Annotated in this window: 57 protein-coding genes, 4 tRNA genes, 1 pseudogene and 1 riboswitch (2 of these 63 running past the window's edge); of the genes and pseudogenes, 22 read left to right on the top strand and 40 right to left on the bottom strand. The window is 69.5% G+C overall.

Annotation, left to right across the window (positions count from 1 at the left end; all coding sequences use genetic code 11):
• Window positions 1-535, bottom strand: the 5' portion of a protein-coding gene (gene pdxH / locus BST10_RS07410; RefSeq protein ID WP_264079637.1) for a pyridoxamine 5'-phosphate oxidase. It extends 125 nt beyond the left edge of the window; 535 of the gene's 660 nt are visible here — the first part of the coding sequence; the start codon lies at window positions 533-535; the stop codon falls past the left edge of the window.
• Window positions 536-620: 85 nt separating this feature from the next.
• Here pdxH and BST10_RS07405 point away from each other — a divergent pair, with 85 nt between their 5' ends.
• The gene (locus tag BST10_RS07405) at window positions 621-1,736 is read left to right on the top strand and encodes a citrate synthase 2 (protein ID WP_083037265.1); all 1,116 of its coding nucleotides are present in this window, start codon (window positions 621-623) and stop codon (window positions 1,734-1,736) included.
• A 110-nt stretch (window positions 1,737-1,846) separates the two neighbouring features.
• Here BST10_RS07405 and BST10_RS07400 read toward each other — a convergent pair whose 3' ends face one another.
• Entirely contained in the window at window positions 1,847-3,547 is a 1,701-nt protein-coding gene (locus tag BST10_RS07400; RefSeq protein ID WP_041317175.1) for an FAD-dependent oxidoreductase, read from the bottom strand.
• A 20-nt stretch (window positions 3,548-3,567) separates the two neighbouring features.
• Entirely contained in the window at window positions 3,568-4,608 is a 1,041-nt protein-coding gene (locus tag BST10_RS07395) for an AurF N-oxygenase family protein (protein ID WP_205277362.1), read from the bottom strand.
• Window positions 4,609-4,792: 184 nt separating this feature from the next.
• Here BST10_RS07395 and serC point away from each other — a divergent pair, with 184 nt between their 5' ends.
• A complete protein-coding gene (serC, locus tag BST10_RS07390) occupies window positions 4,793-5,911 on the top strand; it encodes a phosphoserine transaminase (protein WP_083037263.1) in 1,119 nt (372 codons plus the stop codon).
• A 113-nt stretch (window positions 5,912-6,024) separates the two neighbouring features.
• Window positions 6,025-6,801 (top strand): septation protein SepH, encoded by a 777-nt coding sequence (gene sepH / locus BST10_RS07385; protein ID WP_013827751.1) that lies wholly within the window; start codon window positions 6,025-6,027, stop codon window positions 6,799-6,801.
• On the opposite strand, the gene BST10_RS07380 is transcribed toward sepH, so the two are convergent.
• Together BST10_RS07380 and BST10_RS07375 are read right to left on the bottom strand one after the other, a co-directional pair.
• Entirely contained in the window at window positions 6,792-7,067 is a 276-nt protein-coding gene (locus tag BST10_RS07380) for a DUF2537 domain-containing protein (protein WP_083037262.1), read from the bottom strand. The genes sepH and BST10_RS07380 overlap by 10 nt on opposite strands.
• On the bottom strand, window positions 7,064-7,891 hold the full coding sequence (locus BST10_RS07375; protein ID WP_083037261.1) for a TrmH family RNA methyltransferase: 828 nt from the start codon (window positions 7,889-7,891) through the stop codon (window positions 7,064-7,066). The genes BST10_RS07380 and BST10_RS07375 overlap by 4 nt, the downstream gene beginning before the upstream one ends.
• A gap of 39 nt (window positions 7,892-7,930) precedes the next feature.
• Here BST10_RS07375 and BST10_RS07370 point away from each other — a divergent pair, with 39 nt between their 5' ends.
• From BST10_RS07370 to BST10_RS07360, 3 genes are read left to right on the top strand one after another with little or no spacing between them, the layout of a single operon-like run.
• Window positions 7,931-8,212, top strand: a complete 282-nt coding sequence (locus BST10_RS07370; RefSeq protein WP_049792843.1) for a DUF2530 domain-containing protein — start codon at window positions 7,931-7,933, stop codon at window positions 8,210-8,212.
• Between the two features lie 29 nt (window positions 8,213-8,241).
• Window positions 8,242-8,700, top strand: coding sequence for an SRPBCC family protein (locus BST10_RS07365; protein WP_013827747.1), 459 nt, complete (start codon window positions 8,242-8,244; stop codon window positions 8,698-8,700).
• Between the two features lie 60 nt (window positions 8,701-8,760).
• Entirely contained in the window at window positions 8,761-9,279 is a 519-nt protein-coding gene (locus tag BST10_RS07360) for a hypothetical protein (RefSeq protein ID WP_083037260.1), read from the top strand.
• On the opposite strand, the gene BST10_RS07355 is transcribed toward BST10_RS07360, so the two are convergent.
• The gene (locus BST10_RS07355) at window positions 9,276-10,226 is read right to left on the bottom strand and encodes a DUF3027 domain-containing protein (protein WP_235673535.1); all 951 of its coding nucleotides are present in this window, start codon (window positions 10,224-10,226) and stop codon (window positions 9,276-9,278) included. The two genes, BST10_RS07360 and BST10_RS07355, sit on opposite strands and share 4 nt — an antisense overlap.
• Window positions 10,227-10,448: 222 nt before the next feature.
• Between BST10_RS07355 and BST10_RS07350 the strand changes: the two genes are divergently transcribed.
• Window positions 10,449-12,035, top strand: a complete 1,587-nt coding sequence (locus tag BST10_RS07350; protein WP_109559435.1) for an MFS transporter — start codon at window positions 10,449-10,451, stop codon at window positions 12,033-12,035.
• A 7-nt stretch (window positions 12,036-12,042) separates the two neighbouring features.
• The gene (locus tag BST10_RS07345) at window positions 12,043-12,552 is read left to right on the top strand and encodes a DUF2771 domain-containing protein (RefSeq protein ID WP_041317164.1); all 510 of its coding nucleotides are present in this window, start codon (window positions 12,043-12,045) and stop codon (window positions 12,550-12,552) included.
• Between the two features lie 23 nt (window positions 12,553-12,575).
• Here the strand turns inward: BST10_RS07345 and BST10_RS07340 are convergent, their stop codons facing one another.
• From BST10_RS07340 to BST10_RS07330, 3 genes are all read right to left on the bottom strand, one after another.
• On the bottom strand, window positions 12,576-13,577 hold the full coding sequence (locus tag BST10_RS07340; RefSeq protein ID WP_083037340.1) for a glutathione S-transferase family protein: 1,002 nt from the start codon (window positions 13,575-13,577) through the stop codon (window positions 12,576-12,578).
• Window positions 13,578-13,619: 42 nt separating this feature from the next.
• Complete coding sequence (locus tag BST10_RS07335; protein ID WP_083037339.1) at window positions 13,620-15,560, bottom strand: acyl-CoA dehydrogenase family protein; 1,941 nt, start codon at window positions 15,558-15,560, stop codon at window positions 13,620-13,622.
• A 96-nt stretch (window positions 15,561-15,656) separates the two neighbouring features.
• Window positions 15,657-16,067, bottom strand: a complete 411-nt coding sequence (locus tag BST10_RS07330; RefSeq protein WP_013827740.1) for a cold-shock protein — start codon at window positions 16,065-16,067, stop codon at window positions 15,657-15,659.
• A 217-nt stretch (window positions 16,068-16,284) separates the two neighbouring features.
• On the opposite strand from BST10_RS07330, the gene moaA reads away from it, so the two are divergent.
• The 3 genes from moaA to BST10_RS07315 all read left to right on the top strand — a co-directional run bounded on the left by moaA (window position 16,285) and on the right by BST10_RS07315 (window position 19,122).
• Window positions 16,285-17,421 (top strand): GTP 3',8-cyclase MoaA, encoded by a 1,137-nt coding sequence (gene moaA, locus BST10_RS07325; RefSeq protein ID WP_109559434.1) that lies wholly within the window; start codon window positions 16,285-16,287, stop codon window positions 17,419-17,421.
• A 4-nt stretch (window positions 17,422-17,425) separates the two neighbouring features.
• Window positions 17,426-17,704 (top strand): MoaD/ThiS family protein, encoded by a 279-nt coding sequence (locus BST10_RS07320; RefSeq protein WP_083037257.1) that lies wholly within the window; start codon window positions 17,426-17,428, stop codon window positions 17,702-17,704.
• Window positions 17,705-17,976: 272 nt separating this feature from the next.
• Window positions 17,977-18,153: riboswitch (cyclic di-AMP (ydaO/yuaA leader) on the top strand.
• A 9-nt stretch (window positions 18,154-18,162) separates the two neighbouring features.
• Window positions 18,163-19,122: a transglycosylase family protein gene (locus tag BST10_RS07315; RefSeq protein WP_083037256.1), complete on the top strand. Its 960-nt coding sequence runs from the start codon at window positions 18,163-18,165 to the stop codon at window positions 19,120-19,122.
• Between the two features lie 60 nt (window positions 19,123-19,182).
• On the opposite strand, the gene BST10_RS07310 is transcribed toward BST10_RS07315, so the two are convergent.
• From BST10_RS07310 to BST10_RS07295, 4 genes are read right to left on the bottom strand one after another with little or no spacing between them, the layout of a single operon-like run.
• Window positions 19,183-19,620 carry a molybdenum cofactor biosynthesis protein MoaE gene (locus tag BST10_RS07310; RefSeq protein ID WP_083037255.1) on the bottom strand — a complete coding sequence of 146 codons (438 nt, stop codon included), beginning with the start codon at window positions 19,618-19,620 and terminating at the stop codon, window positions 19,183-19,185.
• The gene (locus BST10_RS07305) at window positions 19,617-20,099 is read right to left on the bottom strand and encodes a MogA/MoaB family molybdenum cofactor biosynthesis protein (protein WP_013827735.1); all 483 of its coding nucleotides are present in this window, start codon (window positions 20,097-20,099) and stop codon (window positions 19,617-19,619) included. Before BST10_RS07305 ends, BST10_RS07310 begins: the two co-directional genes overlap by 4 nt.
• Complete coding sequence (gene moaC / locus BST10_RS07300) at window positions 20,096-20,569, bottom strand: cyclic pyranopterin monophosphate synthase MoaC (RefSeq protein ID WP_083037254.1); 474 nt, start codon at window positions 20,567-20,569, stop codon at window positions 20,096-20,098. Before moaC ends, BST10_RS07305 begins: the two co-directional genes overlap by 4 nt.
• A gap of 11 nt (window positions 20,570-20,580) precedes the next feature.
• Window positions 20,581-20,778, bottom strand: a complete 198-nt coding sequence (locus BST10_RS07295; RefSeq protein ID WP_041317158.1) for a hypothetical protein — start codon at window positions 20,776-20,778, stop codon at window positions 20,581-20,583.
• Window positions 20,779-20,832: 54 nt separating this feature from the next.
• Here BST10_RS07295 and BST10_RS07290 point away from each other — a divergent pair, with 54 nt between their 5' ends.
• The 4 genes from BST10_RS07290 (at window position 20,833) to BST10_RS07275 (ending at window position 25,947) form a co-directional block, all read left to right on the top strand.
• Window positions 20,833-23,118 (top strand): helicase-associated domain-containing protein, encoded by a 2,286-nt coding sequence (locus BST10_RS07290; RefSeq protein ID WP_083037253.1) that lies wholly within the window; start codon window positions 20,833-20,835, stop codon window positions 23,116-23,118.
• 80 nt (window positions 23,119-23,198) lie between these two features.
• A complete protein-coding gene (locus BST10_RS07285) occupies window positions 23,199-24,854 on the top strand; it encodes a DNA repair helicase XPB (RefSeq protein WP_083037252.1) in 1,656 nt (551 codons plus the stop codon).
• A gap of 56 nt (window positions 24,855-24,910) precedes the next feature.
• Window positions 24,911-25,336, top strand: a complete 426-nt coding sequence (locus BST10_RS07280) for a pyridoxamine 5'-phosphate oxidase family protein (protein ID WP_083037251.1) — start codon at window positions 24,911-24,913, stop codon at window positions 25,334-25,336.
• Window positions 25,337-25,341: 5 nt separating this feature from the next.
• Window positions 25,342-25,947 carry a class I SAM-dependent methyltransferase gene (locus tag BST10_RS07275; protein ID WP_083037250.1) on the top strand — a complete coding sequence of 202 codons (606 nt, stop codon included), beginning with the start codon at window positions 25,342-25,344 and terminating at the stop codon, window positions 25,945-25,947.
• A gap of 3 nt (window positions 25,948-25,950) precedes the next feature.
• Here the strand turns inward: BST10_RS07275 and BST10_RS07270 are convergent, their stop codons facing one another.
• From BST10_RS07270 to BST10_RS07260, 3 genes are all read right to left on the bottom strand, one after another.
• On the bottom strand, window positions 25,951-26,241 hold the full coding sequence (locus tag BST10_RS07270) for a hypothetical protein (protein ID WP_083037249.1): 291 nt from the start codon (window positions 26,239-26,241) through the stop codon (window positions 25,951-25,953).
• A 127-nt stretch (window positions 26,242-26,368) separates the two neighbouring features.
• Window positions 26,369-28,501: a 3-hydroxyacyl-CoA dehydrogenase NAD-binding domain-containing protein gene (locus tag BST10_RS07265; RefSeq protein WP_083037248.1), complete on the bottom strand. Its 2,133-nt coding sequence runs from the start codon at window positions 28,499-28,501 to the stop codon at window positions 26,369-26,371.
• Between the two features lie 14 nt (window positions 28,502-28,515).
• A complete protein-coding gene (locus tag BST10_RS07260; protein WP_013827726.1) occupies window positions 28,516-29,727 on the bottom strand; it encodes an acetyl-CoA C-acetyltransferase in 1,212 nt (403 codons plus the stop codon).
• 193 nt (window positions 29,728-29,920) lie between these two features.
• Here BST10_RS07260 and BST10_RS07255 point away from each other — a divergent pair, with 193 nt between their 5' ends.
• The gene (locus tag BST10_RS07255) at window positions 29,921-31,114 is read left to right on the top strand and encodes a pyridoxal phosphate-dependent aminotransferase (protein WP_083037247.1); all 1,194 of its coding nucleotides are present in this window, start codon (window positions 29,921-29,923) and stop codon (window positions 31,112-31,114) included.
• Here BST10_RS07255 and BST10_RS07250 read toward each other — a convergent pair.
• Both BST10_RS07250 and BST10_RS07245 read right to left on the bottom strand, forming a co-directional pair.
• Window positions 31,101-31,553, bottom strand: coding sequence for an SRPBCC family protein (locus BST10_RS07250; protein WP_041317152.1), 453 nt, complete (start codon window positions 31,551-31,553; stop codon window positions 31,101-31,103). The two genes, BST10_RS07255 and BST10_RS07250, sit on opposite strands and share 14 nt — an antisense overlap.
• A 56-nt stretch (window positions 31,554-31,609) precedes the next feature.
• The gene (locus BST10_RS07245; RefSeq protein ID WP_083037246.1) at window positions 31,610-32,053 is read right to left on the bottom strand and encodes an SRPBCC family protein; all 444 of its coding nucleotides are present in this window, start codon (window positions 32,051-32,053) and stop codon (window positions 31,610-31,612) included.
• A 96-nt stretch (window positions 32,054-32,149) separates the two neighbouring features.
• On the opposite strand from BST10_RS07245, the gene BST10_RS07240 reads away from it, so the two are divergent.
• Window positions 32,150-32,485, top strand: a complete 336-nt coding sequence (locus BST10_RS07240; protein WP_242665663.1) for a DUF732 domain-containing protein — start codon at window positions 32,150-32,152, stop codon at window positions 32,483-32,485.
• Between the two features lie 11 nt (window positions 32,486-32,496).
• On the opposite strand, the gene BST10_RS07235 is transcribed toward BST10_RS07240, so the two are convergent.
• Together BST10_RS07235 and BST10_RS07230 are read right to left on the bottom strand one after the other, a co-directional pair.
• Entirely contained in the window at window positions 32,497-33,294 is a 798-nt protein-coding gene (locus BST10_RS07235) for a chymotrypsin family serine protease (protein WP_133054410.1), read from the bottom strand.
• 142 nt (window positions 33,295-33,436) lie between these two features.
• Window positions 33,437-33,685, bottom strand: a complete 249-nt coding sequence (locus BST10_RS07230) for a hypothetical protein (protein WP_041317142.1) — start codon at window positions 33,683-33,685, stop codon at window positions 33,437-33,439.
• A 269-nt stretch (window positions 33,686-33,954) separates the two neighbouring features.
• Here BST10_RS07230 and BST10_RS07225 point away from each other — a divergent pair, with 269 nt between their 5' ends.
• Entirely contained in the window at window positions 33,955-34,287 is a 333-nt protein-coding gene (locus tag BST10_RS07225; protein ID WP_083037243.1) for a heme-binding protein, read from the top strand.
• A gap of 448 nt (window positions 34,288-34,735) precedes the next feature.
• Window positions 34,736-34,954 (top strand): annotated as a pseudogene (locus tag BST10_RS07220) (helix-turn-helix domain-containing protein); the annotation flags it as partial.
• Window positions 34,955-34,980: 26 nt separating this feature from the next.
• Here the strand turns inward: BST10_RS07220 and BST10_RS07215 are convergent.
• The 3 genes from BST10_RS07215 to BST10_RS07205 form a co-directional block, all read right to left on the bottom strand.
• A tRNA-Phe gene (locus tag BST10_RS07215) sits at window positions 34,981-35,054 on the bottom strand.
• A 29-nt stretch (window positions 35,055-35,083) separates the two neighbouring features.
• Window positions 35,084-35,157, bottom strand: a tRNA-Asp gene (locus tag BST10_RS07210).
• A 32-nt stretch (window positions 35,158-35,189) separates the two neighbouring features.
• Window positions 35,190-35,262 (bottom strand) — tRNA-Glu (locus BST10_RS07205).
• Between the two features lie 134 nt (window positions 35,263-35,396).
• On the opposite strand from BST10_RS07205, the gene BST10_RS07200 reads away from it, so the two are divergent.
• Window positions 35,397-35,469, top strand: a tRNA-Lys gene (locus BST10_RS07200).
• 63 nt (window positions 35,470-35,532) lie between these two features.
• Here BST10_RS07200 and BST10_RS07195 read toward each other — a convergent pair.
• The 4 genes from BST10_RS07195 to BST10_RS07180 are packed head-to-tail and all read right to left on the bottom strand — an operon-like array spanning window position 35,533 to window position 39,990.
• A complete protein-coding gene (locus BST10_RS07195) occupies window positions 35,533-36,447 on the bottom strand; it encodes a class I SAM-dependent methyltransferase (protein WP_013827691.1) in 915 nt (304 codons plus the stop codon).
• 44 nt (window positions 36,448-36,491) lie between these two features.
• The gene (locus tag BST10_RS07190; RefSeq protein WP_083037242.1) at window positions 36,492-37,832 is read right to left on the bottom strand and encodes an amidohydrolase family protein; all 1,341 of its coding nucleotides are present in this window, start codon (window positions 37,830-37,832) and stop codon (window positions 36,492-36,494) included.
• A complete protein-coding gene (locus BST10_RS07185) occupies window positions 37,826-39,046 on the bottom strand; it encodes a CoA transferase (RefSeq protein WP_083037241.1) in 1,221 nt (406 codons plus the stop codon). The genes BST10_RS07190 and BST10_RS07185 overlap by 7 nt, the downstream gene beginning before the upstream one ends.
• Window positions 39,046-39,990, bottom strand: coding sequence for an enoyl-CoA hydratase/isomerase family protein (locus tag BST10_RS07180; protein ID WP_083037240.1), 945 nt, complete (start codon window positions 39,988-39,990; stop codon window positions 39,046-39,048). Before BST10_RS07180 ends, BST10_RS07185 begins: the two co-directional genes overlap by 1 nt.
• Before the next feature lie 111 nt (window positions 39,991-40,101).
• Here BST10_RS07180 and BST10_RS07175 point away from each other — a divergent pair, with 111 nt between their 5' ends.
• Both BST10_RS07175 and BST10_RS07170 read left to right on the top strand, forming a co-directional pair.
• A complete protein-coding gene (locus tag BST10_RS07175; RefSeq protein WP_083037239.1) occupies window positions 40,102-41,646 on the top strand; it encodes a class I adenylate-forming enzyme family protein in 1,545 nt (514 codons plus the stop codon).
• A gap of 43 nt (window positions 41,647-41,689) precedes the next feature.
• Window positions 41,690-41,992 carry a hypothetical protein gene (locus BST10_RS07170; RefSeq protein WP_083037238.1) on the top strand — a complete coding sequence of 101 codons (303 nt, stop codon included), beginning with the start codon at window positions 41,690-41,692 and terminating at the stop codon, window positions 41,990-41,992.
• Between the two features lie 10 nt (window positions 41,993-42,002).
• Here BST10_RS07170 and BST10_RS07165 read toward each other — a convergent pair whose 3' ends face one another.
• The 13 genes from BST10_RS07165 to BST10_RS07105 all read right to left on the bottom strand — a co-directional run.
• A complete protein-coding gene (locus BST10_RS07165; protein ID WP_013827685.1) occupies window positions 42,003-42,509 on the bottom strand; it encodes a DoxX family protein in 507 nt (168 codons plus the stop codon).
• Complete coding sequence (locus BST10_RS07160; RefSeq protein WP_083037237.1) at window positions 42,506-43,204, bottom strand: fatty-acid--CoA ligase; 699 nt, start codon at window positions 43,202-43,204, stop codon at window positions 42,506-42,508. The genes BST10_RS07165 and BST10_RS07160 overlap by 4 nt, the downstream gene beginning before the upstream one ends.
• Before the next feature lie 16 nt (window positions 43,205-43,220).
• A complete protein-coding gene (locus BST10_RS07155) occupies window positions 43,221-43,757 on the bottom strand; it encodes a hypothetical protein (RefSeq protein WP_013827683.1) in 537 nt (178 codons plus the stop codon).
• Entirely contained in the window at window positions 43,754-44,368 is a 615-nt protein-coding gene (locus BST10_RS07150) for a TetR/AcrR family transcriptional regulator (RefSeq protein ID WP_083037236.1), read from the bottom strand. Before BST10_RS07150 ends, BST10_RS07155 begins: the two co-directional genes overlap by 4 nt.
• A gap of 117 nt (window positions 44,369-44,485) precedes the next feature.
• Window positions 44,486-45,634, bottom strand: coding sequence for an acyl-CoA dehydrogenase family protein (locus BST10_RS07145; RefSeq protein ID WP_083037235.1), 1,149 nt, complete (start codon window positions 45,632-45,634; stop codon window positions 44,486-44,488).
• Window positions 45,635-45,664: 30 nt separating this feature from the next.
• Window positions 45,665-46,810, bottom strand: a complete 1,146-nt coding sequence (locus BST10_RS07140; RefSeq protein WP_083037234.1) for a thiolase family protein — start codon at window positions 46,808-46,810, stop codon at window positions 45,665-45,667.
• 13 nt (window positions 46,811-46,823) lie between these two features.
• On the bottom strand, window positions 46,824-47,612 hold the full coding sequence (locus BST10_RS07135; protein ID WP_109559433.1) for an enoyl-CoA hydratase/isomerase family protein: 789 nt from the start codon (window positions 47,610-47,612) through the stop codon (window positions 46,824-46,826).
• On the bottom strand, window positions 47,612-48,826 hold the full coding sequence (locus BST10_RS07130) for a CaiB/BaiF CoA transferase family protein (protein WP_083037233.1): 1,215 nt from the start codon (window positions 48,824-48,826) through the stop codon (window positions 47,612-47,614). Before BST10_RS07130 ends, BST10_RS07135 begins: the two co-directional genes overlap by 1 nt.
• Window positions 48,826-50,004 (bottom strand): acyl-CoA dehydrogenase family protein, encoded by a 1,179-nt coding sequence (locus tag BST10_RS07125; RefSeq protein WP_205277455.1) that lies wholly within the window; start codon window positions 50,002-50,004, stop codon window positions 48,826-48,828. Before BST10_RS07125 ends, BST10_RS07130 begins: the two co-directional genes overlap by 1 nt.
• A gap of 79 nt (window positions 50,005-50,083) precedes the next feature.
• Complete coding sequence (locus tag BST10_RS07120; RefSeq protein ID WP_083037231.1) at window positions 50,084-51,790, bottom strand: thiamine pyrophosphate-binding protein; 1,707 nt, start codon at window positions 51,788-51,790, stop codon at window positions 50,084-50,086.
• A gap of 24 nt (window positions 51,791-51,814) precedes the next feature.
• Window positions 51,815-52,825, bottom strand: a complete 1,011-nt coding sequence (locus BST10_RS07115) for an acyl-CoA dehydrogenase family protein (protein WP_083037230.1) — start codon at window positions 52,823-52,825, stop codon at window positions 51,815-51,817.
• A complete protein-coding gene (locus BST10_RS07110) occupies window positions 52,822-54,045 on the bottom strand; it encodes an acyl-CoA dehydrogenase family protein (protein WP_232062529.1) in 1,224 nt (407 codons plus the stop codon). Before BST10_RS07110 ends, BST10_RS07115 begins: the two co-directional genes overlap by 4 nt.
• Window positions 54,042-54,893, bottom strand: the 3' portion of a protein-coding gene (locus BST10_RS07105) for an acyl-CoA dehydrogenase family protein (protein ID WP_083037229.1). The gene runs 75 nt beyond the window's last position; the window shows 852 of its 927 coding nt (coding positions 76-927); its start codon lies off the right edge, out of view; its stop codon occupies window positions 54,042-54,044. The genes BST10_RS07110 and BST10_RS07105 overlap by 4 nt, the downstream gene beginning before the upstream one ends.

The following is a 54,893-nucleotide window of genomic DNA, read 5'->3' as shown; positions in this document are numbered from 1 at the left end:
CCGGAACGTCGTCGCTGTCGGCGAACCGGGCGGTCACCTCGACGAGCTGATCGAGCAGGGCCGCGCGCGAGGTGATCGGCTGCGACTGGTGCGACGCCCAGAAACCCAGCTGCGAAGCCCGCGGTCGGTTCACCCAGTATTCGGCCGGGATCGCGGCGTCGGTCTTGGTGACCCGGCCGCGGATATGGACCTGGCGGCCCAGTTGATACCAGGGGAACGTCGCCGACGCGTACGGTGTCGCCGCCAGCTGGACCGCCTTGTCCGAGCCGTCGTCGGTGAAGAAGGTGACGCCGTGCTCGTCGAGGTTCTTACACAGCACCGAGCGGCTGACCGGCCGGCCGTCTTCGACCGTGGCCAGCACCATGGCGTTGGGTTCGGCGATCCCGGCGCGTTCGGCGTCGCCGATCCAGTTGCGCAGCAAAACCTGCCAGCCGTCCTCGAGCCAGTCCACGTCGAGGTCGCCGCAGTTGTCCTTCTCCCGGTATTCCACTCGCATCGCCGCCAGGTGCTCGTTGTCGGGGCCTGTCCTGTGCACCGCCCAACGCTACGCCGCGGTCCGGTCCAGCCGGCGTTACCAGCCGGTAGGAACTGCCGGGTGCCGGGGTGGGACAATCCAACACATGATTGCTGCAGTCCCGGAGAATTTCGTTGCCGGCCTGGAGGGCACGGTGGCGTTCACCACCGAGATCGCCGAACCCGACAAGGATGGTGGCGCGCTGCGCTACCGCGGTGTCGACATCGAGGACCTGGCCGGAAAAGTCAGCTTCGGCGACGTGTGGGCCCTGCTGGTCGACGGCGACTTCACTCGCCCCCTGGCACCCGCCGAGCCGCTGGAACTGTCGGTGCGCACCGGCGACGTCCGCGTCGACGCCCAGGCCGGGGTGGCCATGCTGGCCCCGCAATGGGGATTCCAGCCGCTGCTGGACACCGATGACGCCACCGCACGCGATCAGTTGGCGCGCGCGGCGGTGATGGTGCTTTCCTATGTCGCTCAATCGGCGCGTGGCTCACAGCCACCGGTCTCCCAGCAGACCATCGACGGCTGCGCCACCATCACCGAGCGGTTCATGACCCGCTGGCGCGGCGAGCCCGACCCGGCCCACATCGAGGCGATCGACGCCTACTGGGTCTCGGCGGCCGAGCACGGCATGAACGCCTCGACGTTCACGGCCCGGGTGATCGCCTCCACCGGCGCCGACGTCGGCGCGGCGCTGTCCGGCGCGATCGGTGCGATGAGCGGCCCGCTGCACGGGGGCGCTCCGGCCCGGGTGATCCCGATGATCGAAGAGGTGGAGCGCTCCGGGGACGCCCGCGCGGTGGTCAAGGGCATCCTGGACCGCAAAGAGAAGCTGATGGGCTTCGGCCACCGGGTGTACCGCGCCGAGGACCCGCGCGCCCGGGTGCTGCGCGCCACCGCCAAACGGCTGGCCGCGCCCCGCTACGAGGTGGCCGCAGCCCTGGAGCAGGCGGCACTGGACGAGCTGCGGGAGCGCCGGCCGGACCGGGCCATCGAGACCAACGTGGAGTTCTGGGCGGCAGTGATCCTGGACTTCGCCGAAGTGCCCCCGGCGATGATGCCGGCGATGTTCACCTGTGGGCGTACCGCGGGCTGGTGCGCCCACATCATGGAGCAGAAGCGCCTGGGCAAGCTGGTGCGCCCGTCGGCCATCTACGTCGGCCCGGGGCCGCGCGGCGCGGAGTCGGTGGCCGGCTGGGATCGGCCCCCTAAGGGCTGACCCGAACGGGATGTCAGCGCCGAACGTGTAACCACTGCGAACTGCTGCGCGATTTTTCGCAGTGACTACACGTTCGGCGGGCCCAGGCGCGCGCCCCAAGCACGCGGGGTTCAGCGGCGCCGCAAGGCGCTGAGCAGGTTCTGCAGCAATGGCACGTCGGAGTGGTCCGCCACCTCGTCGAGCATGTCGGGCACCCGGGTGAACTTGACCCGCGGCCGGTTCTGCGCCTGACCGCGCGCGATCTCCGCCCTGTCGATGGCCTTCCAGCCGGCGGCGTCGATCACCTCGGGCCGGCGGGCGTGCACCATCCGGGCGACCGCGCGCGGCCCGCCGATCGGCTCGCTGAGCTGACCGGCGTTGTAATCGGCGACCAGGCTCTGGATCGTCTTGAGCGAATCGGACTTGTTGGTGCCGATGAAACCATTGGTGCCACGCTTGATCCACCCGGATACATACGCCCCCGGAACCGGCTGTCCGGTGACCGGGTCGACCACCCGGCCGCCCTCGTTGGGAACCACCCCGGCGGCGTCGTCAAACGGCAGGTCGGCGATCGGGGTGCCGTGGTAGCCGATCGAGGTCAGCACCAGGCCGGCCTCGAGCCTACGCAGCTCGTCAGTGCCGGTCACGGTGAATTCGACTGCGGTGGCCCGTTCTTCGCCGAGCACCCGGGCCGGGGTCAGCTCGTAAGCGAACCGGATGCGCGGCTTGGTAGATCGCGCGGAGGCGCTGTCAACACTGCCGAGTTTGGCCAGGATCTCCAGCTTCTGCCGGGTGAAGGTGTCGCGCACGGTCGCCAGGTCGTTACGTACCCGGGCGTGGTCTTCGGCGTCGAGCACCACCTCGGCGGCCTGGGTCAGCCCGACCAGTTCGGGCAGGGTGAACGCAGAGGCGATCGGGCCGCGGCGGGCGACGATCACCACTTCCTGCACCCGGGAGTCGCGCAGCACCGCCAGCGCGTTGTCGGCGATGTCGGTGCCGGCCAGCTTGTCGGGGTCGGCGGTGAGGATTCGGGCCACGTCGAGGGCCACGTTGCCGTTGCCGACGATCACCACCCGCTCGTGGCCGAGGTCGACCGGCAGGTCGGTGAACTCCGGATGCCCGTTGTACCAGCCGACGACCTCGGTGGCGGTGCCGGTGCCGGGCAGTCCCATGCCGTCGATCTCCAACCGTCGGTCGTGCAGCGCACCGGAGGCATAGAGCACGGCGTGGTGATACTCCAGCAGGTCGGCGTGGCGCAGGTGGTTGCCCACCTCGACGTTGAGGAAGAAGTTGAAGCCGCGCCGCCAGGAGATCTCGTCGAACAGCTTGGTGGCCAGCTTGGTGTGCTGGTGATCGGGGGCGACCCCGGCGCGCACCAAGCCGTAGGGGGTGGGCAGCTTCTCGAACACGTTGACCAGCACACCGGGCTGGGTCAGCAGTTCATCGGCGGCGTACATCGCGGCCGGCCCGGAGCCGACGATGGCCACCGTCAGCGGATACTTGCCGCGCCGGTGCACCTCGGCGGCCGGCAGGATCGGCGCCAGCTTGGACGTCGGCGGCAGCTTCACGCCCTCGGGGCGCTTGGGGTAGTACGACTTGTTGATCTCGATGAACGGCAGCTGCTGCGCCGGTAGCTGCGTATCGGGGTAGATCGCGTCGACCGGGCAGGCCCGGACGCAGGCGCCGCAGTCCACGCAGGCGTCCGGGTCGATGTAGAGCATCTCGGTGGTGGCGAAGTCCGGCTCGTCCGGGCTGGGGTGAATGCAGTAGACCGGACAGGCGAACACGCAGGACGCGTCGTTACAGCATGCCTGGCTGATGACGTGCGGCATGAGGCGGCGGGTTCGCTGACTTATGCGACGCGCGACAGGTGCGCGCGCTGCGGCTGGGCCCGGAAGCGCGACGGCGCCCCGTTGATCCGGCACATCCGCCAGATCAGCTTGGCGACCGGGTTCATCAGCCCGGTGTCGTGGCAGAGCATCCGCACGTCGGCGAACATGTCCGACAGCATCCGCCGGGCGTCGGCCGACCCGAAGAATACGTCCTTGCGCACCGAACGCGGAATGTCGAACTCCTGCCAGAACGCCTTCGGCGGAACGACGATCGCCGAACACAGGATCCGCATGGTGACCGGCACGAACAGCGACAGCCAGAACCGCTTGCGGCGCGGCAGGTTCGGAACACGCTTGTTGAGGTATTCGTGCGCGAACGAGATGTGCCGCGCCTCTTCGGCGACGTGGATCGCCATCACCTTCTCCATGATCGGGTGCAGCGTCTTGCCCTCGCGCAAGATGTCCTTCTGAATGTGGTCGATGGGCTCCTCGCCGGCGAGGATGCCGAACCAGAACGGGATCGGCAGCGGGCCGGCGACCAGCGGAATGAACGCCGCCAGCCACTTGAGGAACCGTGGCATGCCGGGCACGTCGGCGCCGATGTGGTTCACCATCTCCTGGAACATCAGGGTGTGGTTGCACTCCTCGACCGACTCGTGCAGGCAGTACCGGTACTCCGGTGAGCCGTTGGGCACCCAGAACGCGTAGTTGAGCAGGCCGCGGATCAGGATGGACTCGAAGTGCAGGCCGACCTTGGCCACGTTGGCCTGACGCCACATTCCGATCTTGATCTGGCGTTCCTCGGGCTGCGCCTGATACCAGGCGTGCTTGCCCAGCGGGTCGGTGGCCGGCAGAATCCACCGCGGGTCATTCTCGAACACCTTGAATTCCGGGCTGTCCCAATCGATGTCGAGGTACGGGTTGAAGTGGCGCCGTACCGAGCCCTCCGACAGGGTGTTGAGCATGTCGACGTATGCGGTGTCGTCGGACACGTCCATGTTGGCCCGCCACCGCCGCACGATGCGGGTTCGGGCGGGTTTCTGAGCCGTTTTCTGAGCCATCGGAGACACCCCCACTGACGTTTACATTTGGCCTTGTTATGTATAACGGTACCGCAGGTATCGGCTACCCGTCCAGAGCCTCCGACGGCTTGTGGGCCTGACACGTGTCGAGTGTTCCATGTGATCCGCATCACGTTAAACCTGCCGTGCGAGGCGTAGCGGTCCGCTGTCTACGCTAGGGGCCATGGCTGAGCAGCTCACGATCCCGGACAACATCAAGCCCGCCGACGGACGGTTCGGCTGCGGGCCGTCCAAGGTCCGGCCGGAGCAGCTGAACGCGCTGGTCACCACCGCGGCGCCGCTGTTCGGGACCTCGCACCGGCAGGCGCCGGTCAAGAACCTGGTCGGCCGGGTCCGCAGCGGTCTGCGCGAGCTGTTCTCGGTGCCCGACGGCTACGAGGTGGTACTGGGCAACGGCGGCTCCACCGCGTTCTGGGACGCGGCCGCATTCGGGCTGATCGACCAGCGCTCCTTGCACCTGACCTACGGCGAGTTCAGCGCGAAGTTCGCCTCGGCGGTGGCCAAGAACCCGTTCGTGGGCGATCCGATCATCATCAAGGCCGAGCCCGGCAGCGCCCCGGAGCCGACATCCGACCCGTCTGTCGATGTGATCGCCTGGGCGCACAACGAGACGTCGACCGGCGTGGCGGTACCGGTGCGCCGGCCCGAGGACGCCGGCGAGGCACTGATCGTGATCGACGCGACCTCCGGCGCCGGCGGTCTGCCCGTCGACATCACCGAGACCGACGCCTACTACTTCGCGCCGCAGAAGAATTTCGCCTCCGACGGCGGGCTGTGGCTGGCGATCATGAGCCCGGCCGCACTGGCGCGCATCGAGGCGATCGCCGCCTCGGGCCGCTGGGTGCCCGAATTCCTGTCCTTGCCGATCGCGGTGGACAACAGCTCGAAGAACCAGACCTACAACACCCCTGCGATCGCCACGCTGGCGCTGCTGGCCGAGCAGCTGGACTGGCTGCTGGGCAACGGCGGGTTGGACTGGGCGGTCAAGCGCACCGCGGATTCGTCGCAGCGGCTGTACTCCTGGGCCGAGTCCCGGCCGTTCACCACCCCGTTCGTCGCCGACCCGGCGTTGCGCTCGCAGGTGGTGGGCACCATCGACTTCACCGACTCCGTGGATGCAGGTGCCGTGGCCGCGATTTTGCGGGCCAACGGCATCGTCGACACCGAGCCCTACCGCAAACTGGGCCGCAACCAGTTGCGGGTGGCGATGTTCCCGGCGGTGGAGCCCGACGACGTCAGTGCGCTGACCCAGTGCGTGGACTTCGTGGTGGAGAGGCTCTGAGCGCGGCTCCGGCCTCTCGTGACCAAGTCGTTATAACCCCAGCGTGTCACCGCCGTCCGGGCCGCTCACTGCACTAAAGTCCGCAGCTAACCGGGCCTGCGCAAGGAGAAGTCATGCGGGAACTAAGGGCGATCGGCCTCGACGCCGACGGCAAGCACATCATCTGCGAGAGCGTCGGCGACGACGATGACAGCACCGAGATGTTCCGGGTGCGGATCGACGACCGGCTGCGCGGCGCGGTGCGCGGCGAGGCCAGCCGCGTCGGGCAGACCCAGATCGACCTGGGCATCAGCATGCTGCGCCCGAAGGACATTCAGGCCCGCATCCGCGCCGGTGCGTCGGTCGAGCAGGTGGCCGCAGCGGCCGGTGTCGACGTCTCCCGGGTGGAGCGGTTCGCCCACCCGGTGTTGCTGGAGCGCTCCCGAGCCGCGGAACTGGCCGCCGCCGCTCACCCGGTACTGGCCGACGGGCCGGCCGTGCCCACCCTGCTCGAGGTCGTCACCAGCGCGCTGATGAGCCGCGGCCTCAACCCCGATCAGAGCAGCTGGGACGCCTGGCGCAACGACGACGGACGCTGGACGGTTCAGCTGGCCTGGAAGGCCGGCCGTTCCGACAACGTCGCCCACTTCTGGTTCGCCCCCGGCGCGCACGGGGGAACGGTGACCGCCCTCGATGATCCGGCGATGGAGCTCATCGACCCCGACTTCGACCGGCAGCTGCGACCGGTCGCCGCGGTCGCCCAGCTGGACTTCGAGGAGCCGGCCGCCGCACCCGCGACCGAAGAAGCGCCTGCCCCGCCGCGCCCGACGGCCCGCGCCCGCCGCAGCAAGCCCGCGGTGCCGGGATGGGAGGATGTGCTGCTCGGGGTGCGCTCCAGCGGTCAGCGCTGAGCAACCAGCGCCAGCGTCACCAGCCACGCCCCCGCCACCCCGAGTCCGGCGCCCAGCGCGAACCAGCGCAGCACCGGGGTGCGTCGCCAGCCCCACACCGTGGGCGCCAGTCCGCCCACCGCGATCAGGTTGAGGACGACGGCCACCGCCAGGTGCACCCGGATCAGCCCCAGGCTCAGCACCGCGATCGCGGTCCCCGACACCGCCGCGACGAACGCCGCCACGGTCAACCCGGTCGCCCAGGGCGTGGTCTGGCTGGGCGTCATGCCGGCAGCCTAGTGCGCTCGTAGAAGGCCAGCGCCGCGGCGGTCGCCACGTTGAGGGAGTCGGTGCCCCGCGACATCGGGATGCGCACTCGCAGGTCACTGGCCCGCATGGCCTGCTCCGACAGTCCCGGCCCCTCCGCGCCGACCAGCACCGCCACCGGGTCGTCGTGCACCTTCGCCATGGCCGTCGACAGCGCGTCGGCGCGCGGGTCCGGTGTCATGGCCAGCAGCCGGAACCCGCGGTCGCGCAGCATGGCCAGATCGGCCGGCCAGTCCGCCGAACGGGCGAACGGGACCAGCAGGGCATGCCCCATCGACACCCGCACCGCGCGCCGGTACAGCGGATCGGCGCAGCCGCTGCCGAAGACCACCGCATCCACTCCGAGGCCGGCGCCGTTGCGGAATATCGAGCCCAGGTTCTCGTGGTCGTTGACACCTTCGAGCACCGCGATGGTGCGGGCATCGGCAACCACATCGGTCACCGTCGGCTCGGGCACCCGCGACGCAGCGGCCAGCACACCACGGTTGAGGTGAAATCCGACGACCTCGGCCATCACCTCCGCGCTCACCCGGTAGTAGGGCACGTCGGGCACAACGGCCAGATCGTCCGCCAACTCCACCAGCCGGCGGTCGGTGCCCAGCAGCGCCCGCGGCGAGTACCGCGAGACGAGCATCCGCTGCACCACCAGCACGCCTTCGGCGATCACCAGCCCTTTACCGGTGGGCAGGTCCGGGCGGCGGTCGACACTGTTCAGGTCGCGGAAATCGTCCAACCGGGAATCGCGCGGATCGTCGATATCGACGACGTCGAGGACCCTGGCCACTGGCCGAACATTACCGGCGAGGCGCTAACGTCAACGGCGATGACCCCCCAACCGATCCCTGAGCCTCCGACTGAGCCCTCCCCCGAGCCGCCGCCGTTGCCGACCGCCCTGCTGCGGGCCTGGCCGGTGATCGGCGCCGGGGCGGCCGGCTTCGGTTGCGCGACCATCGCGGCGTTCGCGATTCCGGCACTGGAGTCGTGGCGGCCGGTGAGTGTGGCCGGGCTGGGGGTCGGTGCACTGGGCACCACGATCTTTCTGTTGCAGCGCACCGCGGCGCGGCGCGGCGCGCGCGGCGCCCAGACCGGACTGGAACACGAATAGAAGTTGCGGCCGATTCAAGGAGGAACGAGATGGCAGCTCCGCTGCTGAAGGCAGAGATCGACATCAAGGCGCCGGTCACCGAGGTCTGGAACTTGATCTCCGACTTCCGGCGAATGCCGGAGTGGAGCCCGCAGTGCCGGTGGATGAAACCGCTGGGCGCGGTACGGCCGGGCACCCGCACCATCAACGTCAATCGGCGGGGCCGAATGTTCTGGCCCACCACCTCCGTCATCACCGAGTACGTCCCGGACCGCAAACTGGCCTTCCGGGTCAGCGAGAACCACAGTGTGTGGAGCTACGAACTCGAGCCAACCGCCGAGGGCACCCGGGTCACCGAGAGCCGGCACGTCGAAAACGGCAACACCACCGCGGTCTCGGCGTTCTTGGTGGACAAGTTCATGGGTGGGACGCCCACCTTCGAACGCGAGCTGATCGAGGGCATGAACGCCTCCTTGCAGCGGATCAAGGCGGCCGCCGAAAACCGCTGAAGCGCCCCGCAAGTGGGGTAACGTCCATCGTCACCGGCGAAACTGGAGGGAGCCCCGGACATGGTGGAGACCGCGACATCCAGCCTTGGGATGCTGAGCGGCGTCGCAGCCACCGCGGTGCTGCTGGCCGCCGGCCTCGCCCCGGTGGCGGCGACACCGGAGATCAGCGCTCACGCGCTCGCCCGGGTCTCCACCGAGGTGGCCCTGACGGCCGACACGATCTTCGACGCCCTGGCCGACACGGCGGCCTTCGCTGCTCCAGCGGCGGCCAAGGCCGTGGCCTTCGACACCCCCGGGGTGGCCGAGGCATTCGACATCAGCGGGCTGATCAACGCTGAATTCGCTGCGGCCCAAGGGTTTTTCAACAGCCTGTTCAGCCTGCCGGTCACGCTGTTCAATGACGTCGAAGGTTTGATCACCAGTCTGGTCAACCTCGACTTCGGGATGGCCTTCAGCGAGTTGTTCTCCATCCCGCAGGACATCGTCAACTACGTCCTCGGTCTGCCGGGTTTGGTGGTCAACACCGTTTACGAGATGGCCGTGGTGATCCCGGGCGAGTACCTGTTCAACTTCGGCTAGCCGGTGCCCGGCTCCCCCGGTTCGGCGGCGGTCTCGGTGGCGGGGGCTTCGGCCTCAACCGGTGCTTCGTCAGCCGGATCGACCGGTTCGGCCGGTGCCTCGGCCGCTTCGGCCGGTGCCTCGGCCGCTTCGGCCGGTGCCTCGGCGGGCGGAGCCGCGGTGGCCTCAGCATCGCCAGCACCCTCAGCGTCGTCGACGATCTCGAGCACCCCGTCGTCGTAGGGGTCGTGGACCGGGGAGCCGGTGCCCGCCGGTACCGGGGTGTCACTGTGGGCGCCGCAGCCGTACCCGCTGTCGACGACCCGGCCGTCCGCGGACATCTCATTGCCGCAGACCCCGAACCCGGTGCCGAGAACACCGGCCAGCGGCAGATAGAAGCCGCAGTCTCGGCAGACCCGCTTGGTGGACCGCGCCATCGCCGAATCCGGCCCGTAGTCGCCGTCGTGCCAGCGTTGCGCCGCCTCGGCGCGACCCAGCGGGCTCAACAGCCAACGCCGGCCCAGGCCGAGCTCGCCGGCCACCTCGTCGAGGTCCGGATCGCCACTGGAGGTGTAGCCCGGCACCAGTCGCGGATCGTCGGCCGGCGGCGCCAACAGATCTCCCGGACCCAGGTCGCCGGGCCGCACCCGCTGATCCCACGGCACCCATTCCGGCGACAACAGCGCGCCGGGACCCGGAACCAGCACCACCTCGCTGACCGTGGAGTGCGCTGCCCCAGGGAAGGCGGCCACCACGACGGCCCACTGCCAGCCCTGATAACCGGGCAGCACGGCGCCGAACCGGTGGGTGGCGGCGGTCGCGTCCTCGTAGTCGACGCCCAAGTGCTCACCGACGGTGTCCGCGCCGCTGAACTCGACGACGGCCGCGCGGGCCTCGTCGACGGCCGCGGCCAGCACCGCGGGCACCGCGATGGCCGCGCTGGCTGATTCTGTGCCGGGAGACGTCACAAGGGTCCTTCCGTTCAATTACGCCCCTCATACTGCCGCAGCGCGGCCTGCTCAGCCACATGCAGGCACGATCGCGGCCTGCGCGGCCGGGCGCCGATGATAGGGAAGAATCGACGTGTGTCTGCACGGCGGCGTGATCTCCCCGACCCGGGCCGGCGTCGCCGTCCGATTTCGGCCGCCGGCCGGGGGCACCGCGGCGGCTCGGCCGGCGAGCACCCCGGCATGGCCAATTACCCCAGCGACAGCGCCGGTGGCCAGCGGCAGCGCAACCCGATGCCCAGCGCCAACCGCTACCTGCCGCCGCTGCATGACACCACCGAGGCCCCGCGCCGGCAGCGCCCATCCGACGATCCCGGTACCGCCGGCCGCGTCACGGTGACCCGGGCCGCCGCGGCCCGTAGCCGCGAAATGGGATCTCGGATGTACGGGCTGGTGCAGCGCGCCGCCACCGCCGACGGCGCCGACAAATCCGGGCTGACCGCGCTGACGTGGCCGGTGGTGGCCAACTTCGCGGTGGACGCGGCGATGGCGGTCGCGCTGGCCAACACCTTGTTCTTCGCCGCGGCCGCCGGGGAGAGCAAGGGCAGGGTGGCGCTCTACCTCCTGGTGACGATCGCGCCGTTCGCGGTGGTCGCGCCGCTGATCGGTCCCGCGCTGGACCGCCTGCAGCACGGCAGGCGCGCGGCGCTCGCGATGTCCTTCGCGCTGCGCACCGCGCTGGCCCTGGTGCTGATCGGTAACTACGACGGCGTCGCGGGCACCTTCGGATCCTGGGTGCTCTACCCGTGTGCGCTGGCCATGATGGTGCTGTCGAAATCGTTCACGGTGCTGCGCAGTGCGGTGACACCCCGAGTGATGCCGCCATCGATCGATCTGGTGCGAGTCAATTCCCGGCTGACGATGTTCGGGCTGCTCGGTGGAACGATCGTCGGCGGCGGCGTCGCCGCGGGTGCCGAATACGTCTTCACCCGGCTACTGCAGCTACCGGGGGCACTGTTGGTGCTCGTCGCGGTGTCGGTGGCCGGGGCGGCGCTGTCCATGCGGATCCCGCGGTGGGTCGAGGTGACCACCGGCGAGATTCCGACCACCTTGAGCTACCGCCTCGACGAACGGCCCCGCAGCTGGCCCGAGCAGGTGCGGCGGGCCGGTGGGGCGCTGAGCCAGCCGCTGCGCCAACCGCTGGGGCGCAACATCATCGCCGCCCTGTGGGGCAACTGCACCATCAAGGCCATGGTCGGTTTCCTGTTCCTGTACCCGGCGTTCGTGGCCAAACAGCACGACGCCGACGGTTGGGTGCAACTGGGCATTCTGGGGCTGATCGGCGCGGCCGCCGGGGTGGGTAACTTCGCCGGCAACTTCGCCAGCGCCCGGTTGCAACTGGGTCGCCCCGCGGTACTGGTGGTGCGCTGCACCATGGCGGTAACCGCTGTCGCGCTGGCGGCCGCGGTGGCCGGGACGCTGGTGATGGCGGCCGTCGCCGCCCTGGTCACCTCCGGCGCCAGCGCGGTGGCCAAGGCATCGCTGGACGCCGCGCTGCAGGACGACCTGCCCGAGGAGTCGCGGGCCTCGGCGTTCGGCCGCACCGAGTCCACCCTGCAGCTGTGCTGGGTGCTCGGCGGTGCGCTGGGGGTGCTGGTATACACCGACCTGTGGGTGGGCTTCACCGCGATCACCGCACTGCTGATCCCGGGTCTGGCCCAGACCATCCTTTCCTTCCACGGCGATTCGTTGATCCCCGGCCTGGGGGGCAACCGTCCGGTGCTGATCGAACAGGACGGCGCCCGCCGCGATTCCGTGAGACAGGGGTGATGAGCAGGTGAAACGTGTGACGACCGTGTTGGTGACGGTGCTGGTGGCGGCGACGGCGGCGCTGGCCGGGTTCGCCACCTGGTGGTTCAGCCGCGGCGGCGAGCCGACGCCGCCGCAGATCAGCGCCTACTCCAACGGGCGCCTCACCCACGCCGGGCCCTACATGTTCTGCGATGTGCTCGACCTCAACGAGTGCGTGCTGACCGAAGCGCAGGGCACGCTCGCGGTCGACGAACGGAATCCGGTGCAACTGTCGGTCGACACGGTCATCGGGCGGGCGCCGTGGCGGCTGCTGCGGCTCTACGACGATCCGGCCGACGCCACCGGCAAGATGTATCAGCCGGGCAGCACCCTGGCGGTCACCATCCCCACCGTCGACCCGCACCGCGGACCGCTACGCGGTCTGGTGGTGCAGCTGCTCACGCTGGTCGTCGATCGTGACACCGACGAGAAGTTCGCGGTGCCGCACGCCGAATGGGCGGTCGGGCTGCAGTGGCGGGATCAAAGGCAGGATTGACGGCGGCGGCCCGCTGCGCCCGGCTAAACCCCGTGCCCGGCGGCCACCCGCTCGGGCTCCGCTACCGGACCGGGCGCGGTGCCGTCCCCGAACGGCCTGCCGCCCAGGGCTTCTCGACCATGGGGTGAGAGCCAATTCGCCAAGTCCGGGCCGTCGGGGACGATCCGGGACGGATTGATGTCGGCGTGCACGATGTAGTAGTGCCGCTTGATCTGGACGAAGTCGACCGTGTCGCCGAACCCGGGCGTCTGGAACAGGTCCCGCGCGTAGGCCCACAGCACCGGCATCTCGGACAGCTTCTGCCGGTTGCATTTGAAGTGCCCGTGATAGACCGGATCGAACCGCGCCAGGGTGGTGAACAGCCGCACGTCGGCCTCGGTGATGGTGTCGCCCACCAGATACCGCTGATCCGCCAGTCGTTCGCTGACCCAGTCCAGCGCGGTGAACAACCGGTGGTAGGCGGCGCTGTAGGCGTCCTGGCTGCCAGCGAAGCCGCACCGGTAGACGCCGTTGTTGATCTCGGTGTAGATCCGTTTGGACACCTCGTCGATCTCGGCGCGTAGCGGTTCGGGATACAGCTGCGGGGCGCCGTCGCGATGATAGGCCGACCACTCGGTGGAGAAATCCAGCGTGATCCGGGCGAAGTCGTTGGTGACTACCGCTCCGGTGGGCACGTCGACGATCGCGGGCACCGTGATGCCCTTCGGGTAGTCCGGAAACCGCTTGAAGTACGCATCGGCCAGCCGCGGGATCTGCAAGACCGGGTCGACGCCGCCGGGGTCAAGATCGAACGTCCAGCTGCGCTGATCGTGAGTGGGCCCGCAGAATCCGATGGAGATGACGTCTTCCAGCCCGAGCAGTCGCCGCACGATGATGGTGCGATTGGCCCACGGGCAGGCCCGCGCCACGATCAGCCGGTAGCGGCCCGGCTCGACGGGATACCCGTCTCGGCCATCGGCGGTGATCCGGGTGGTGATGTAGTCGGTGTCGCGATTGAATTCGCCCTCGGCGACGTAGTCGGCCATGCCGTTCATGGTGGCACTTATCGGCGGTGGGCACAGCGGAGTTCAGGTCCGGGGCGCAGCGGAGCCGACCGCGAAGCGCCGGGCCAGATCGGGCTCGTCCGAGGCGCCCGGCTCCCAGTGGGCGATCCACGGCCCGGTGCCCTCCGAGGGGTCGAGGATGCCGTCTTCCAGCCAGGTACAGCGGTCCTCGAGCACCGCGTGCGCCAGCGCCACGTCGGTGTCGTCGGTGTTGGTCCACAGCGCGGCGAACAGCGCCTCGACCCGCAGCCGTGACTGCTGACAGAACGCGTCGGCCAGCTGGTAGGCCTGCTGCCCTTCGGCGGAATCAGCCGCCCGTTGCGCTTCTGCGTGCACGCATACCGCTGCCATCGCGAACAGCTCCGCGCCGATGTCGACGACGCGGCCCAAAAAGCCCTGTTTTTTCTCCAAGCCGGCCTGCCAGCGCGCCATGCCGTAGAACGTATTGCGCGCCAGCTTCCGCGAATGCCGTTCGACAAAGCGCAGATGCGCCGCCAACCGGCCGAACTCGCGGTAGCCGGTGGGACGCTGACCTTCGCCGAAAACCAACTGCGGCAACCACTTCGAATAGAAGCCGCTGGCTCCGGCGGCCGATTGGGCCTTTTGCCGCAGACCGGCTTTGGGGTTCGCGAGCGCCCCGGCGGCGCTCAGGTGCGGGTCGACGGCCTCGCGCGCGATCAGCAGCCGCATGATTTCGCTGGAGCCTTCGAAGATGCGGTTGATCCGCAGGTCGCGCACCAGTTGTTCCACCGGTACCGCACGCTCCCCGCGGGCGGCCAGTGACTCCGCGGTCTCATACCCGCGGCCGCCGCGGATCTGCAGCAACTCGTCGGCGATGACACAGGCCATCTCGCTGGACCACAGCTTGGCCAGCGCCGCCTCGATCCGGATGTCATTGCGGCCTTCGTCGGCCATCTGACCCGACAGCTCCAACACCGCCTCCAGCGCGTAACCGGTGGCGGCGATGAACGCGATCTTCTTGGCCACGGCCTCGTGCTCGCCGACCGGCTTGCCCCACTGCACCCGCTCCCGGGACCACTCCCGGGCGATCTTCAGCGACCACTTCGCCGATCCGGTCGCCATCGCGGGGATGGCCAGCCGCCCGGCGTTGAGGGTGGTCAAGGCGATCTTCAGACCGTCGCCCTCGCGCCCGATCAGGTTCTCGGCGGGTACCCGCACCGCATGGAGCCGGGTCAGTCCGTTCTCGATCCCGCGCAGCCCCATGAACGCGTTGCGGCGTTCGACGGTGATCCCGGGTGAGTCGGCTTCCACCACGAAGGCGCTGACCCCGCCGCGGTGCCCGTCGGCCTTGGGCACGCGGGCCATCACCACCAACAGGTCGGCGACGACGCCGTTGGTGGTCCAGAGCTTCACGCCCTCCAGTTCGTAGGCGGCGCCGTCCTCGATCGGTGTCGCCGTCGAGGCCAGCCGCGCCGGATCCGAACCCACATCCGGTTCGGTGAGCAGAAACGCCGAGATCGCCCCCGCCGCGCACCGCGGCAGGAACTTCTGCTGCTGTTCCTCGGTGCCGGCCAGCTTGAGCGGTTCAGGCACCCCGATCGACTGATGCGCGCTCAGCAGCGCCCCCAGGCTGGGATGCACACTGGACACCATCACCAGCGCCCGGTTGTAGGCGACCTGCGACATACCCAGCCCGCCGTACTCGCCCGGGATCTTCAGCCCGAAACAGCCGAGGTCGGCCAGACCTTTGACGTATTCGTCCGGGATCCGGGCGTCACGTTCGATGACGGCGCCGTCGACGGTTTCAAGGAACTCCCGCAGCCTGCCCAGGAATTCCTCGGTGCGCGCGGCATCGTCATCCGACGGCCGGGGAAACGGGTGAATCAGCTCAAGCGGGAAACGACCCAAGAACAATCCCTTGGCGAAGGACGGTTTATCCCAACCGCTTTCGCGGGACTCCTCCGCGACGGCCCTGGCTTGCTCCTCGGTGACCTGCTGTGACATCACCGCACCTCCCGGTTTGAGGACGCTCATCGTCGAGCGACTATCAACCGGTGTTCCCCGATCAGGGCGGCCGCTACACCTCGGTGCCGGCCTTGGCTAGGCGTCGAGCTCGCGGGCCACGGCCTTGACCACCTCGGAGATCTGCCGGGCTGTCTTGCGATCGGGGTATTTGCCCTTGCGCAGTTCGGGCTGCACCGTGCCTTCGAGCAGGGTGATCATGTCTTCGACCATGCCGTGCAGCTCGTCGGGGCTGTGCTTGTGCTCGGCCGGCGCCGCCTCCCGGCGGTTGCGGGTCAGGCTCGGCGGCGGATCGATCAGCGTGACGGTCAGCGCCTGCGGTCCGCGACGGCCGGCGGCGACGCCGAACTCGACCCGTTGGCCCGCCTTGAGACCCTCCACGCCGTCCGGAAGAGCCGAGGCGCGGACATAGACGTCCTCGCCTTCCTCCTGGGACAAGAAGCCGAAGCCCTTCGCGGCGTCGTACCACTTCACCTTGCCGGTAGGCACTGGTCTCACCTGCTGTCTTACTGATCACGTACTGGGAGGACACAAATGAAGCGTCCCGCCTTCGCAGGACGCGTCACCTGGTGATCCTACTCGGATGGCGGCCCGCGGAGCACCCCGGTTTCCTCGGTAAGCTGGGGGAGCCGCTGGAGCAGACGTGCGTGGAACGTTGACCGCGATTGGGACGCTCTCCGGCCGGCCGACCGAATCGGATACGCATATGACGTTGAGGCAACGGGGTCCCCAGACCCCACCACCGCAGGTGGACGCTATCGGTGCGGAGGACAAGACGGCCGCACGGCAGGCCTTCCACGAAGCCGTGGAGCGGGCCATCGCCGAGCAGATGCCGACCTCCGGGCCGTTGGTCGACACGTTCGGCCGGGTGCACACCGACCTGCGGATATCCCTGACCGACCGGTGCAACCTGCGCTGCACCTACTGCATGCCGGCCGAAGGCCTGGACTGGATTCCCAGCCAACACCTGCTGCAGGACGATGAGCTGATCCGGCTGATGCGCATCGGTGTCACCCGGCTGGGCATCACCGATATCCGATTCACCGGCGGCGAGCCGCTGCTGGCCCGCCACCTCGAAGGGGTGATCGCCGCCGCCGCCGGCCTGCAGCCGCGTCCCGAGATCGCACTGACCACCAACGGTCTGGGATTGGCACGACGGGCCGGCGCCCTGGTGGCCGCCGGGCTGGACCGGATCAACGTGTCACTGGACACCGTCGACCGCGCCCACTTCGCCGAGATCACCCGGCGGGATCGGCTGCCCGATGTACTCGACGGCCTGGCGGCGGCCGCGCAGGCCGGCATGGCGCCGATCAAGGTCAACGCCGTGCTCGACCCCAAGATCACCGGCGAGGACATCGTCAACCTGCTGCGCTTCTGCCTGCAGCACGGCTACCAACTGCGGGTCATCGAGATGATGCCGCTGGACGCCGACCACAACTGGAGCCGCGACGCCGGCCTCGGTGTCGAGCAGCTGCTGGAGCTGGTGCAGGCACAGTTCGCGTTGCGCCCCGATCCGAAACCCCGCGGTTCGGCGCCGGCCGAGGTGTGGCTGGTCGATGAGGGTCCGGACAATCCGGCCGGCACCTTCGGCATCATCGCCTCGGTGTCGCGGCCGTTCTGCGGCGACTGCGACCGGACCCGGCTCACCGCCGACGGCCAGATCCGCAATTGCCTGTTCGCCGCCGAGGAGTCCGATCTGCGGGCGCTGCTGCGGGACGGCTCCGACGACGACGCCATCGAGCAGGCGTGGCGTGCCGCGATGTGGTCCAAGAAGGCCGGCCACGGCATCAACGATCCGGACTTCATCCAGCCGGACCGGCCGATGAGTGCAATAGGAGGCTGAACTCATGACCCAACAGCTGAGCGACACCACCGCAGTCGCCGTGACGGTCCGCTACTTCGCCGCGGCGCGCGCGGCCGCGGGAACCGACTCCGAAACTGTCAGCGTGCCCGCCGGGGGCGGCGTGGCCGAACTCACCGAAACCCTCGCCGGCCGCAACGAGCGGCTGGCCACGGTGCTGGACCGGTGCTCCTACCTACGCGACGGGATCGCGGTGCGAGACCATGCCGCAGCGCTGCAGCCAGGCGAGACGATCGACGTCCTGCCCCCGTTCGCGGGCGGATGACGGCTGCGGGTTCGCCCGAACCGAAACATGATCTACGTCACATAACGAATTGATAACAGAGCGACAACGGCTTGATAGAGGGCGCTCTGACCTGCGTAAACGCTGCGGCTTCCTGGTGTTTTGAGAAGAACCAGCAGTGAAAACACCCCGGAGCCCTAAACGTGACGATGCCGGTAAGACCCGTTACGGTACATCCCCGGGTGTATCGAAAATCTTCCGGTCGATCCGCCTTTCCCCGCTCGTAGCGCCGAGCTCCATCCAGCGGGCGGGGAAAACCACGAATACCTGATGGATGGAGGCGGGGGACCCACAGGGTCCGCCGCGAGCGGACCGGGGCCATGACCGGCCCTTGGGGTGAAGCCACACGACGTGCCGCGGTACGTCACGGCCGGGCGGTCTCGATAGCCCGAACCCGACGCTGACCTCGCAGGCGTAGACAGAGAGGAATTCACCACCGTATGAGTGGACGGCATCGCAAGCCCACCCAGTCGAACGTCAACATCGCCAAGATCGCCTTCACCGGCGCCGTGATCGGTGGCGGCAGCCTGGCCCTCGCCGGGCACGCGGCCGCAGCCACCGATGACGAATGGGACCGCGTCGCCCGATGCGAGTCCGGCAACAATTGGGGCATCAACACCGGCAACGGTTACCACGGCGGCTTGCAGTTCTCGCCGAGCACCTGGAGCAGCAACGGCGGCGGCAAGTATGCGCCGGTAGCACACCAGGCCAGCCGCGAGCAGCAGATCGCCATCGCCGAGAACGTGCTGGCGACCCAGGGACGCGGCGCCTGGCCGGTCTGCGGTCGCGGCCTGTCCGGCCCCTCTCCACGCGACGTTCCGACGGCGCCTGCTGATGCCCCCGTCGACCACCCGGACGCCAACGGCGAGACCGTGGCCATGGACAACCCGATGGCTCCGCCGCCCGCCCCCGAGCCGGCACCGTGGTGGGCTCCGCCGGCCCCCGAGCCGGCTCCCCCCGCCGAGGACGCCCCTGCGGTGGCTCCCGCGGGTTGGCTGCCACCCGCACCGGAGGCCCCCGCTCCCGAGGCTCCCGCGCCCGAGGCCCCGGCACCGATCGCCGAGGACCTGCCGCCGGCTCCCGAGGCCCCCGCACCCGAGGCCCCGGCCCCGGAGGCTCCCGCACCCGAGGCTCCGGCCCCGATCGCCGAGGACGCCCCGCCGGCTCCTGAGGCCCCCTGGTGGATGCCGCCGGCTCCCGAGGCTCCCGCGCCCGAGGCCCCGGCTCCCGAAGCCCCCGCGCCGGGCGATGAGGCCGTCCCGGCCCCCGAGGGCGACAAGCAGCAAGCGGTCTCCGTGGGCTTCCACCAGCAGTTGTGGCAGGCCATCCGGGCGGAGAACGTGAGCGGCAACGACGCGTTGGCCGCGTTCGCGCAGCAGCCCAGCCGGGTCGTGGTCTAAGCAGTAACGAGAAAGCGGGGCCGGTGTGACACCGGCCCCGCTTTTTCGTCTCGGCTGCGGTCAGGCCGAACCGACCCATTCCTCAGTGCCATCGGCGAAGAACTGATGCTTCCAGACCGGCAGCCGCTCCTTGACCGTGTCGACCAGTCGCGCGCAGGCTTCGAACGCCTCCCGGCGATGATCAGCGGCCACCGCGGCGACCAACGCGGCGTCACCGATGTGCAGCACGCCGATCCGGTGGCTGGCCGCCACCGCGCGGATCCCGCGGGCCTGTTCGGCGACCTCGGCCAGCACGTCGGCCATCACCTGTTGCGCCGTAGGGTGCGCGGAATACTCCAGCCTTCTCACCTGCCGGCCGTGGTCGTGGTCGCGGATCATGCCGACGAAGCCGACGATCGCGCCGGCGGCGCGGTGGCCCACCAGGGCCTCGTGTTCGCTCAGCACGATGGGCTCTTCGGTGACCGCCGCCCGCAGCACCAGCACGCCGGTGGATGTCATCGGTCGTGGTCCCCGCCGGCGAGTTGATCCAGCGCGTGGTCGAGCACGTCGGCGAGCACACCGAGCCCGTCGCGCACCCCACCGGAAGAGCCGGGCAGATTGACGATCAGCGTCCGACCGGCCACCCCGCACACGCCGCGCGACAATACCGCGGTCGGCACCTTCGGCAGCCCCGACCGGCGGATCGCATCGGCCAGGCCGGGAATCTCGTAGTCGAGCAGCGCCGCCGTCTGCGCCGGGGTGTCGTCGGTCGGCGAGATGCCGGTCCCCCCGGAGGTGATGACCAGGTCGACCGGGGCTGCCACCGCGGCCCGCAGTGCGGTGCCCACGGCATCCCCGTCGGGCACCACCTCCGGTTGCGCCGGCGCGAAGCCGCGCTGCGTCAGCCACTCGGCGATGATCGGCCCGGTGCGGTCGGTGTACACGCCGGCCGAGGCGCGGGTGGAGGCGATGATGACGTGGGCGGTCCGGGCGCTCATCCGCGTTCCCAGGAGCCGGTGCGGCCGCCGTCTTTGCTCAGCACCCGGATGTCGTCGATCACGGCGGCACGATCGACGGCCTTGATCATGTCGTAGAGGGTCAGTGCCGCCACGCTCACCGCGGTCAGCGCCTCCATCTCGACCCCGGTGCGGTCGGTGGTGCGGACCGCGGCGGTGATGTCGATCCGGGACTCGCCGATGGTGAAGTCGACGTCGACCCCGGTGAGGGCCAGTTGGTGGCAGAGCGGGACGAGGTCGCTGGTGCGTTTGGCCGCCATGATTCCCGCCACCCGGGCGGTGGCCAGCGCGTCACCCTTGGGCAGCCCGCCGGCCGAGATCAGCTGCACCACTTCGGCGGTGGTCCGCAATACGCCGCCGGCGACCGCAACACGCTTGGTGGTCGCCTTGGCGCTGACGTCGACCATGTGGGCCGCGCCCCGTTCGTCGAGGTGTGAGAGCGGCCCGGTCATGGCGTCCTCGCCTACCGGTTGACGACGGTGACCGGATGCAGGTAGGGCAGCTCCTCGGACGGGAGCGGAAAGACCAAGCTCCCGAACGGCGACAGGGCACCGGCCCGGTCGGTGCGCAGCTCGCTCACTGCGGGTTCCCCGTCGGTCTCGGGCCACCCGTTGTCGACGTACCGATTCTTCTTGTCCTGGTTTGCAGCCACGGCGTCCATTCTGACAGGTCGCGATCGGCGACGCTCACCGGTTGGGCCTTACGCTGGTCGTCGATGACCGAACACGCCCGGGGTGTGCCGCTGGGATCGTGGCTAGCCGAGCTGCCCGACGAGGGCCTGATCCGGCTACTGGAGCTGCGGCCCGACCTCGCCCAACCGCCGCCGGGCAGTATCGCCGCCCTGGCGGCGCGGGCGCAGGCCCGCCAGTCGATGCGGGCGGCCACCGACGAGCTGGATTTCCTGCGGCTCGCGCTCATCGACGCGCTGCTGGTGCTGGAGGCCGACACGGCCGCGGTGCCGGTGGCCGACCTGCTGGCGCTGATCGGCGACCGGGCATCCGCCGACGCGGTGCACGAGGCGTTGACCGACCTGGTCGAACGGGCGCTGTGCTGGGGCGCGCTGCCCACCGGTGCGCTGCGGGTGGCCGCCGAGGCCGGTGCGGGCCTGCCGTGGCATCCGGGCCAGGTCACCCAGGAGGATCCCACCCAACGCGGCGACCAGATCGCCGAGGCCGTCGCCGCCCTCGACGCACCGCAACGCGACCTGCTGGACAAGCTCCTGGCGGGCTCCCCGATCGGCCGCACCCGCGACGCCGCCCCCGGTGCACCGCCGGAGCATCCGGTGCCGCGGCTGCTGGCGACGGGCCTGCTGCGCCGCATCGACGACGAAACGGTGATCCTGCCGCGGTTGGTCGGGCAGGTGCTGCGCGGCGAGCAACCCGGCCCGGCGGCCCTGCGAGCACCCGATCCGGTGGTGTCGCAGACCACCGCGGCCGACGTCGACGCCACCGCTGCCGGCGCGGTGATCGACCTACTGCGCGAGCTCGACGTCGTCCTGGCCAGCCTGGGTGAGATGCCGGTGCCGGAGTTGCGCAGCGGCGGACTGGGCGTCCGCGAGGTCAAGCGACTGGCCAAGACGACCGGCGTCGACGAGGCCCGGCTGGGCCTGCTGCTCGAACTGGCGGCCACCGCCCGGCTCATCGCCTCCGACTACCCCGACCCGGCGACGGTCGACCAGCGGGAGTGGCCCGACGCCGACGGCCCGTACTGGGCGCCGACGGTGCTCGCCGACCGGTTCGCCGAGCAACCGACCGCCGAGCGCTGGCAGCTGCTGGCCGCCACCTGGCTGGAGCTGCCGGCCCGGCCGAGCCTGATCGGCAGCCGCGGCGCGGACGGTAAGCCGCGGGCGGCACTGTCCACGCCGCTGTTCTCCACCGCCGCCCCGCTGGATCGCCGGCTGCTGCTGGGCATGCTCGCCGAGCTGCCCGAGGGTGCCGGGGTCGACGCCGTCTCCGCATCGCAGGCATTGGTCTGGCGCCGGCCGCGCTGGGCCAACCGGCTGCAGCCCGGGCCGCTGGGGGAACTGCTCGATGAGGCCCACGCGCTGGGGGTGCTGGGCCGCGGCGCGATCAGCACTCCGGGACGGGTGCTGCTGGCGGGGTCGACCGACGACCCCGCGCCCGCCGTCACCGCGATGACCCGAGCGCTGCCCGAACCGATCGACCACTTTCTGGTGCAGGCCGATCTGACCGTGGTGGTGCCCGGGCCGCTGAAACGGGAACTCGCCGAGGAACTGGCCGTCGTCGCCACCGTCGAATCGGCCGGCGCCGCGATGGTGTACCGGGTCTCCGAACAGACCATCCGGGCTGCCCTGGATGTGGGCCGGACCGGCACGGGGCTACAGGCGTTCTTCGAGAAACACTCCAAGACGCCGGTGCCGCAAGGGCTCACCTATCTGATCGACGACGTCGCGCGCCGGCACGGCCAGCTGCGGATCGGGATGGCGGCGTCGTTCGTGCGCTGCGAGGATCCGGCCCTGCTGGCCCAGGCGGCCGCGGTTCCGGCCGCCGAGGCGCTCGGTCTGCGGGTGTTGGCTCCGACGGTGGCGGTGGCGCAGGCCCCGATCTCCGATGTGCTGGCGGCATTGCGCGACGCCGGTTTCGCACCGGCCGCCGAAGACGCCACCGGAACGATCGTCGACATCCGGCCGCGCGGCGTGCGGGTGCCGACGCCGGCCGAGCGGCGCGGCCACCGGCCGGTGGCCGGACCCAGCAGCGAAAGCCTCACCTCACTGGTCCGGGTGCTGCGCACGGTGACGTCGGCGCCGTTCGACAACATCCGGCTGGAGCCGGTCACCGCGATGATCATGTTGAAACGGGCCGCGTCGGAGGGCTCTACGGTGCTGATCGGCTACGTCGACGCCGCCGGGGTGGCCACCCAGCGGGAGGTCTCCCCCGTGCTGGTCCGCGGCGGTCAACTGGTGGCATTCGATTCCACCTCCGGCCAGATGCGTGACTTCACCATCCACCGCATCACGTCGATCTCCTCGACCGAGCAGTGAGTTTGTCGGGCCCGTCCGGATAATGGCCGCATGCGCGCTGCCGACGATGCAGAGCGCGAGCGATGAGGAGGAGCAGCGCCATGAGCGGAGCTGACGGGCCGTTGATCGTCCAATCCGACAAGACCGTGCTGCTCGAGGTCGATCATGAGCAGGCCGGCGCGGCCCGCGCCGCGATCGCGCCGTTCGCCGAGTTGGAGCGAGCCCCCGAGCACGTCCACACCTACCGGATCACCCCGCTGGCGTTGTGGAACGCCCGCGCCGCCGGGCACGACGCCGAGCAGGTGGTCGACGCGCTGGTCTCCCACTCCCGCTACGCGGTGCCGCAGCCGCTGCTGGTCGACATCGTCGACACCATGGCCCGCTACGGGCGGCTACAGCTGGTGAAGAGTCCGGTGCACGGCCTGACCCTGGTGAGCCTGGACCGCGCGGTGCTCGAGGAGGTGCTGCGCAACAAGAAGATCGCCCCGATGCTCGGCGCCCGCATCGATGACGACACCGTGGTGGTGCATCCCAGCGAACGCGGCCGGGTCAAGCAGATGCTGCTCAAAATCGGCTGGCCCGCAGAGGATCTGGCCGGCTACGTCGACGGCGAGGCGCATCCGATCGCGCTGTGTCAGGACGGCTGGCAGCTGCGCGACTATCAGGAGATGGCGGCCGACTCGTTCTGGTCGGGTGGTTCGGGGGTGGTGGTGCTGCCGTGCGGCGCCGGCAAGACGCTGGTCGGCGCCGCCGCCATGGCCAAAGCGGGTGCGACCACCCTGATCCTGGTCACCAACACCGTCGCCGGCCGGCAGTGGAAACGCGAGCTGATCGCGCGGACCTCGCTGACCGAAGAGGAGATCGGCGAGTACTCCGGAGAGCGCAAGGAGATCCGGCCGGTCACCATCGCCACCTACCAGGTGATCACCCGGCGCACCAAGGGCGAATACCGGCATCTGGAGCTGTTCGACAGCCGCGACTGGGGACTGATCATCTACGACGAGGTGCATCTGCTGCCGGCGCCGGTGTTCCGGATGACCGCCGACCTGCAGTCGCGGCGGCGGCTGGGGCTGACCGCCACACTGATCCGCGAGGACGGCCGCGAAGGTGACGTGTTCAGCCTGATCGGGCCCAAGCGCTACGACGCACCCTGGAAGGACATCGAGGCCCAGGGCTGGATCGCGCCGGCCGAATGCATCGAGGTGCGGGTCACCATGACCGAGAGCGATCGGATGACCTACGCGATCGCCGAGCCGGAGGAACGCTACAAGCTGTGCTCGACGGTGCACTCCAAGATCGCGGTGGTGCGCTCGATCCTCAAACAGCATCCCGGCGAGCAGACCCTGGTGATCGGCGCCTACCTCGATCAGCTCGAAGAACTGGGCGAGCAGCTCGACGCCCCGGTGATCCAGGGCTCGACGCGCACCGCCGAGCGCGAGAAGCTGTTCGACGCGTTCCGCAAGGGCGAGGTCTCCACCCTGGTGGTGTCCAAGGTCGCTAATTTCTCCATCGACCTGCCCGAGGCCTCGGTAGCCGTCCAGGTCTCGGGTACCTTCGGGTCCCGCCAGGAGGAGGCCCAGCGGCTGGGCCGGCTGCTGCGTCCCAAGGCCGACGGCGGTGGCGCGGTGTTCTACTCGGTGGTCGCCCGCGACAGCCTGGACGCCGAGTACGCCGCGCACCGGCAGCGGTTCCTGGCCGAGCAGGGCTACGGCTACATCATCCGCGACGCCGATGACCTGCTGGGACCGGCAATCTAGGCGACCCGCCCGCCCGGCGAGCGCCCTGAGCGCGGCACTGCGGTTAGCCTCGGAACATGGCTCTTTCCAAGGAGGAACGCGAGCGGTTCCTGGCCGAGCCGCATATCGCGGCGTTGTCGGTGACCGCGGGTAGCGACCGTGGCCCGTTGACGGTGCCGATCTGGTACCAGTACGAACCCGGCGGCGAGCCGTGGGTGCTGACCGGGGCCGACTCGCGCAAGACGCAGCTCATCGAGGCGGCCGGGTGCTTCTCGCTGATGGTGGAGCGCACCGAGCCGACGCTGCGCTACGTCGCCGTGGACGGTCCCGTCAGCCGCATCGAAGCGGCCACCGACGAACAGCACGTCGAGCTGGCCCACCGCTACCTGCCGGCCGAACGCGCCGAGCGGTTCCTTGAGTTCGCACGGGCTCAACTGGGCGAGCAGGTCGTCATCTATCTGCGCCCGCAGCACTGGGTGTCGGCGGATCTGGGGGCGATCTAGCCGCCATGTCGGCCAGACGACTGCTGTTTCGGGGGATGTACCGGCTGGGCTTCACCCCGTGGGACGGCCACGCGCTGGCCCGCGGGCTGCGCAATCTGGTCGAGCTCGACGCGGGCGTGGGGTTGGCGCCGGGCACCGCGCTGGACTTGGGCTGCGGCACCGGGGACAACTCCATCTACCTGGCGCAGAACGGCTGGCGGGTCACCGGTGTCGACTTCGCCCAGCGGGCGCTGCGCGCCGCCCACGCCAAGGCCCAGGCCGGGAAGGTGTCGGTGCGGTTCGTCTGCGCCGACATCGCGCAACTGGCCTCAGCCGGTCTCGGTGACGACTTCGCCCTGGTGACCGACAGCGGTTGCCTGCACGGCATGAGCGATCACGACCGGGCGATCTATGCCCGGCAGGTCAATGCCGTGACCGGACCCGACTCGCGGCTGCTGATCGTCGCGTTCACCCCCGGCGCGCTGTTCGGGGTCCGCGGTATCGACGAGGCCGAGATCACACGGCTCTTCGCTCCGCAGTGGGAGTTGATCAGCTCCGGTGACGAGCCGCACTACGTGCCCGCCAACGGCGGACAGCCGGTGCGGCACTATCTGCTGGCTCGCCGGGCCTGACCGTCAGCCGCCACAAGGGTTGGCGGGCAACAACATCATCAGTGGCCACAGCAACACTCCGGCCACCGTCGCGAGCTCGTAGACGCTGTTGGGCGGTATCCCGAACTGTTGCTCGGCCCGAGTCTGGAGGATCTCCACACCGTCGGGCCGCAGGAACAGGCACACCACCCCGATGATCACGTAGACCAGGCCCAGCCACAACGCCGTCTCCAGCAGCTTCCCGACGGTGATGCTCAGCCGGTAGTCCAGCAGACGCGAAATCCCCCGGAGCCACGAGGGTTCGGGGGAAGTCACGTCTGCAGCCTAACGGGGACCGCAAGGCCGCCGGCGGGTCACCGCCAGCGGCCAACCATGGCGAGCAGACGCGAAAGCCCCCCAAAACAGCGGTTTTGGGGGGCTTTCGCGTCTGCTCGTGCCGGTATTACAGCAGCGACTGTGGTGGGTTGAACCGGTCGCCGTAGCGGGCGGCCAGCTCCTTGGCCCGCGCCACGAAGCCGGCCTGTCCGCCGGGGTAACCGACGATGAACTGGTGCGTGCCGCCGGTCCACGGCGGGAACCCGATGCCCATGATCGCGCCGATGTTGGCGTCCGCGGTCGAGGTCAGCACGCCTTCGTCGAGGCACTTCTGGGTCTCCAGCGCCTCAGCGAACAGCATCCGGTCGATCATGTCCTGCAGCGGCGGGGTGGAGCTGCCCGAGTTGAAGGTCTCCCGCAGCCCCGGCCACAGCCCGGTGCGCTTGCCGTCGACGTACTCGTAGAAGCCGGCACCCGACAAGCGCGACGGGCGACCGATCTCGATCATCTTGTCGACGACCTCTTCGTTGCGCTGCTTCTCGAGCGTGCCGCCGGCCGCCTCGATGCCCTCGCGGGTGGCGTTGGCGATCTTCTGCATCAGCTCCAGGTTGAGCTCATCGCAGAGCTGCAGCGGAGCTGCCGGGTAGCCGGCCTGCAGACCGGCCTGCTCGATGCTGGCCGGCTCCACACCCTCACCGAGCATCATCAGCGCCTCGTTAACGAAGGTGCCGATGACACGGCTGGTGTAGAAGCCGCGGCTGTCGTTGACCACGATCGGGGTCTTCTTGATGGCCAGCACGTAGTCGAACACCCGGGCCAGTGCCTCGTCAGAGGTCTTCTCGCCCTTGATGATCTCCACCAGCGGCATCTTGTCGACCGGCGAGAAGAAGTGGATGCCGATGAAGTCCTCCTGGCGCTTCACGCCGGTCGCCAGACCGGTGATCGGCAGTGTGGAGGTGTTGGATCCCAGCAGCGCGTTGGGCTCGACGATGTCCTCGATCTCGGCGAACACCTTGTGCTTGAGGTCCTGGCTCTCGAACACCGCCTCGATCACGAAGTCGACGCCCTTGAGGTCGGCCGCATCCCCGGTCGGGGTGATCCGGTTGAGGACTTCGCTCGACTTTTCTGGGGTGGTGCGACCCCGCTCGAGGGCCTTGGCCTCCAGCTTCTCCGAGTAGCCCTTGCCCTTCTGCGCTGCCTCCAGGGAGACGTCCTTGAGCACCACGTCGTAGCCGGCCTTGGCCGACACGTAGGCGATGCCGGCGCCCATCATCCCGGCGCCGAGCACACCGATCTTGCGGATCGGGGTCTGCCCGATGCCGTCGGGCCGGCTGCCGCCGCCGTTGATGTGCTGCAGGTCGAAGAAGAACGCCTGGATCATGTTCTTGGCGACGTGGCCGGTGACCAGCGAGACGAAGTAGCGGGTCTCGATGCGGCTGGCGGTGTCGAAGTCCACCGCCGCACCCTCGACCGCAGCGGACAGGATGGCCCGCGGCGCGGGCATCGGAGCACCCTTGAGTTGCTTGCGCAGCAGCGCCGGGAACGACGGCAGGATCGCCGCCAGCGACGGGGTCGAAGGGGTGCCGCCGGGCATCTTGTAGCCCTTGACATCCCACGGCTGCACACCGGCGTCGGGGTTGGCCTTGATCCACGCCTTGGCGGCGGGCACCAACTCCTCAACGGTCGGCAGCACCTCGTCCACCAGGCCGATCTCCTTGGCCTTGGCGGGTTTGAAGCGGGTGCCTTGGGCCAGCACGTTCATGAAGGCGTTCTGGATGCCCAGCATGCGCACGGTGCGGGCGACGCCGCCACCGCCGGGCAGCAGGCCCAGGGTGACCTCGGGCAGGCCGAGCTGGCTGCCCTTGGCGTCGGCGGCGATGCGCCGGTGACAGGCCAGCGCGATCTCCAGGCCGCCACCGAGAGCGGCGCCGTTGATGGCGGCGACAACCGGCTTGCCCAGGGTCTCCAGGGCCCGCAGATCAGCCTTGATGCCCTCGCACTGCTCGAAGACCGCCTGGGCGTCGTCCGGGCCGACGTGGATCATCGCCTTGAGGTCGCCACCGGCGAAGAAGGTCTTCTTCGCGCTGGTGATGACCACACCGGTGACCGAGTCCTTCTCCGCGACAAGACGTTCCACGGCGTTGTGCATGGACTCGCGGTAGTGCTCGTTCATCACGTTGGCCGACCCGGTCGGGTCGTCCAGGGTCAGCGTGACGATGCCGTCAGCGTCCTTGTCCCACTGAATGGTGTTCTCTGCCATTTTCCAAAACCCTCTCAGACGCGCTCGATGATGGTGGCGACGCCCATGCCACCGCCGATGCAGAGTGTGATCAGAGCGCGGCGGGCACCCCGGCGCTCCAGTTCGTCGACCATGGTGCCGGTGATCATCGCGCCGGTGGCGCCCAGCGGGTGGCCCATCGCGATCGCGCCACCGTTGACGTTGAGCTTCTCATCCGGGATGTTCAGGTCCTTCTGGAACTTCAGCACCACGGAGGCGAACGCCTCGTTGAGCTCGAACAGGTCGATGTCATCGACGGTCAGCCCGGCGCGGTCGAGCACCCGCTGGGTGGCCGGGGTGGGGCCGGTGAGCATGATGACCGGGTCGGCACCGCTGGTGGCGGCCGCCACGATGCGCGCCCGCGGGGTCAGCCCCTGCTCCTTGCCGGCCTTCTCGGAACCGACGAGCACCAGGGCGGCGCCGTCGACGATTCCGGAGCTGTTGCCGCCGGTGTGCACGTGGTTGATCTTCTCGACGAAGTGGTACTTCTGCAGCGCCACGTCGTCGAAGCCACCCATGGCGCCGACCCCGTCGAACGCGGTCTTCAGCTGACTCAGGCTCTCCACCGTGGTGCCGGGCCGCATGTGCTCGTCATGGTCGAGGACGACCAGGCCGTTCTGGTCGCGCACCGGGACCACGGACTTGGCGAAGTAGCCGCCCGACCAGGCCGCGGCCGCCAGCTCCTGGGAGCGCGCCGCGTAGCGGTCGACGTCCTCGCGGGAGAAGCCCTCGATGGTCGCGATCAGGTCGGCGCCGATGCCCTGCGGCACGAATCCGATCTGGTAGTTGGTGTCAGGGTCAGACGCCCAGGCGCCGCCGTCAGAACCCATCGGCACCCGGCTCATCGACTCCACACCGCCGGCCAGTACCAGGTCATCGAACCCGGCCTTGACCTTGGCGGCGGCGGTGTTGATCGCCTCCAGACCCGACGCGCAGAACCGGTTGAGCTGTACGCCACCGGTGGTCTCGGGCATCCCGGCGGCCAGCATCGCGGTGCGGGCGATGCAACCACCCTGGTCGCCGACCGGCGACACCACGCCGAACACGGAGTCGCTGATCTGGTTGACGTCCAGGTCGGGGTAGCGGCTACGCAGTTCGTTCACCAGGCCGACAGCCAGGCTGACCGGCTTGATCTCGTTCAGCGACCCGTTGCGCTGCTTGCCGCGCGGAGTGCGAATGGCCTCATAGATGAAGGCTTCTTCGGACATGGCTGGAATTCCTCTTCGGTTGGGATTCGACACGGATTTTCGATTACGTCTGCTCGGAGCGTAGACCTCTGATCGCTACCCTAACAGGGCGCCTATCAACCGGATGGTTGGGCCGTGCGCGACGGCGGCGCACCGCGGCGGCGACGTGCGGATACCGCGGGTGAACACACCGCGGCTCCTAAGCTGGCTGGTTATGACGGTGTCGCGGTTACGGCCCTATGCCACCACGATCTTCGCCGAGATGTCGGCGCTGGCCACGCGGATCGGCGCGGTCAACCTCGGCCAGGGTTTCCCCGACGAGGACGGGCCACCGGCCATGCTCGAGGCCGCGCGGGCGGCGATCGCCGACGGTGCCAACCAGTACCCGCCCGGCCCCGGCATCGCCGCCCTGCGGGAAGCCGTCGCCGGCCAGCGCAAGCGGCACTTCGGCATCGACTACGACCCGGACACCGAAGTCCTGGTGACGGTCGGGGCCACCGAGGCGATCGCGGCGGCGGTGTTCGGTCTGGTCGAGCCGGGCTCGGAGGTGCTGTTGGTCGAGCCCTTCTACGACTCCTACTCGCCGGTGGTCGCGATGGCCGGGGCGCGGCGGGTCAGTGTGCCGCTGGTTCCCGACGGCCGCGGATTCGCCTTGGACGTCGACCGGTTGCGCCGGGCCGTCACCCCGGCGACCCGGGCGCTGATCGTCAACTCACCGCACAACCCGACCGGCACGGTGTTCACCGAGTCCGAGCTGGCCGCGATCGCACGCATCGCGGTGGAGGCCGATCTGCTGGTCATCGCCGACGAGGTCTACGAGCACCTGGTCTTCGCCGGGCGGGCGCATCTGCCGCTGGCCGGCTTCGAGGGGATGGCGCAGCGCACCGTCACCATCTCCAGCGCCGCGAAGATGTTCAACTGCACCGGCTGGAAGATCGGCTGGGCCTGCGGGCCCGCGGAACTGCTGGCCGGGGTGCGAGCCGCCAAGCAGTATCTGAGCTATGTCGGCGGAGCACCGTTTCAGCCGGCGGTGGCGCTGGCGCTGAACACCGAGGACGCTTGGGTGGCGGGCCTGCGCGCAACGATGCAGGCCCGCCGGGACCGGCTCGCCGCCGGGTTGGCAGGGGTCGGCTTCGAGGTGCACGACAGTTTCGGCACCTATTTCCTGTGTGCCGATCCGCGTCCGCTGGGTTATGACGACAGCACGGCGTTCTGCGCCGACCTGCCGCACCGGGCCGGGGTTGCGGCCATCCCGCTGTCGGCGTTCTGCCTGCCTCCGGGCGAGGCGACCGCGCCTGACGTTTGGAATCACCTGGTGCGGTTCACCTTTGTCAAGCGTGAGGACACCCTCGACGAGGCGCTGCGGCGTTTGGAGGTGCTGCGCGAGGGGCCGGTCACGGCTCGGTAGGCGCCCGGGTGCCCATCACCTGCTGCCGCAACCCCTCGGTGGCGGTGTCCAATACCAGCTTGCTGGCGCGCCGGACCAGGAACGCCGGGATCGGCCCGGACGGCTCGACGGTGATGTCGAAGCGCACCCGGGTGGTGTCCGGGCCCTCCTTGGTGAGGGTGTACTCGACGTGCTGGGCGCGCTGCTGGGTCGTCGCCTTGGCGTCCCAGACCACCCAGTCCGGGCCCCAGTGGTATTCCAGGATCTCCTTGTCCACCAATCCCAGAACCTTGACGGTGGCACGCACGTGGTGGGGGCGGCCGTCCTCGTAAGTGTCGAGGATCTCGACCCGCTTGTGCACCGGTGACCAGGACACCAGGTCGGCAACATTGGCGAGCGCGTCGAGAATCTTCTCCGGCGGCGCGTCAATCACAATTTCCCGCGATGCTCGAACAGCCACTACGTCGAGCCTAGCCCGGTAGCCGGCGCCGAGCGGGGTTTGGGGTGAAACCGAAGTCAGCGACCCTTTTTGACCTTGAGCACCTGCGTTCGCAGGCCGTCGGTGGCGGTCTTCATGCCGCCCTTGAGGGTGTTCTTGAGCAGGAAGCCCGGGATCGGGATCGACGGGTCGACCGCCATGTCGAAGCGGACCTTGGTCGCCTCACCCTGCGGGGTCAGGGTGTACTTGGCGTCCTGCGACTTGAGCTGGCCGGCCGACACCAGCGTCCAGCCGACGCTGTCGGCGGTCCAGCTGTATTCGACCACCTGCTCGTCGGTCAGACCGGCCGCCTTGATCCGCATCCGCACCCGGCGGGGCCGGCCATCGTCATGGGTGTCGAGCACCTCGGCGCTCTGGTACTGCGGCGACCAGGACGGCACGGACTCGACGTCGGCGAGGACGTCGAAGATCTCCTCCGGGCTGGCTTCGATGACCACTTCGCGGGAATCCTTGACTGCCATGGCTGGCACGATAGCCAGCCCCGCGGTGGTGCGCGGGGATTTGCGCCGTACCCGGATGTGTCTCGTCCGCCGAGCTGCGGTGGCACGATGGAAGTCATGCATGTGACCGCACGCGTCGCCGCGCCCCTGTTCGCCGCCACGGCTGTGCTGGCCGGCGCGCCCGCCGCCCACGCCGACGACGCCAGTTATCTGGCGAAGGTCAACGCCTCGCCGGTGGCGATCCCGATCGCCGATGACGTCAAGGTGACGTCGGGCCACTACGTCTGCGCCCTGTTGCGGATGTACGGGCACACCGGCACCTACCGCTCCGGGCTCTCGCCGGGCGACGTGGTGCGCCAGCTGACCAACACGTTCTATTACAGTCCCGAGGCCGCCGACGTCCAGATCGCCGCGGCGCAGTCCGAGCTCTGCCCGGAGACGTTGCGGCCCTGAGTGTTTGAGTACTAGCCGAGGCCGAACCCGGCACCCGGGCCGCCCTTGGCGTTGACGTCGTCGAGGATCTCCCTGAACGTCACGATCCCCGGGCCGGACTGGTCCAGCGGTGCGACCGGGACGGATCCGTCGCGGACCATGCCGACGAGCAGGTTGTCGATGGTGATCGGTGAGCCGTCGTCACCGGGTTGCCACCACTTTTCGCCGACGGAATCCAGGCCGGCGGGAACGACGTCGAAGCAATTGAGCCCGGACCCCCGGCCGAGTTTGCAGGCCTGTTTGGCCGCGACGGGTTCGGGCGCGGCAGGTTCCGGGCCCGCGGGTGCCGGCTCGGCGGGTTCCGGGCTCGCCGGGGCTGCTGGGTCGGCAGGTACCGGCTCGGCGGGTTCCGGGCTGGCGGGTTCCGGGCCGGCGGGTTCGGGCTCCGGTGGCCAGAGACCGAAGATCCCGAAGCCTTCGTAGTCGGCGATCGGCTTGACCTTGGCCGGCTCGAAGTCGATCACCGCATAGACGAGCGTGTCGTCGGCGGCCACGACCGTGCCGACGACCCCGCGCTCCTCGGCGCCTTCCGCGACCACCGGCGATCCGGGCCCGCCGCAGTGGGCCGAGGTGAAGCCGATCAGCCGGCCGGCGCTGTCGTGGCCAACGGCGGCCAGGGTGCACAGCGTGTCGTCGTTGAGCACGATCGCCGCGCCGCCGCCGAGCAGAATCTGGTCCCCTGCTGCGGCTGGGACCGGAACTCCGATCGACGCGATCAAGGCGGCGACGGCCACAACGATCGCTGCCGTCAGTGGGGAGGCACGGTGCACGGTGGCCCAGTCTAGGAGCCTGATCTGGCGGACCGCCCGCGACAGGCCGAGCACCCGGCTGGGGCGCCGACCGACGCCCCGCCCCCGGGTTCGGCCCCCGCGTCGGCCCGATCGCCCGCGCCGGGTTCCCGAGGTGGTTCCGTCAGGGAGCCGGAGGCGGTGTGGTGGTAGTCGTCGGCGGCGGCGACGCCGGCGCGTAGTCCTGCGGCAGCGGCGCATAGTCGCTCGGTGGAGGCATGTGATTGTGCATGGCGTAGCCACCGACGAAGCAATCACTGATCCCGATCACGCGCCCGATACCCACGCAGATGACCGCTTGTGCCTCCGGCGACTGGATGATCGAAACGGTTCCGAACGCGCCGAGCGCCGCCAGCACCGACAGCACGGCCACACTCCGAGACCACCATTTTCGGGACCGCTGTTCCTTCGGCGGACGCGACGCGCCGAGATTCTCGGTGTTTGCAGTCATGGCCACGCAGCATAGCCGTGTCACGCCGGATTGTCGGTGGCTTTTCCGTTTATGCAACCCGAAGTCCGTTGTTACGGATATGATCCGGTGTCGTTGATCCCGGGACAGGAAACCAGACAGAGTCGGACGCCGGCAGCGTAGAGCAAAGGAGCTCCATCTTGCGCTTCAACCGAATTGGAACTCACCGAATCATGGGAAGCGCCTTCGCCGGCGCTTTGGCCGCAGCGATGCTGTGCGGCTCGGCCGGCACGGCGGCGGCGGCGCCCGCAGGCTGCACGGCCGCCGATCTGGCCAGGGTCTCGGCCAGCGTCGCGACGGAGACCGAGACCTATCTGACCGCCCACTCGGATGTCAACGAGTTCTTCACCAGCCTGAAAACCATGCCGGCCGAACAGGTTCAGTCGTCGGTGGAGTCGTACATGGACAGCCACCCGCAGGTGCACGATGACCTCAAGAAGATCCGGCAGCCGCGGAATGATCTGCAAAAGCGCTGCAACTGGTCCTCCGACGAACTACCGGACTAAGCGGGACACCGGCGTCGCAGTACGTCTCGGCGGGGAACCGGCCGAGATCGCTCTTTTTTCTTGTCACACAGCGGTTTTGGCGGCTACCCCTGGCTTGTTCGACTCCGATGCCCTCGAAGCCATCTCGGCCTGCGACGGGCTGGAGTCGGCATTTCACGGAATCGGCATCCCAAAGCACAAGGCTCGGTACGGGTCGGCAGTGTGGCCTCCACACCGAGTGACACTCGGCTTCCTCTGCCAGTCGCTGAACGGCATGGCGCTGCGGATTGAGCACCGATTTCCTGGCCATCGCTGACGAAGTCGACCGGGACGCACAGCCTGTACACCTCCAAAATCGACAGCGGCGTCGATGCGCTCCACTTCGCGCCGTCCGGGCGGCAACCACCCGTCGAATACGAGGCCCACCACCATGCATGCCACCGCGGCCAGCTGACGGGAGCCAAACCCGATGCCTGCCGGTCATGTCGAGCCTGACCGGATCGTGTTGGCGGTGGCCGACGGTGCCGGCACCTCGGGTGCGGCGCGGCAGGTGGGTGTTTCGCGACCGACGGTGATCAAGTGGCGGGATCGGTTCGCCGGGTTGGGGCTGCCCGGGCTTGCCGATGAGCCGCGAAGTGGCCGGCCCAAGACCGTCGATGATGCCGCGATCGCGTCAAGTGATCTTGAACGCCGAGGCGAAAACCGCCTCTGAAGTGGCCAGGGCCGGGATCGAACCGGCGACCTTCCGCTTTTCAGGCGGACGCTCGTACCAACTGAGCTACCTGGCCGGAAGGCACGTATGCCTCGCCGTATAAAGCGACCCTGACGGGACTTGAACCCGCGACCTCCGCCGTGACAGGGCGGCGCGCTAACCAACTGCGCCACAGGGCCTTGCTCTTCGCTCCGCGTCTCCGCGATACGAGTACCCCCTACGGGATTCGAACCCGCGCTACCGCCTTGAAAGGGCGGCGTCCTAGGCCGCTAGACGAAGGGGGCCAGAACCGAATCTCTCCGGGGACTCGCAACGTGGTCACGTTGGGAGCTTCGCTAGCTTAGGGCACGGTGGGTCCTTTCCTCAAACGCGGCCCCCATCGGCAACGGTCGGCAAGGCAGTATTCTGTTCCGGCACGGCCCCTATAGCTCAGTTGGTAGAGCTACGGACTTTTAATCCGCAGGTCGTAGGTTCGAGTCCTACTGGGGGCACCCATCAACGTCCGGTGGCGGGCGGTACTGCTGTCTCGCCACCCCGACTGGCTGTGACGCTTTTCATACCTCCGCGCCGGGCAACACGGCGCTCAGGTAGGTCAGATCGCCGAACGCCACCGCCAGGGCGTCATCGCCGTACTCTAGGCCGGCCTCGGTGTAGAGGTCGCGGACTTCGCGGCCCGACACCGTCCAGCCGGCTTGGGTCAGGTAGTCGACGACGTGGTTGCGTTCGCCGTGGTAGATCAGCTCGCCGATCTCTACCTCGCACCCGACGGACTGCAGCTTCTCGCGGTGCTCGCGCCATTCCGGGCCGGCGAACACCGTGGTGTCCTGGATGAACTCACAAGCCAGCCGGCTGCCCGGCGCGCTCAGCGCGGTGATGGTGTCGAACAGGGTGTCCTGGGCCTCTGGCTGCAGGTAGACGAGCAGCCCTTCGGCGCTCCACACCGTCGGCGCCTGCGGGTCGAACCCGGCGGCCTTGAGCGCGGCCGGCCAGTCGTCGCGCAGGTCGACGGCGACGGTGCGGCGCTGCGCGGTCGGCTCGGCGCCCAGCTCAGCCAGGGTATTGCTCTTGAAGTCGATCACCGCGGGCAGGTCGACCTCGTAGACCACGGTGCCGGCCGGCCAATCCAGCCGGTAGGCACGTGAGTCCAGGCCGGCGGCGAGGATGACCGCCTGGCGGATTCCACTCTGCGTCCCTGCCAGGAAATGCTGGTCGAAGAACCGGGTCCGGATCCCCATGCCGTGCCCCATCCGGACCGGGTCGAAGTCGTCGCCTTCGGGCAGCGCGACGTCCCCGTCGATCAGCCGGGTGAAGAAGTCGATGCCGACGGCGCGCACCAGCGGCGCCGCGAACGGGTCGTTGATCAGCTTGTCGGGCCCGGCGGTGGCCAGCGCGCGCTGCGCCGCCACCATGGTCGCGGTCGCCCCCACACTGCTGGCCAGGTCCCAGCTGTCACTGTCCGTACGCGTCATCGCCGTGCCTTCCGAATTCTCAACCGACAAACTATCTAGATAGGCTACCGAATGTTGTCGTGCTGGTGCACCACGGCGCCGGCGACGATGGTCGCCGTGACCAGACCGGCGGCCAGCGCGGCCGGATCACCGTCGAGCACGCACAGGTCACCGGGCTCGCCGGGGCTGACGGTGCGCGGTGTCGCGGGCCGGTCGGGCCGGCCGGTGAACATGGCCAGCGCGGCGCGAGCCGTGACCCGCTCGGCCGGACCCAGCACGGTGCCGCCAGGGGTGGTCCGGTGCACCGCGGCCCGCATGGCCGCCCAGGGGTCGCCGGCGCCGAAGGGGGTGTCGGTGGAGAGCGCCACCGCAATACCGTTGTCCCGCAACGACGCCAGCCGCCACAGCTCGTGGTGCCGACCGGGTTCGATCTCGGCCAGATAGTCGTCGCCGCGTTCGGCGATGAAGTTGGGCTGGGTGACCACGGTGACGCCGAGCGCAGCGAGGTCGGCCAGTCGGTCGTCGGGCACCACCGCGGCGTGCTCGATCCGATCGTCGCGGTGGATCCCCGCGGACTGCCATGCCCCGATCGCCACGGTGAGCTGGACATCGGTGACGCAGTGCAGCGCCACACCGTGATCGCGTCCGTGGTTGTCCCACAACGCTTCAGCTAAGGAATCGAGGTCCAGCCGGGCGTCGTCGAGGATGATCTTGGCCGGCCCGAGGGTGATGCCGGGCGCCGGGGCCGTTGCGGCCGGCGCCATGCAGTGCAGCCGCTGCAACAGCTCCCCGCTGCGGCGCGCGGCGGCGAACGCGGCGATGTCGGCGTCGGTGTGGCCCGGGGTGGCGTCGGTGATCCCGGTGACGCCGCGTGCGGCCAGCTGCCGGCTCAGTCGCCGCAGCGACGGCTCCCGGCGCGGAAGCTCCGGCGCCGGGTCGCCGTGGGCCCGCAGCAACCTGCCGTCGGGATGATCGGCCCGCCCGATGCGGGCCAGGCCGGCCGAGTTGAGTACCCACAGCGCGCCGCTGCGATGCGCCACCCGCACCGGCACCTCGGGCGAGAGCCGGTCTAGCAGTGCGGCGTTGAGTTCTCCGGCCACCGATTCGTGGTAGCCGTAGCCGCGCACCCAGCCGTCGCGATCCGCCGTCGCCACCCGCAGCGCAGCGGCCAGCTCGTCGAGCGTGTTCACCTGCGGTGGGCCCAGGTACACCGAGTCCAGCGCGGCGGCCGCCGACCGCAGGTGCAGGTGGTGATCGTGCAGCCCGGGGATCACGGTGGCGCGACGCGCGTCCAGCACGTCTTCGCCGCGGCGGGCCGTCAGCTCCGGCGCGACCTGTTCGATGGTGTCGCCGAGCCGGATGTCGACCATCGAGCCGTCGAGCAGCACCGCCCGCTGGATCAGCACCGCGATGCCGCATTCACGAGTTCGCCGGCCCGGGCGTTGTCGGCTCCCAGCCGCGGGCCGGTGCCCGCGATATGCGGGCGGGCCGGCGGCGACACCGGGTAGTCGCCGACGGGATGCAGCGGCAGTGCGGCGTAGCGTGCGGCGACGGCGGCCAGCGACAGCGTGATCACCTCACCGCCGCCGCCGGCCAGCGAGTCGAGCACCGCGACGGCGGCTTCGATACCGGTCAGCGGGTCGGCGATGGCGTCGCCGCAGAACACCGGATCCGCCGCCCCGTCGCGGCCCACCAACCCGCCCGCCACCGCCGTGTCGTCGCCGAACCCCGGCGGTTCAGCGAGGCTCGACGAAGGAGAGGCGAAGCTGGGACCGCCGTATGAACCGGGGGCCTCGCCGCCGTGCGCGGTGATCTGCAGCCACACCCGCCCCGGCCGGCCCGCTACGTCGAACGGGCCGAGACCGCGGCGGGCCAGCGCCGCCGGACGGGAGCCCTCCAGCACGACATCGGCGGCATCCAGCAACCGGGCGAGGAAGGCGGTGTCACGATCGAAATCTGCTGTGCAGGACAGTTTTCCGCTGTTCATCCAGTCGAAGAAGGCCTTCGGGCCCCGCCGCGTGCCGTCCGGGCGGGACGGGTTTTCCACCTTGATGACGGTGGCCCCGGCCTGCGTCAACAGCTGCCCGCACAGCGGGCCGGCCCACAGTGAGGTCAGGTCGACGACCAGGGCGCCGTGCGCGTCACGGGCCGGACCGCGAGGCCCGGCCCGGCGGATCGACGGTGTCGCGGCGGCGCTCTCCCCCAGTGCGGCGGCGGGCAGATCGAGCAACCGCGCCCGCTCGACGACCTCGGCCACCGGTCGCTGCGACGCCCACCCGGCAACAGCTGTCCACGGCTCCGGGCAGTCGGCTTCGATGAGGGCGGGTACGGCGTCGACGTCGTCGGCGCGCGACAACGTGATCGCCCACCAGCCGTCGGCGGCGGCCAACAGCCGCGAGGCGCCCCCGGCCGAGACGCGCCCGGCGCGGCTGAAGCCCAGCAGGCCGGCACGGCCGGCCAGCAGCGTCGCGGCGTCGGCGTCGACACCGGTGGCGGTGGTGAAGCGGCCCAGCACCTGGGTGGCGTGCTGCAGCACCGCGGCGCGGGAGAAATCCGGCGGGCCGTCGGGCTGCCCGGTCAGCCAGGCCAGTCCCGACGCACCCCAGGCCGCCCCGCCCATCAGGGGCTCCCGACCTCGTCGACGAGCCCCCACCGCAGCGCGGTCGACGCGTCGATGGTGCGCCCCGACAGGATCAGATAGCCGGTGCGCCACCGTCCGATGCGGCGGGTGATGCTGACGGTGCCTCCGGCACCCGGAATCAGCCCGAGGTTGAGCTCGGGCAGGCCCAGCACCGCCTCGGGGTGTGCGCGCACCCGGCCGCAGAAGGCCGCCATCTCCAGTCCGCTGCCCAGCACCTGGCCGTGCACGTCGGCGCGGCAGCGCGCGCCGAGCCGGGCGGTCAGCGCGTCCAGCGCCAGCGCCGGGCTGTGGCGGGTGCGGGCCAGGTGGGCGCTGGCCACATCGGTGAAGCCGCCGAACTCGGCCAGATCGCCGCCGCTGCAGAAGGAGCGGCCGGCCCCCGACAGCACCACCTCGTCGATCGAGGTGTCGGCTGCGGCCACGGCCAGGCCGTCGAGCAGCGCGGCCCGCATCGCATTGCTGAAGGCGTTGTGGCGCTGCGGCCGGTTGAACCGCAGTAGCAGCGTGTCGCCGTCCCGGTCGATCAGCACCGGCTCGCTGGTGTCGGGCACGGTGGCCGGGCCGCGCTCGGCCAGCCAGCCGGCGAACTCCGGGCCGGCCTGCAGCACCGAGTAGGCCAGTGATTCGGTGATCACTCCGGCTCGTGCCGGCGCGTTCGGGTCCACTGCGCGCAGCACGTCGTCGCAGATCGCGGCCGCATGCGGCCGGCGCCGGCACTGATCGGCGATGTCGGCGAGTGCCTCGGTCACCGATCCGACGGTGATGATCCGGCGATCCGTGGCCTCGGCCTCCGAGAGGGTGAAGGTGGCGCGCTGCAACCAGTGTTCGGCGTGCGCGGTGTCGAAGCGGCTACCCGTCGCGATGATGATCCCGGCGCCGGGCTCGGCGTCGGGGTTGCCATCGAGGTCGACCACGCTGATCATGACGCACGTCAGCGTACCGATGGCGGTCCCCGGACCGACTCCTGCCGTAGCGCGACTACCACAAAATGATAATGTCGTTCTCATCCACGACGGATTACGGGGAGCCGAGCGGTGAGCATTTCATTGTTGCTGGAAATGGCGGTGTCGGCCGACCCAGACCGGGTCGCGGTCGTCTCGGAGACCACCCGCTACACCACCGCCGAACTCAATGCCCTCGCCGACGCCGGCGCCGGGGTGATCAACGAGACCGGCGCGAGCAGCGTGGCCTACATCGGGATGGGCGGCGACATGCTGCCGCTGCTGTTGTTCTCCGCGGCGCGGGCCGGGCGGCCCTTCGCCCCGCTCAACTACCGGCTCAGCGGCCCGGCGCTGCGCGAGCTGATCGGCCGGCTGCCGCAACCGCTGGTCGTCGTCGACAAGGAATACCTCGACCTGGTCGGCGATGCCGGCGGTTCAGCAAGGCTCGACGAAGGAGAGGCAAAGCTGGGACCGCCGCATAAACCCGGCGACATCGGGATCGGCCCGATCGATTCGGCCACCTTCTGCGCCCGGGCGCGCACCACCACCCCGGAGGTGCAGTGGCCGGACCCCGACGACGTCGCGGTCGTGCTGTTCACCTCGGGTACCACCTCGGCGCCCAAAGCCGTTGAGCTGACCCACAACAACCTGACCAGTTACATCACTCAGACCGTCGAGTTCGGTTCGGCGGGCCCCGAGGACGCGGCGCTGATCTGCGTGCCGCCCTACCACATCGCCGGTGTCGGAGCGGCGCTGAGCAACCTCTACGCCGGACGCAAGTCGGTCTATCTGCGTCGCTTCAGCCCCGCCGAGTGGATCCGGCTGGTCAAAGATGAGGCGGTGACCACCGCCACCGTCGTCCCGACGATGCTGGAGCGCATCGTGTCGGAACTGGAAGCCCACCCGGCTCCACTGCCGACGCTGCGCAACCTGGCCTACGGTGGCTCCAAGGTTGCGCTGCCGTTGGTGCGCCGGGCGCTGGACCTGCTGCCCGACGTCGGCTTCGTCAACGCCTACGGCCTGACCGAGACCAGTTCGACGGTCGCGGTGCTCACCCCCGACGACCACCGCACGGCGTACGCGGCCACCGACGAAGCCGTCCGCAAGCGGCTGGGGTCGGTCGGCCGCCCGGTCCCGGGCATCGAGGTGGTCATCCGCGACGACGAGGGCCGGCCGGTTGCGGCCGGAGAGCCCGGCGAGTTGTTCCTCCGGGGCGAGCAGGTCTCCGGCACCTACACCGGCATGGGGTCGGTGCTCGACGCCGACGGCTGGTTCCCGACCCGTGATCTCGCCGTGCTGGACGATGAGGGATACCTGTACATTGTCGGCCGCTCCGACGACACCATCATCCGCGGCGGCGAGAACATCGCGCCCGCCGAGATCGAGGACGTGCTGGTCGAGCACCCGCAGGTCCGTGAGGTCGCCGTGGTCGGCGCCCCGGATCCGGAGTGGGGCCAGATCATCGTCGCGTGCGTGGTTGCGGCGCCCGGTGCGTCACCGGAGCCGGAGGCGCTGCGCGAGTATGTTCGAGAGCAGCTGCGAGGATCGCGCACCCCGGATCGGATCGTCTTCCGCTCGGAGCTGCCGACCACCCCGACCGGCAAGGTGCTGCGCCGGGAACTCCTCGACGACCTGTAAGCCGCGAAGTAGTCCACCTCGTTTTCCAAGCCGAAGGAACGCAATGATCAAGTCCGGTACCCGTCTGAAGAGCCAGGTGTGCGACACCCAGGTCATCGTGGTGAAGACCGCCGACAGCCTCGATGACCTGCGCGCCGGTGGGGCCCCGATGGTGCCCCTGGAGGACAGCGCCTCGCCGGAGGCGACCCTGGATCCCGACTTCGCCGGCGGCGCGGTGATGGGCAAGCGCTACGTCGACGACGCCGGCGCCGAGGTCTTGGTGACCAAGGCCGGCGCCGGTGCCCTGAGCGTCGGCACCGTGCCGTTGGCCCTCAAGGAAGCCAAGCCGCTGCCGGCCAGCGACTGACCGCGGGCGGTCAGGCCCGCTCGCGCACCGGCCGGTAGAACACCAGCAGTTGGCCGATGCCACCGGCGAGCCCGAGCCCGGCCGCGATCAGCAGCCCGGTCCACCCGTCGCACCAGTTCTGCCCGAACAGCAGGTGGTCCAGGCTGAGCGGCCCGGCGCCGAGCATGGCGATGCCGACCGCGACGGCGGCCAGTACCAGGTTGTACTCCCAGCCGCTCTTGACGATGAAGAAGCCGTTGTCGCGGTGTACTGTCCAGGCCGCCACCAGCATCAGGGCGACGAAGCCCGCCGCAGGAATCGGCGTGAGCAGGCCGGCGGCCAGGCCCAGCCCGGCGGCGATCTCGGTTCCGGCGGCCACCCGGGCGTGGAAGAGACCGGGCCGCATACCGATGCTGTCGAACCACCGTGCGGTGCCGGGGATCCGGCCCCCGGAGAAGATCTTGTTGTAGCCGTGCGCGGCCATGGTCAGGCCCAGGCAGAGCCGCACGATCAACAGTCCCACGCCGTAAGCGGTCATCGAATGGGTTCTCCTTCTGCTCGATCTTCTTGGTCCTCTTGCTGATCCGCCACGCGCATCAGGTGCGCCAGCCGGCCGACGAAAACCGGCGGGTAGACGCCGACCCCGGCCCGGGTGACCCACTCGGCGGCGAACTCAGGTTGGCTGATCCACTGCCCGGCGCCGGCCTCGCCCACTTCCTCAGCGGCCTCCTGCAGCATGAACACCTCGCGAGGATTGTCAAAGGCCTGGAATATCAAGACCTTCCGGATGCCGGCCGCAGCGAAGGCGTCCGCGGTGTCGTGGACATGGTCGATGAGCGCCTCGGCGTCGACGACTTCGGCCACCGCCGCGACGACCACGCCCGGCGGTTCGGCCGGCGGTTCAGTCAGGCTCGAACTGTCGGCCAGCTCGATGCGCTCCGCCAGCGAACCGGCGAAGACGGCGGGGATGTCGTCGACGCCGACCGCGTCGAACCAGGCCATGAACGCCTCGTCGCGGAGCAGATCGGTGACCGGCTGCGCGGCGCGGATCGACATCAGTGCCAGCACCCGGCCGGGATCGACCGACGAGGTGTAGACCAGCACGTGGCTGGCGCCCAGGTGAGCCAGGCTGTCGCGGTGGCGCTGCAACAGCGGCCAGACCCTGGCCGGATCCGGAACCCGATAATCGGTCACCAGCACCAGGGAACGCGACAGCGGCACGTTCTCGGTCAATGTGCGATCGCGCCGCTCAACTCGCCGGGCTCAAGTCTGCCGCGACCGACGCACACGCCGGCCCGCAGCGGAACATCTCGACGTGACCGGATCCGGCAACGCCTTTCGGGTCGATGCCCGCCGCTCGCAGCGCCTGGGCCTTGAACGCACGGGCTGCCGCGCTGAGCCGGTGCTGGCGGGTGTCGACGTCGCGATCCAACTCGGCCGGCACGTCGCCCCACAGCGTCACCTCGGTGCTGCTGTGTTCCAGCGCGTCGAGCACGCCCTGGCGCACGCGTGCGTGGCCGTCGAACATCTCGGCGCAGACGGCGATGGTCTGCGGGTGCGGCCACTGCTCCCAGTGGGTGAGCACCGACGCCAGGTCCAGCACCCGGGCGCCGAGGATCTGCAGCGGGCGGGTGTCGGTGCCCTCGAAGGCATCGAGCATCATCACGCTGACGTCCCAGCCCGCCGTCGCGCGGTCGTAGAGCCAGCCGCCCGCCGCCGTGACGATGTCGACGACACTGTGGCCGACGATGTCGAACCGGTACCGCATGTCGGGGTCGGGGGTCATTGCAGGACGTCCTTTTCCAGTGGAGCGAAGTCGCGGGCCAGTGTTTCCGTGTAGGCCGTGAACACCTCGGCCAGCGGTATCGAGGGATCCAGTAGCCATGACATCTCCATTCCGTTGATAAAGGCGAGAATCTCTGCGGCCTTGATGGCCGGGTCGAAATCCGTGCGGTAGCGGCCGGAGTCCTGGCCGCAGCGGATCAGGTCGGCGACGATGGCGACCGCGGCGTGGTAGCGCTTGAGCATCCGATCGTGCAGCGGCGCCTCGGGCAGCACGTTCTCGGCGAGCAGCACGGTGAAGGTTCCGACCAACTCGGGTGCCCGGGTGAATCGGTCGGCTACCCGTTGGATCTCCTCGATGAGGTCGCCGCTGCGGTCGGCGTGCGTGTCGTCGTCGGCGTCGCGGGCGTCGAGCACCGCGTGCAGCAGCTGTTCCTTGGACGCGAAGTGGTGCAGCAGGCCCGCCGCGCTGACCCCGGCGTTGCGGGCGATCTGCGCCAGCGAGGTGTTGCGCCAGCCGTTGCGGGCCAGCAGGTGCTCGGCTGCCAACAGAATCCGCTGCCTGCGGTCCTCGCCTTTGGCGAGCAGTGTGGCGTACGGCCGGGGTGAGGTCACCGGTCTCCTTCGATCAACCAACCAAGTGAACACACAGTAGGTTGGTTTGCGCGCTGTGACAAGGGTCTCATCGAAGAATCTTTGGTTACGGACTCACAACCGCGGCGCGAGACCGTCTCAGAGCCCCAGCGACTTGGCGATGATCATCTTCATCACCTCGCTGGTCCCGGCATAGATCCGGGCCACCCGCGCGTCGGTGTAGAGCCGCGCGATCGGGTATTCCATCATGTAGCCGTAGCCGCCGAACAACTGCAGGCAGCGATCGATGACCCGGGCCTGCATCTCGGTGCAGAACAGTTTCACCCGAGCGGCGTCGGCGCCCGAAAGCTTGCCATCGACGTGCTCGATGACCGCCCTATCGAGCATGCATTGAGCGGCCTCGATCTCGGTGGAGACCGCGGCCAGTTCGAACTTGGTGTTCTGGAACGACGCGACCGGTGAGCCGAACACGTTCCGGTTCTTCACATAATCGATAGTGGCGGCCAGCGCCGAACGGGACTGCGCCACCGAGCCGACCGCCACGGTGAGTCGTTCCTGGGCCAGGTTGTGGCCCAGGTAGCTGAAGGCCTCGCCGTCGGCCCCCAGCCGGTTGGCCATCGGAACCCGCACATCGGTGAAGGACAATTCGGCGGTGTCCTGGACCTTGCAGCCCATCTTGTCCAGTTCGCGGCCTCGGGCGAAGCCGGGCATGCCGTCCTCGACCACCAGCAGCGTCAGCCCGGCGCGGCGGTTGTCGGGGTCGGTGGCGGTGCGGGCCACCACGATCACCAGATCCGCCTGAATGCCGCCGGTGATGAACGTCTTCGCCCCGTTGAGGATGTAGTCGTCGCCGTCGCGCACCGCGGTGGTGCGCATCCCGGCCAGATCCGATCCGGTGCCCGGCTCGGTCATCGCGATCGCCGTCAGCAGCGTGCCGGCGGCCAGCCCGGGAAACCAGCGCGCCCGCTGCTCGTCGTTGGCGTAGTGCAGGAAGTACGGCAGGATCACCTCGAGTTGGGTGCGCACCGTGGACAGTGTGACCAGCGCGCGGGCCGCCTCCTCCTGCAGCACCACGTTGTAGCGGTAGTCGTCGATGCCCGCGCCGCCGTACTCCTCGGGGATCGCCATGCCGAGCATCCCCAGCGAGCCCAGCTGCTCGAAGACCGCGCGCGGCATCCGGCCGGCCTTCTCCCAGTTGGGGTATTCGGGCACCACGTGCTTCTCGACGAAGTCACGGGCCAGCGCCCGGAACGCCTCGTGGTCTTCGGTGAACAGCACGCGCTGCATGACGGTGTCTCCTTAGCCGATCCGGCCGGCCTAGCCGACGAGTTCGACGATCGTGGCGTTGGCGGTCCCGCCGCCCTCGCACATGGTCTGCAGTCCGTACCGAATTCCGTTGTCGCGCATGTGGTTGATCATCCGGATCATCAGCACCGCGCCGGAAGCGCCGAGCGGATGGCCCAGTGCGATCGCCCCGCCCACCGGGTTGAGCAGCTCCTCGTCGGCGCCGGTCTCGGCCAACCACGCCAGCGGCACCGGGGCGAACGCCTCGTTGACCTCGAACACACCGATGTCGGCTATGTGCAGCCCCGCGCGTTTGAGCACCTTCTCGGTGGCCGGAATGGGCCCGGTGAGCATCAGCACCGGGTCGGCGCCGGTGACCGCGCCGGCGGTATAGCGCACCAGCGGGGTCAGCCCGCGCCGGGCGGCCTCGTCCTCGCTCATCACCAACAGTGCTGCGGCGCCGTCGGATATCTGCGAGGAGTTGCCGGCGTGGATCATTCCGTCGTCCCGAAAGGCCGGCTTGAGTCCGGCCAGCTTCTCGGCGGTGGTGCCGCGGCGGATGCCCTCGTCGGCGTCCACCACCCCACCTTCGGTGACGACCGGGACGATCTGGTCGCGAAACGCCCCGGCATCCTGCGCGGCGGCGGCCCGCTCATGCGAGCGCGCCGAGTACTCGTCGACCCTGGTGCGGTCGAAACCCCATTTCTCACAAATCATCTCGGCGCCGATGCCCTGGTTGAACTGGAAGCCGTCATAGCGCGCCAGAGCTTTGGGGCCGTAGGGCTCCCCGGTGGCCCGGGCCGCACCGAGCGGGACCCGGCTCATGACCTCGACACCGCCGGCAACGACGACGTCCTGCTGCCCCGACATCACCGCCTGTACCGCGAAGTCCAGCGCCTGCTGACTGGAGCCGCACGCCCGGTTGACCGTGGTGCCCGGGATGGCCTCGGGCCAGCCCGCGGCCAGCACCGCGTACCGGCCGATGTTGGAGGACTGGTCGCCGACCTGCGACACACAACCCCACACCACGTCGTCGACGACTCCCGGGTCGACCCCGGTTCGCTGCATCAGCTCGTTGAGCACGATCGCGGACAGGTCCGCGGCATGCGTGCCGGCCAGGCCGCCGTTGCGTTTGCCGACCGGGGTGCGCACCGCCCCCACGATCACCGTTGGTCGCATCTCTACTCCGATCTCACTTGGCAGGCCATCCGCCGCTGAAGCGTGGTGTCCGCTTCTCGGCGAAGGCCGCATAGGCTTCCGCGGCGTCGGTTCCCGCGAAATTGACTAACTGGGCTCGGGATTCGTTGGCCAGTGCCTCGGGCAGGGTAGCGTCGGCGCCCTGATTGAGCAGCGCCTTGGTCTGCGCCAGCGCCCGCGGCGGGCCGGCGGCCAGCCGGTCGGCGAGATCGTCGACGAACCCGTCGATCTCACCGGCGCCGATCACCCACGTCACCAGGTTCAGCGCCTGGGCTTCGGTGGCGTCGATGGTCTCGGCCAGCAGCGCCAACCGCTTGGCCTGCTGCAGGCCGACGATCTTGGGCAATAGCCACGAACCGGCCAGGTCGATCGACAGACCCCGCTTCGAGAAGATCTGGCAGAACGTCGATTCCGGTGTGGCGACCACCAGATCGCAGCCCAGCGCCAGGTTCCAGCCCGCCCCGACCGCCACCCCGGTCACCTTGGCGATGGTCGGGATCGTCAGCTCGTGCAGCGCCAGCGCGACGTCGGTGAGCCGCTGCAGCTTGTGCACCGGGTGGGTGTCGTCACCGGTGCCGATGTCCGCGCCCGAACAGAACGCGCCGCCCGCGCCGGTGATGACCAGGGCGCGCAAGTCGCGGTCGTCGGCGGCATCGCGCAGCGCATCGCGCAGCGCCCGCCACAGCTGCGGGTTGATCGCGTTCTTGCGGGCGGGCCGGTTCAGGATGAGGGTCCGCACCCCGTCGCGATCGGTGCGCAGCAGCACGTCGGTGTCGGGTGTCATCAGCTGCCAGCCTGCCCGATCGCCCGCTGGCCGCGCAGCTCGGCGATCTCGGTGTCGGTGAAACCCAGTTCGCCCAGCACCGCCTCGGTGTGCTCGCCGAGGGCCGGCACCGGCCCCATCGGCGGCTCGAAGCCGGCGATCACCGGCGGCGGCAGCAACGACGGGATCGGCCCGGCCGGGGTGTCGATCGAGCGCCACCGGTCGCGCTCGGACAGCTGCGGGTGTGCCAGCACATCGCCGGCGGTGTTGTAGCGGGCGTTGCCGATTCCGGCGGCATCGGCTGCGTGCTGGATCTTGGCCAGGTCGTGGCGGGCGCACCACTGGCCGATCGCCTCGTCCAGGATCGCCCGGTTCGCCACCCGGTCGGCGTTGCCGGCGAAGCGCGGGTCGTCGGCCAGGTCGTCGCGGCCCAGCAGCTCGCGGGCCAGCCGCTGCCACTCCCGGTCGTTGGTGGTGCCCAGCACCACGGTGTGCCCGTCGGCGGTCGCATACGCGCCGTAGGGTGCCACGGCCGGTGAGCTCATGCCCAGCGGCTGCTGCTCGATGCCGGAGTGCCGCGCATAGGTCAGGTGATAGCCCATCATCTCGGCCATGGTGTCGAACAGGCTGACGGTCACCGACGGCGCCGGCTCATCGCTGCCCGCACCCTTGCGACCGATCAGCAGCGCCATGATCGACAGCGCCGAGTACAGGCCGCTGGTCACGTCCGCCACCGGCGGCCCGGGCTTGGCCGGCTCCCCCGGCCGGCCGGTCACCGAACACACCCCGGACTCGGCCTGCACCAGCAGGTCGTAGGCCCGCTTGTGCGACAGCGGTCCGCCGCTGCCGTAGCCGTCGATCTCCACGGCGATCACGTTCGGGTGCCGGGTTGCCATGTCCGTTGCCGACAGCCCCAGCCGCGCGGTGGCGCCCGGTGCGAGATTGGAGACCAGCACGTCGGCGGTGTCCAGTAGCCGGTGCAGCACCTCGCGTCCCGCCTCGCTTTTGAGATCCAGGGTGACCGACTGTTTGCCGCGGTTGACCCAGACGAAGTGTGCCGCCTGGCCTCCGGGACCACCGACCACGTCGTCGTAGTAGCGGGCGAAGTCGCCGCCGTCGGGGTTCTCCACCTTGATCACCCGCGCACCGAAGTCGGCCAGCGCGCGGGTGCACATCGGGGCGGACACCGCCTGCTCCAGGGCCACCACCGTGACACCGGCCAGCGGTGCGGTCATCAGTAGCTCCTCGGCATCCCGAGCACGTGCGAGCCGAGGAAGTTCAGGATCATCTCCTGGCTGACCGGGGCGATCTTCATCAACCGGGACTCCCGGAAGAACCGGGAGATGTTGTACTCCTCCGAGTAGCCCATCCCGCCGTGGGTCTGCAAAGCGCGGTCGGCCGCCGCGAAACCGGCGTCGGCACACAGATATTTGGCCATGTTGGCTTCACGACCGCAGGACTTGCCGTTGTCGTAGAGCCAGGTGGCCTTGCGCAGGATCAACTCGGCGGCGTCCAGGCGGGCCAGCGAGTCGGCGAGCGGGAACTGGATGCCCTGGTTCATGCCGATCGGCCGGTCGAACACCACGCGCTCGTTGGCGTACTTGACCGCGCGGTCCAGCGCGACCCGGCCGATGCCGAGCGCCTCGGCGGCGATCAGCATGCGCTCCGGGTTGAGCCCGTGCAGGATGTAGGAGAAGCCCTTGCCCTCTTCGCCGATCCGGTGTTCGGCCGGTACCCGCAGGTCGTCGATGAAGACCTCGTTGGAGGACACCGCATTTCGGCCCATCTTGGGGATCGGCCGGATGTCGGTGTGGTCGCGGTCGATATCGGTGAGGAACAGCGTGAGGCCCTCGGTGGGTTTGCCCCCTCGCTTTTCCACGTCGTCGCGGGACTCGGTGCGGGTCAGCAGCAGGATCTTCTCGGACTCGATGGCCTTGGAGATCCACACCTTGCGGCCGTTGACCACATAATCGCTGCCGTCCCGCTTGGCGAACGTGGTGATACGTGACGTATCGAGTCCCGCGGTCGGTTCGGTGACGCCGAAGCACACGTGCAGATCGCCGCTGACGATGCGCGGCAGGGTTTCGGCCTTCATCTCATCGGAGCCGAACACCACCACCGGCTGCATCCCGAAGATCGACATGTGGATGGCGCTGGCGGCGTTCATGCCACCGCCGGAACGCGCCACTTCCTCGGCCAGGATGGTGGCCTCGGTGATACCCAGTCCGTGGCCGCCGTACGCCTCGGGGATGGTCATGCCCAGCCAGCCGCCGCCGGCGATGGCGTCGTAGAACTCCTGCGGGAATTCGTGCGCCTGGTCCTTGCTCATCCAGTAGTGGTCGTCGAACTTGGACGCCAGCTCGGCGACCGACTGCCGGATCAGCTGCTGGTCCTCGGTCAGCTCGAAGCTCATTCCTTCGGGCATGGTCTCCTCCAGCTCGTCGCTGCACTCAGGGATATGCGTTAGCCGGAAATGAGAATAACATTCTCACTCATTGGGTTCCTTCGGCGTACCAGGTGCGGAACTCGGCGTAATTGGGCATCTCCTCCGAGTTGGCCTTGGGGTCGATGCACACGTGGATGACCGCGGTCCCGCCCGCCGCGTAGGCCCGCTTGATCGCCGGCCCGATCTCCGTCTCGTCTTGCACGTACTCGCCGTGGCAGCCCATGCCCTCGGCGATCTTGTCGAACCGGACGTCCTTGCTCCAGTGCACCCCCGGCTGCGGCGAGGGCTGGTCGAACGTGCGCTTGTACACCCCGACTTCCAGGCCCCACTGGTGGTCCACCCCGACCACGCAGACCAGCGGCAGCTTCAGCCGGGCGGCGGTCTCCAGCTCGGCGATGTGGAACAGGAACGCCGAGTCGCTAGTCAGCAGCATCACCGGCCGCTTGCCGCCCTCGGCGACCGAGGCGCCCACCGCGTACGGCAGGCCGGTGCCCAGGTGGCCGAAGTTCTGGTTCCACATCACGTCGTGCGGTTTGGCCTGTGAATAGGTCCACTGGAAGATGACGGTGGCGCCGCCGTCGCGCACCATGATGCCGTCGGCGGGGAACGCTTTGGTGGCCTCGACCACGTAGCGTGCCGGGTGCACCGGGCTGCGCCCGGTCGGTGCGGTCTCGGCCAGCTCGGCGAGCTGCTCGGCGTCCTGTTTGATCCAGCGGTCCAGCTCGGCCGGCGCGGTGCGCGGGGTCTGCTTGAGTGCCGCCACGAGTTGGGGTACCACGCCACGCAGATCGCCCACCAGCGGCACGTCGATGGGCCGGTTCACCCCGATCGCCATCGGGTCCTGCTCGACGTAGATCCATTTGCGCTCGGCGTTCTTGGCCGCCCAGTGCCGGGTGGTGCCGTAGTGCACCGGCTCGCCCAGTTCGGTGCCCAGCGCCACACAGACGTCGGAGGCCACCACCGCCTCGACCGCCGATTGGGAGAACCCGTAGGGGAAGGTGCGGTCTTCCAGACCGGGGATGAACGCGGTGCCGCCGGAGGTCTGGATCACCGGGCACGCCATCAGTTCGGCGAGCTCGCGCACCGCCGCCGCGCTGCGCGAGGTGTGTACCCCGTGCCCCACCAGCAGCACCGGATTCGCCGCGTTGCGGATGATCTCGGCTGCTTCGGCGACCTCGGCCGCCCCGGCCCGCTGGTTGACCAGCCGGTAGCGGTGCGGCTCCGGCGGGCCGGCGACATCGAGCTCATCGAGGATCACGTGCGACGGGTATTCGATATAGGCCGGGCCCGGCGTGCCCGACAGGGCCCGCCGGATCGCCTCGTGCACGATCTCATCGGTCTGGTCGGCGTACTCGATCGACGCACTGTACTTCACCGACGGCGCGAAAAGCTCTTCCTGGCGGACGAATTGGATACGCCCGCGCCGCACTCGCCGCTCGGTGATGCGGGCCCGCTGCCCGCCCAGGAACACCACCGGGGAGTTCTCCACCTTGGCGCACATCATCGCCCCGGCGATGTTGGCCACGCCGGGCCCCAGGGTGCCGATGCACAGTCCGGGCGCCCCGGTCATCCGCGACGCCGCCTCGGCCATGAACCCGGCGCTCTCCTCGTGGTGCGGCGCCACCACCGACCAACCGCGCTGTTCGGCCTCGACGAACATGTGCACGAAGTTGGGGTCGGGGATGCCGAACAGCGTGTTGACGCCCTCGGCCTCGAACAACTCCAGGATCCGGCGATATACGGGCACACCCACAGTCGAAACTCCTTGCTTGACTTGTTAATACCGTTGAGCGAGATGTCGGCGGTGCGCTGCCGGTGACCCGAACAGCGACCGGTTGAACACGGCGCGTTTCAGATAGACGTGGATGCCGCTCTCCCACGTGTAGCCGATCCCGCCGTGCAGCTGCAGCGCCTTGCCGACGACCTCGACCGCGCCGCCGCAGGCATACGACTTCGCCATGGCCACCGCGACATCGGCCTCGGAGCCATCGAAGCCGGTGGTGGCCACCGCGTCGACAGCCTCGCGCACCAGGGCGCGGGCCACCGAGACCGTCACCAGCATGTCCGCGCATGCGTGCTTGACGGCCTGGAAGGAGCCGATGGGACGGCCGAACTGGTGGCGGGTCTGCGCATACGACACGGTGGCGGCCAGCATGGCCTCGGCCAAACCGAGGCTGTCGCAGGCCACCGCGACGGCCGCCCGGTTTCGCACCGAGCGGGGGTTCCCGGTGAACCGCAACGGCTCGGCCACCCGCACGCCCTCGGCGATCACGGCGGCGACCCGGCGAGTCTGGTCGAGCACCGGCTGCGCAGTGACGGCGAGCAGGTCGGTGGCCACGGCGACCTCGGCGCCGGTGTGGTCGGTGGCCAGCACCAGCAGCAAATCGGCGCCGTCGGCGTCGGGAACGAAGTCGGCACGTCCGGACAGTCGCCCGTCGGCGGCCAGGGTGAAGCCACCCATCACGGTGGCGACCCGTGTCGTGCCGGCGGTGACATCGGTCAGCAATCGGTCACGAACCGCACTGTGCTGCAGCGTGTTCAGCACGCCCACCGTGAGCACCGCGCTACCGAGGTAGTCGGCGGCGACGGCGGCCCTTCCCAGTTCTTCGCAGACCACGGCGACCTCGGCGAACGTCGCACCGGCCCCGCCGAAGGCCTCGGGAACCTCCAGTCCGACCCAGCCGACGTCGGCAATGGTGGGCCAGTCGACGGCGCGGCCGCGGCCCAGCACATCGGCGGCGACGGCCCGAAGGTCGTCGTGCAGTTCGGCGAAATCGGTTGTGGTCACGGCAGGCTCGGTTCTCGCGGCAAGCCCAGGCCGCGTTCGCCGATGATGGTGCGCTGGATCTCGCTGGAGCCGCCGGGGATGGTCCACTCCCAGGAGCCGATGAAATCGAGCACCCAGGAACCCGACTCCCAGCCGCTGGACAGGGGTTTGGTCAGTGCGGTGTGCGCGGCCAAACCGCCGATCTCGGCGCCGAAGTCGGTCAGCCGCTGCAATAGCTCGCTGTAGTAGAGCTTCACGATCGAGGCGTCGGCGGGTCCGGCCGTGCCGGCCTCGACGTCGGCCACCAGCTGTCGGCACATCGCCCGCAGGCCGGTGATCTCGGTTTCCAACTGCGCCAACTTGTCGGCCACCACCGGGTCGTCGCTCGGCGCGGCCTGCACCAGCCAGCGAAAGCCCGCGCAGCCCAGCCGCTCGGCCAATTCGAGCATGGTCATGCCGCGTTCGGCGCCCAGCGTCGCCTGCGCCACCTGCCAGCCGGTGTTCTCGGCCCCGATCAGGTTCGCCGCCGGGATCACCACGTCGTCGAGGAAGATCTCGCAGAAGTGCTGATCGCCGACGGCGTTGCGGATCGGGCGCACCTGCACTCCGGGGGTGGCCATGTCGAGCAGGAAGTAGGAGATCCCTTTACGTTTGGGGGCCTCCGGGTCGGTGCGGGCCAGCAGCAGGCACCACTGGGCGTGACTGGCGCCGCTGGCCCACAGCTTCTGGCCATTGACCAGGTAGCCGTCCCCCACCCGGCGCGCGGTGGTGCGCAGCGACGCCAAATCGGAGCCGGCCTCGGGCTCGGAGAACCCCTGCACCCAGATCTCGCCGTCGAGGATGCCCGGCAGGTGCCGGCGGCGCTGCTCCTCGGTGCCCGCTGCCAGCAGGGTGGCCGCCGCGTGGTGGATGCCGACGAATGCCAGCACCAGCCGCGGCGCGTCGTGGGCGGCCAGCTCCTGGTACAGCACGGCCTGGTCGGCCACCGACATGCCGCCGCCCCATTCGCGCGGCCAGTGCGGCACGGCGAACCCGGCAGAGTGCAGCGTGGCGAACCAGCGGCGCTGGAAGTCGACGAACTCGGCCTCGCTGACCCCGGTCTGGGTGCGGCGCCAGTCCGCCGGGATGTTGTCGGCGCACCACTGGCGTACCCGGGCGCGGAAGTCGGCAGGTTGATACGGCGGCTCCAGCTTCGCCTCTCCGGCGTCGAACCTCGCTGAACCGCCGGAGCCCGTCGTCATGCGTAGAGTCCCGTCAGCCCGGTGCGGCCGGCGCGCTCGACCAGCAGCTGGCGGGTGGCCGAGAGCCCCCACGGCAGCCGGCGCAGCGGCTGGCTGTAACGCGACAGCCAGGACAGTGCCGTCTCGTCGCAGAACCCGACGGCGCCGTGCAGTTGGTGACAGACCCGGAACACCACGTCGGCGGCTTCCAGCGCCGCCGAGCGCAGCGCCAGCGCGTCGTCGACCGCTTCGGGACGTGCGGTCGCGATGCTCCACAGCGCGTACTTGGCCAGCATGTCCAGCCCGGCGCGTTCCACTTCGGCATCGGTCAGCTGGAACTGCACGCCCTGGAACTTCGCCAGCGGCTGGCCGAACTGTTCACGCAGCCGCACATGGTCTTTCGTGAGGTCCAGCGCCCGGTCCAGCATCCCCAGCAACGTCCAGCATCCCAGCGCCAGCGCCAGTGCCACGTCATCGGCGCCCTCGGTGTCGATCTCGGTCAGCGTCAGCTCGGCGACCAACCCCGGTCCGGCGGCCGGGTGCGCCACCGCCGTGCTGCGCACCCCGGCCGCCGTGACCGCGGCCCACCGCTTCGACAGCCCGGCCACCGCCCCGGCCGGCGCGTGGTCGGCGACCACGATCAGGCCGTGGACATCGAGGTCGTCGAGATCGGCGGGCACCGAAAGACATTCGGCCACCGGGTAGGGCAGCGCCCAGTAACCGGCGCTGCGGCACAACGCCGCGGCGGCTTCGAGCTCGTCGGCGTCGGCACGGGGCTTGAGGTCGAAGGCGCCGAGTCCACGCAGCACCGGGGAGACCAGCTCGTCGCGCACTGCCGGGTCGGCGTCGGCGCGCACCACCAGCTCGTC

The organism is Mycolicibacter algericus DSM 45454 (genome assembly GCF_002086455.1).
GTDB classification, from domain to species: Bacteria; Actinomycetota; Actinomycetes; order Mycobacteriales; family Mycobacteriaceae; genus Mycobacterium; species Mycobacterium algericum.
Note: the sequence above shows the minus strand (reverse complement) of the source record. Positions and strands in the feature narration are given on the sequence as shown.

Bases quoted from the DNA above. Each gene is read 5' to 3' on its own strand.
- moaA (WP_109559434.1), top strand. From the start codon at position 16,285: ATGACGTTGAGGCAACGGGGTCCCCAGACCCCACCACCGCAGGTGGAC.
- BST10_RS07310 (WP_083037255.1), bottom strand. From the start codon at position 19,620: ATGACATCCACCGGCGTGCTGGTGCTGCGGGCGGCGGTCACCGAAGAG.
- sepH (WP_013827751.1), top strand. From the start codon at position 6,025: ATGCGGGAACTAAGGGCGATCGGCCTCGACGCCGACGGCAAGCACATC.
- BST10_RS07125 (WP_205277455.1), bottom strand. From the start codon at position 50,004: ATGAGCTTCGAGCTGACCGAGGACCAGCAGCTGATCCGGCAGTCGGTC.
- BST10_RS07155 (WP_013827683.1), bottom strand. From the start codon at position 43,757: ATGACCCCCGACCCCGACATGCGGTACCGGTTCGACATCGTCGGCCAC.
- BST10_RS07380 (WP_083037262.1), bottom strand. From the start codon at position 7,067: ATGACGCCCAGCCAGACCACGCCCTGGGCGACCGGGTTGACCGTGGCG.
- BST10_RS07240 (WP_242665663.1), top strand. From the start codon at position 32,150: ATGCATGTGACCGCACGCGTCGCCGCGCCCCTGTTCGCCGCCACGGCT.
- BST10_RS07135 (WP_109559433.1), bottom strand. From the start codon at position 47,612: ATGACACCCGACACCGACGTGCTGCTGCGCACCGATCGCGACGGGGTG.
- BST10_RS07290 (WP_083037253.1), top strand. From the start codon at position 20,833: ATGACCGAACACGCCCGGGGTGTGCCGCTGGGATCGTGGCTAGCCGAG.
- BST10_RS07335 (WP_083037339.1), bottom strand. From the start codon at position 15,560: ATGTCACAGCAGGTCACCGAGGAGCAAGCCAGGGCCGTCGCGGAGGAG.
- BST10_RS07365 (WP_013827747.1), top strand. From the start codon at position 8,242: ATGGCAGCTCCGCTGCTGAAGGCAGAGATCGACATCAAGGCGCCGGTC.
- BST10_RS07285 (WP_083037252.1), top strand. From the start codon at position 23,199: ATGAGCGGAGCTGACGGGCCGTTGATCGTCCAATCCGACAAGACCGTG.
- BST10_RS07370 (WP_049792843.1), top strand. From the start codon at position 7,931: ATGACCCCCCAACCGATCCCTGAGCCTCCGACTGAGCCCTCCCCCGAG.
- BST10_RS07180 (WP_083037240.1), bottom strand. From the start codon at position 39,990: ATGATCAGCGTGGTCGACCTCGATGGCAACCCCGACGCCGAGCCCGGC.
- BST10_RS07255 (WP_083037247.1), top strand. From the start codon at position 29,921: ATGACGGTGTCGCGGTTACGGCCCTATGCCACCACGATCTTCGCCGAG.
- BST10_RS07395 (WP_205277362.1), bottom strand. From the start codon at position 4,608: ATGGCTCAGAAAACGGCTCAGAAACCCGCCCGAACCCGCATCGTGCGG.
- BST10_RS07320 (WP_083037257.1), top strand. From the start codon at position 17,426: ATGACCCAACAGCTGAGCGACACCACCGCAGTCGCCGTGACGGTCCGC.
- BST10_RS07265 (WP_083037248.1), bottom strand. From the start codon at position 28,501: ATGGCAGAGAACACCATTCAGTGGGACAAGGACGCTGACGGCATCGTC.
- BST10_RS07170 (WP_083037238.1), top strand. From the start codon at position 41,690: ATGATCAAGTCCGGTACCCGTCTGAAGAGCCAGGTGTGCGACACCCAG.
- BST10_RS07295 (WP_041317158.1), bottom strand. From the start codon at position 20,778: ATGGACGCCGTGGCTGCAAACCAGGACAAGAAGAATCGGTACGTCGAC.
- BST10_RS07225 (WP_083037243.1), top strand. From the start codon at position 33,955: ATGGGAAGCGCCTTCGCCGGCGCTTTGGCCGCAGCGATGCTGTGCGGC.
- BST10_RS07165 (WP_013827685.1), bottom strand. From the start codon at position 42,509: ATGACCGCTTACGGCGTGGGACTGTTGATCGTGCGGCTCTGCCTGGGC.
- BST10_RS07400 (WP_041317175.1), bottom strand. From the start codon at position 3,547: ATGCCGCACGTCATCAGCCAGGCATGCTGTAACGACGCGTCCTGCGTG.
- BST10_RS07405 (WP_083037265.1), top strand. From the start codon at position 621: ATGATTGCTGCAGTCCCGGAGAATTTCGTTGCCGGCCTGGAGGGCACG.
- BST10_RS07245 (WP_083037246.1), bottom strand. From the start codon at position 32,053: ATGGCAGTCAAGGATTCCCGCGAAGTGGTCATCGAAGCCAGCCCGGAG.
- BST10_RS07315 (WP_083037256.1), top strand. From the start codon at position 18,163: ATGAGTGGACGGCATCGCAAGCCCACCCAGTCGAACGTCAACATCGCC.
- serC (WP_083037263.1), top strand. From the start codon at position 4,793: ATGGCTGAGCAGCTCACGATCCCGGACAACATCAAGCCCGCCGACGGA.
- BST10_RS07280 (WP_083037251.1), top strand. From the start codon at position 24,911: ATGGCTCTTTCCAAGGAGGAACGCGAGCGGTTCCTGGCCGAGCCGCAT.
- BST10_RS07260 (WP_013827726.1), bottom strand. From the start codon at position 29,727: ATGTCCGAAGAAGCCTTCATCTATGAGGCCATTCGCACTCCGCGCGGC.
- BST10_RS07305 (WP_013827735.1), bottom strand. From the start codon at position 20,099: ATGAGCGCCCGGACCGCCCACGTCATCATCGCCTCCACCCGCGCCTCG.
- BST10_RS07130 (WP_083037233.1), bottom strand. From the start codon at position 48,826: ATGACCGCACCGCTGGCCGGTGTCACGGTGGTGGCCCTGGAGCAGGCG.
- moaC (WP_083037254.1), bottom strand. From the start codon at position 20,569: ATGACCGGGCCGCTCTCACACCTCGACGAACGGGGCGCGGCCCACATG.
- BST10_RS07350 (WP_109559435.1), top strand. From the start codon at position 10,449: ATGGCCAATTACCCCAGCGACAGCGCCGGTGGCCAGCGGCAGCGCAAC.
- BST10_RS07145 (WP_083037235.1), bottom strand. From the start codon at position 45,634: ATGCAGCGCGTGCTGTTCACCGAAGACCACGAGGCGTTCCGGGCGCTG.
- BST10_RS07340 (WP_083037340.1), bottom strand. From the start codon at position 13,577: ATGGCCGACTACGTCGCCGAGGGCGAATTCAATCGCGACACCGACTAC.
- BST10_RS07110 (WP_232062529.1), bottom strand. From the start codon at position 54,045: ATGACGACGGGCTCCGGCGGTTCAGCGAGGTTCGACGCCGGAGAGGCG.
- BST10_RS07140 (WP_083037234.1), bottom strand. From the start codon at position 46,810: ATGCGACCAACGGTGATCGTGGGGGCGGTGCGCACCCCGGTCGGCAAA.
- BST10_RS07360 (WP_083037260.1), top strand. From the start codon at position 8,761: ATGGTGGAGACCGCGACATCCAGCCTTGGGATGCTGAGCGGCGTCGCA.
- BST10_RS07185 (WP_083037241.1), bottom strand. From the start codon at position 39,046: ATGGGCGGGGCGGCCTGGGGTGCGTCGGGACTGGCCTGGCTGACCGGG.
- BST10_RS07275 (WP_083037250.1), top strand. From the start codon at position 25,342: ATGTCGGCCAGACGACTGCTGTTTCGGGGGATGTACCGGCTGGGCTTC.
- BST10_RS07195 (WP_013827691.1), bottom strand. From the start codon at position 36,447: ATGACGCGTACGGACAGTGACAGCTGGGACCTGGCCAGCAGTGTGGGG.